Origin of the sequence: Synechococcus sp. WH 8016 (assembly GCF_000230675.1) — a bacterium.
Taxonomy (GTDB): domain Bacteria; phylum Cyanobacteriota; class Cyanobacteriia; order PCC-6307; family Cyanobiaceae; genus Synechococcus_C.
In genome coordinates, this window is the sequence record NZ_AGIK01000003.1 from 110,311 (window position 1) to 167,981 (window position 57,671).

At 51.0% G+C, this 57,671-nt stretch carries 53 protein-coding genes and 2 pseudogenes (2 of these 55 only partly in view); 26 read left to right on the forward strand and 29 right to left on the reverse strand.

The window, feature by feature from the left end; translation table 11 throughout:
• On the reverse strand, positions 1 to 773 hold the 5' portion of the coding sequence (locus SYN8016DRAFT_RS09100; RefSeq protein ID WP_006854074.1) for a histidinol-phosphate transaminase. Its footprint begins 400 nt before the window's first position; 773 of the gene's 1,173 nt are visible here — the first part of the coding sequence; the start codon lies at positions 771 to 773; its stop codon lies beyond the left edge, outside the window.
• Positions 774 to 848: 75 nt separating this feature from the next.
• Between SYN8016DRAFT_RS09100 and SYN8016DRAFT_RS09105 the strand changes: the two genes are divergently transcribed.
• On the forward strand, positions 849 to 1,625 hold the full coding sequence (locus tag SYN8016DRAFT_RS09105; protein ID WP_006854075.1) for a pentapeptide repeat-containing protein: 777 nt from the start codon (positions 849 to 851) through the stop codon (positions 1,623 to 1,625).
• Positions 1,626 to 1,818: 193 nt separating this feature from the next.
• Here the strand turns inward: SYN8016DRAFT_RS09105 and SYN8016DRAFT_RS09110 are convergent, their stop codons facing one another.
• Positions 1,819 to 3,627 (reverse strand): type II and III secretion system protein, encoded by a 1,809-nt coding sequence (locus tag SYN8016DRAFT_RS09110; protein ID WP_141561473.1) that lies wholly within the window; start codon positions 3,625 to 3,627, stop codon positions 1,819 to 1,821.
• 243 nt (positions 3,628 to 3,870) lie between these two features.
• Between SYN8016DRAFT_RS09110 and SYN8016DRAFT_RS15070 the strand changes: the two genes are divergently transcribed.
• Positions 3,871 to 4,188 (forward strand): hypothetical protein, encoded by a 318-nt coding sequence (locus SYN8016DRAFT_RS15070; protein WP_159098319.1) that lies wholly within the window; start codon positions 3,871 to 3,873, stop codon positions 4,186 to 4,188.
• Between the two features lie 75 nt (positions 4,189 to 4,263).
• Here SYN8016DRAFT_RS15070 and SYN8016DRAFT_RS09115 read toward each other — a convergent pair whose 3' ends face one another.
• From SYN8016DRAFT_RS09115 to SYN8016DRAFT_RS09135, 5 genes are read right to left on the reverse strand one after another with little or no spacing between them, the layout of a single operon-like run.
• Entirely contained in the window at positions 4,264 to 5,010 is a 747-nt protein-coding gene (locus SYN8016DRAFT_RS09115; protein ID WP_006854077.1) for a hypothetical protein, read from the reverse strand.
• Positions 5,007 to 5,699 (reverse strand): PilN domain-containing protein, encoded by a 693-nt coding sequence (locus SYN8016DRAFT_RS09120; RefSeq protein WP_006854078.1) that lies wholly within the window; start codon positions 5,697 to 5,699, stop codon positions 5,007 to 5,009. Before SYN8016DRAFT_RS09120 ends, SYN8016DRAFT_RS09115 begins: the two co-directional genes overlap by 4 nt.
• Positions 5,696 to 6,595: a hypothetical protein gene (locus SYN8016DRAFT_RS09125; protein ID WP_038014233.1), complete on the reverse strand. Its 900-nt coding sequence runs from the start codon at positions 6,593 to 6,595 to the stop codon at positions 5,696 to 5,698. The genes SYN8016DRAFT_RS09120 and SYN8016DRAFT_RS09125 overlap by 4 nt, the downstream gene beginning before the upstream one ends.
• Positions 6,596 to 6,641: 46 nt before the next feature.
• Positions 6,642 to 7,820: a quinone-dependent dihydroorotate dehydrogenase gene (locus tag SYN8016DRAFT_RS09130; protein WP_006854080.1), complete on the reverse strand. Its 1,179-nt coding sequence runs from the start codon at positions 7,818 to 7,820 to the stop codon at positions 6,642 to 6,644.
• Between the two features lie 8 nt (positions 7,821 to 7,828).
• Positions 7,829 to 8,599: a ribonuclease H gene (locus tag SYN8016DRAFT_RS09135; RefSeq protein ID WP_006854081.1), complete on the reverse strand. Its 771-nt coding sequence runs from the start codon at positions 8,597 to 8,599 to the stop codon at positions 7,829 to 7,831.
• Positions 8,600 to 8,661: 62 nt separating this feature from the next.
• Between SYN8016DRAFT_RS09135 and SYN8016DRAFT_RS09140 the strand changes: the two genes are divergently transcribed.
• On the forward strand, positions 8,662 to 9,360 hold the full coding sequence (locus tag SYN8016DRAFT_RS09140) for a DUF3747 domain-containing protein (protein WP_006854082.1): 699 nt from the start codon (positions 8,662 to 8,664) through the stop codon (positions 9,358 to 9,360).
• A gap of 280 nt (positions 9,361 to 9,640) precedes the next feature.
• On the opposite strand, the gene rplL is transcribed toward SYN8016DRAFT_RS09140, so the two are convergent.
• From rplL to gloA, 8 genes are all read right to left on the reverse strand, one after another.
• Positions 9,641 to 10,027 (reverse strand): 50S ribosomal protein L7/L12, encoded by a 387-nt coding sequence (rplL, locus tag SYN8016DRAFT_RS09145; protein WP_006854083.1) that lies wholly within the window; start codon positions 10,025 to 10,027, stop codon positions 9,641 to 9,643.
• Positions 10,028 to 10,076: 49 nt separating this feature from the next.
• On the reverse strand, positions 10,077 to 10,604 hold the full coding sequence (gene rplJ / locus SYN8016DRAFT_RS09150; RefSeq protein ID WP_006854084.1) for a 50S ribosomal protein L10: 528 nt from the start codon (positions 10,602 to 10,604) through the stop codon (positions 10,077 to 10,079).
• Between the two features lie 225 nt (positions 10,605 to 10,829).
• Positions 10,830 to 11,537, reverse strand: a complete 708-nt coding sequence (gene rplA / locus SYN8016DRAFT_RS09155) for a 50S ribosomal protein L1 (protein ID WP_006854085.1) — start codon at positions 11,535 to 11,537, stop codon at positions 10,830 to 10,832.
• A gap of 76 nt (positions 11,538 to 11,613) precedes the next feature.
• Positions 11,614 to 12,039, reverse strand: coding sequence for a 50S ribosomal protein L11 (rplK, locus tag SYN8016DRAFT_RS09160; protein ID WP_006854086.1), 426 nt, complete (start codon positions 12,037 to 12,039; stop codon positions 11,614 to 11,616).
• A gap of 108 nt (positions 12,040 to 12,147) precedes the next feature.
• The gene (nusG, locus tag SYN8016DRAFT_RS09165) at positions 12,148 to 12,816 is read right to left on the reverse strand and encodes a transcription termination/antitermination protein NusG (RefSeq protein WP_006854087.1); all 669 of its coding nucleotides are present in this window, start codon (positions 12,814 to 12,816) and stop codon (positions 12,148 to 12,150) included.
• 51 nt (positions 12,817 to 12,867) lie between these two features.
• Positions 12,868 to 13,107, reverse strand: a complete 240-nt coding sequence (gene secE / locus SYN8016DRAFT_RS09170; protein WP_006854088.1) for a preprotein translocase subunit SecE — start codon at positions 13,105 to 13,107, stop codon at positions 12,868 to 12,870.
• 82 nt (positions 13,108 to 13,189) lie between these two features.
• On the reverse strand, positions 13,190 to 16,012 hold the full coding sequence (locus SYN8016DRAFT_RS09175) for an ATP-dependent Clp protease ATP-binding subunit (protein ID WP_006854089.1): 2,823 nt from the start codon (positions 16,010 to 16,012) through the stop codon (positions 13,190 to 13,192).
• Positions 16,013 to 16,027: 15 nt separating this feature from the next.
• The gene (gloA, locus tag SYN8016DRAFT_RS09180; RefSeq protein ID WP_038014322.1) at positions 16,028 to 16,429 is read right to left on the reverse strand and encodes a lactoylglutathione lyase; all 402 of its coding nucleotides are present in this window, start codon (positions 16,427 to 16,429) and stop codon (positions 16,028 to 16,030) included.
• Positions 16,430 to 16,528: 99 nt separating this feature from the next.
• Here gloA and eno point away from each other — a divergent pair, with 99 nt between their 5' ends.
• Positions 16,529 to 17,821, forward strand: coding sequence for a phosphopyruvate hydratase (gene eno / locus SYN8016DRAFT_RS09185; RefSeq protein ID WP_006854091.1), 1,293 nt, complete (start codon positions 16,529 to 16,531; stop codon positions 17,819 to 17,821).
• Between the two features lie 365 nt (positions 17,822 to 18,186).
• Here the strand turns inward: eno and SYN8016DRAFT_RS09190 are convergent, their stop codons facing one another.
• Genes SYN8016DRAFT_RS09190 through SYN8016DRAFT_RS09200 form a run of 3 tightly spaced genes read right to left on the reverse strand, consistent with a single transcriptional unit; the run spans position 18,187 to position 20,917 of the window.
• Positions 18,187 to 19,875 (reverse strand): AarF/ABC1/UbiB kinase family protein, encoded by a 1,689-nt coding sequence (locus SYN8016DRAFT_RS09190; RefSeq protein ID WP_006854092.1) that lies wholly within the window; start codon positions 19,873 to 19,875, stop codon positions 18,187 to 18,189.
• Positions 19,872 to 20,189, reverse strand: a complete 318-nt coding sequence (locus tag SYN8016DRAFT_RS09195; protein ID WP_006854093.1) for a hypothetical protein — start codon at positions 20,187 to 20,189, stop codon at positions 19,872 to 19,874. Before SYN8016DRAFT_RS09195 ends, SYN8016DRAFT_RS09190 begins: the two co-directional genes overlap by 4 nt.
• A gap of 59 nt (positions 20,190 to 20,248) precedes the next feature.
• Complete coding sequence (locus SYN8016DRAFT_RS09200; RefSeq protein WP_006854094.1) at positions 20,249 to 20,917, reverse strand: hypothetical protein; 669 nt, start codon at positions 20,915 to 20,917, stop codon at positions 20,249 to 20,251.
• 97 nt (positions 20,918 to 21,014) lie between these two features.
• On the opposite strand from SYN8016DRAFT_RS09200, the gene SYN8016DRAFT_RS09205 reads away from it, so the two are divergent.
• The 3 genes from SYN8016DRAFT_RS09205 to SYN8016DRAFT_RS15075 all read left to right on the forward strand — a co-directional run bounded on the left by SYN8016DRAFT_RS09205 (position 21,015) and on the right by SYN8016DRAFT_RS15075 (position 25,695).
• Positions 21,015 to 22,655 carry a hypothetical protein gene (locus tag SYN8016DRAFT_RS09205; RefSeq protein ID WP_006854095.1) on the forward strand — a complete coding sequence of 547 codons (1,641 nt, stop codon included), beginning with the start codon at positions 21,015 to 21,017 and terminating at the stop codon, positions 22,653 to 22,655.
• 136 nt (positions 22,656 to 22,791) lie between these two features.
• On the forward strand, positions 22,792 to 23,583 hold the full coding sequence (locus SYN8016DRAFT_RS09210) for a hypothetical protein (protein WP_006854096.1): 792 nt from the start codon (positions 22,792 to 22,794) through the stop codon (positions 23,581 to 23,583).
• A 1,224-nt stretch (positions 23,584 to 24,807) separates the two neighbouring features.
• Complete coding sequence (locus SYN8016DRAFT_RS15075) at positions 24,808 to 25,695, forward strand: hypothetical protein (protein WP_006854100.1); 888 nt, start codon at positions 24,808 to 24,810, stop codon at positions 25,693 to 25,695.
• Here the strand turns inward: SYN8016DRAFT_RS15075 and SYN8016DRAFT_RS15080 are convergent, their stop codons facing one another.
• Positions 25,696 to 26,280, reverse strand: a complete 585-nt coding sequence (locus SYN8016DRAFT_RS15080; RefSeq protein ID WP_141561459.1) for a PDZ domain-containing protein — start codon at positions 26,278 to 26,280, stop codon at positions 25,696 to 25,698.
• Positions 26,281 to 26,979: 699 nt separating this feature from the next.
• On the opposite strand from SYN8016DRAFT_RS15080, the gene SYN8016DRAFT_RS15365 reads away from it, so the two are divergent.
• Positions 26,980 to 27,531: a hypothetical protein gene (locus SYN8016DRAFT_RS15365; RefSeq protein WP_159098320.1), complete on the forward strand. Its 552-nt coding sequence runs from the start codon at positions 26,980 to 26,982 to the stop codon at positions 27,529 to 27,531.
• Between the two features lie 158 nt (positions 27,532 to 27,689).
• A complete protein-coding gene (locus tag SYN8016DRAFT_RS14550; protein WP_071778043.1) occupies positions 27,690 to 28,277 on the forward strand; it encodes a YadA-like family protein in 588 nt (195 codons plus the stop codon).
• A 548-nt stretch (positions 28,278 to 28,825) separates the two neighbouring features.
• Here the strand turns inward: SYN8016DRAFT_RS14550 and argJ are convergent.
• A complete protein-coding gene (gene argJ, locus SYN8016DRAFT_RS09235) occupies positions 28,826 to 30,061 on the reverse strand; it encodes a bifunctional glutamate N-acetyltransferase/amino-acid acetyltransferase ArgJ (RefSeq protein WP_006854105.1) in 1,236 nt (411 codons plus the stop codon).
• Between the two features lie 97 nt (positions 30,062 to 30,158).
• Between argJ and coaE the strand changes: the two genes are divergently transcribed.
• A complete protein-coding gene (coaE, locus tag SYN8016DRAFT_RS15640) occupies positions 30,159 to 30,800 on the forward strand; it encodes a dephospho-CoA kinase (protein WP_006854106.1) in 642 nt (213 codons plus the stop codon).
• A gap of 321 nt (positions 30,801 to 31,121) precedes the next feature.
• On the forward strand, positions 31,122 to 31,613 hold the full coding sequence (locus SYN8016DRAFT_RS09245; protein WP_253909848.1) for a hypothetical protein: 492 nt from the start codon (positions 31,122 to 31,124) through the stop codon (positions 31,611 to 31,613).
• Here the strand turns inward: SYN8016DRAFT_RS09245 and gatB are convergent.
• Positions 31,603 to 33,087 (reverse strand): Asp-tRNA(Asn)/Glu-tRNA(Gln) amidotransferase subunit GatB, encoded by a 1,485-nt coding sequence (gene gatB / locus SYN8016DRAFT_RS09250; RefSeq protein WP_006854108.1) that lies wholly within the window; start codon positions 33,085 to 33,087, stop codon positions 31,603 to 31,605. The genes SYN8016DRAFT_RS09245 and gatB overlap by 11 nt on opposite strands.
• Before the next feature lie 98 nt (positions 33,088 to 33,185).
• Here gatB and thiO point away from each other — a divergent pair, with 98 nt between their 5' ends.
• Positions 33,186 to 34,385 (forward strand): glycine oxidase ThiO, encoded by a 1,200-nt coding sequence (thiO, locus tag SYN8016DRAFT_RS09255; protein WP_006854109.1) that lies wholly within the window; start codon positions 33,186 to 33,188, stop codon positions 34,383 to 34,385.
• Here the strand turns inward: thiO and ndk are convergent.
• Positions 34,361 to 34,819, reverse strand: a complete 459-nt coding sequence (gene ndk, locus SYN8016DRAFT_RS09260; protein ID WP_006854110.1) for a nucleoside-diphosphate kinase — start codon at positions 34,817 to 34,819, stop codon at positions 34,361 to 34,363. The genes thiO and ndk overlap by 25 nt on opposite strands.
• A gap of 103 nt (positions 34,820 to 34,922) precedes the next feature.
• Between ndk and speA the strand changes: the two genes are divergently transcribed.
• From speA to SYN8016DRAFT_RS14280, 5 genes are all read left to right on the forward strand, one after another.
• Positions 34,923 to 36,869 carry a biosynthetic arginine decarboxylase gene (speA, locus tag SYN8016DRAFT_RS09265; RefSeq protein WP_006854111.1) on the forward strand — a complete coding sequence of 649 codons (1,947 nt, stop codon included), beginning with the start codon at positions 34,923 to 34,925 and terminating at the stop codon, positions 36,867 to 36,869.
• 331 nt (positions 36,870 to 37,200) lie between these two features.
• Positions 37,201 to 38,658: a mechanosensitive ion channel family protein gene (locus tag SYN8016DRAFT_RS09270; RefSeq protein WP_006854112.1), complete on the forward strand. Its 1,458-nt coding sequence runs from the start codon at positions 37,201 to 37,203 to the stop codon at positions 38,656 to 38,658.
• A 1,240-nt stretch (positions 38,659 to 39,898) separates the two neighbouring features.
• Entirely contained in the window at positions 39,899 to 40,312 is a 414-nt protein-coding gene (locus SYN8016DRAFT_RS14275) for a CHASE2 domain-containing protein (protein WP_141561462.1), read from the forward strand.
• Entirely contained in the window at positions 40,309 to 40,470 is a 162-nt protein-coding gene (locus SYN8016DRAFT_RS15370; RefSeq protein WP_006854114.1) for a hypothetical protein, read from the forward strand. Before SYN8016DRAFT_RS14275 ends, SYN8016DRAFT_RS15370 begins: the two co-directional genes overlap by 4 nt.
• 41 nt (positions 40,471 to 40,511) lie before the next feature.
• Positions 40,512 to 41,666 (forward strand): adenylate/guanylate cyclase domain-containing protein, encoded by a 1,155-nt coding sequence (locus SYN8016DRAFT_RS14280; RefSeq protein ID WP_006854115.1) that lies wholly within the window; start codon positions 40,512 to 40,514, stop codon positions 41,664 to 41,666.
• Between the two features lie 471 nt (positions 41,667 to 42,137).
• On the opposite strand, the gene SYN8016DRAFT_RS09280 is transcribed toward SYN8016DRAFT_RS14280, so the two are convergent.
• From SYN8016DRAFT_RS09280 to SYN8016DRAFT_RS15815, 4 genes and pseudogenes are all read right to left on the reverse strand, one after another.
• The gene (locus tag SYN8016DRAFT_RS09280) at positions 42,138 to 42,488 is read right to left on the reverse strand and encodes a DUF3307 domain-containing protein (RefSeq protein ID WP_006854116.1); all 351 of its coding nucleotides are present in this window, start codon (positions 42,486 to 42,488) and stop codon (positions 42,138 to 42,140) included.
• Between the two features lie 208 nt (positions 42,489 to 42,696).
• On the reverse strand, positions 42,697 to 43,326 hold the full coding sequence (locus tag SYN8016DRAFT_RS09285) for a hypothetical protein (protein WP_006854117.1): 630 nt from the start codon (positions 43,324 to 43,326) through the stop codon (positions 42,697 to 42,699).
• A 40-nt stretch (positions 43,327 to 43,366) separates the two neighbouring features.
• Positions 43,367 to 44,133: pseudogene (locus SYN8016DRAFT_RS15810) on the reverse strand (CHAT domain-containing protein).
• 3 nt (positions 44,134 to 44,136) lie between these two features.
• Complete coding sequence (locus SYN8016DRAFT_RS15815; RefSeq protein WP_006854120.1) at positions 44,137 to 44,565, reverse strand: hypothetical protein; 429 nt, start codon at positions 44,563 to 44,565, stop codon at positions 44,137 to 44,139.
• 227 nt (positions 44,566 to 44,792) lie between these two features.
• Here SYN8016DRAFT_RS15815 and SYN8016DRAFT_RS09305 point away from each other — a divergent pair, with 227 nt between their 5' ends.
• From SYN8016DRAFT_RS09305 to SYN8016DRAFT_RS09340, 7 genes are all read left to right on the forward strand, one after another.
• On the forward strand, positions 44,793 to 45,203 hold the full coding sequence (locus SYN8016DRAFT_RS09305) for a Coq4 family protein (RefSeq protein WP_371212444.1): 411 nt from the start codon (positions 44,793 to 44,795) through the stop codon (positions 45,201 to 45,203).
• A gap of 971 nt (positions 45,204 to 46,174) precedes the next feature.
• Complete coding sequence (locus SYN8016DRAFT_RS09315) at positions 46,175 to 48,355, forward strand: chemotaxis protein CheA (RefSeq protein WP_006854124.1); 2,181 nt, start codon at positions 46,175 to 46,177, stop codon at positions 48,353 to 48,355.
• A 285-nt stretch (positions 48,356 to 48,640) separates the two neighbouring features.
• Positions 48,641 to 49,162 (forward strand): chemotaxis protein CheW, encoded by a 522-nt coding sequence (locus SYN8016DRAFT_RS09320; RefSeq protein ID WP_006854125.1) that lies wholly within the window; start codon positions 48,641 to 48,643, stop codon positions 49,160 to 49,162.
• Positions 49,163 to 49,205: 43 nt separating this feature from the next.
• Positions 49,206 to 50,774 carry a methyl-accepting chemotaxis protein gene (locus tag SYN8016DRAFT_RS14285; RefSeq protein WP_006854126.1) on the forward strand — a complete coding sequence of 523 codons (1,569 nt, stop codon included), beginning with the start codon at positions 49,206 to 49,208 and terminating at the stop codon, positions 50,772 to 50,774.
• Between the two features lie 2 nt (positions 50,775 to 50,776).
• Entirely contained in the window at positions 50,777 to 51,655 is an 879-nt protein-coding gene (locus tag SYN8016DRAFT_RS09330; RefSeq protein ID WP_006854127.1) for a protein-glutamate O-methyltransferase CheR, read from the forward strand.
• On the forward strand, positions 51,655 to 52,719 hold the full coding sequence (locus tag SYN8016DRAFT_RS09335) for a chemotaxis response regulator protein-glutamate methylesterase (RefSeq protein WP_006854128.1): 1,065 nt from the start codon (positions 51,655 to 51,657) through the stop codon (positions 52,717 to 52,719). The genes SYN8016DRAFT_RS09330 and SYN8016DRAFT_RS09335 overlap by 1 nt, the downstream gene beginning before the upstream one ends.
• A gap of 21 nt (positions 52,720 to 52,740) precedes the next feature.
• Positions 52,741 to 53,880, forward strand: coding sequence for an adenylate/guanylate cyclase domain-containing protein (locus SYN8016DRAFT_RS09340; RefSeq protein ID WP_006854129.1), 1,140 nt, complete (start codon positions 52,741 to 52,743; stop codon positions 53,878 to 53,880).
• 432 nt (positions 53,881 to 54,312) lie between these two features.
• On the opposite strand, the pseudogene SYN8016DRAFT_RS09345 reads toward SYN8016DRAFT_RS09340, so the two are convergent.
• Together SYN8016DRAFT_RS09345 and SYN8016DRAFT_RS09350 are read right to left on the reverse strand one after the other, a co-directional pair.
• Positions 54,313 to 54,648, reverse strand: a pseudogene (locus SYN8016DRAFT_RS09345) (DHHA1 domain-containing protein); the annotation flags it as partial.
• Positions 54,649 to 54,791: 143 nt separating this feature from the next.
• Entirely contained in the window at positions 54,792 to 55,736 is a 945-nt protein-coding gene (locus SYN8016DRAFT_RS09350) for a hypothetical protein (protein ID WP_159098321.1), read from the reverse strand.
• A gap of 158 nt (positions 55,737 to 55,894) precedes the next feature.
• On the opposite strand from SYN8016DRAFT_RS09350, the gene SYN8016DRAFT_RS09355 reads away from it, so the two are divergent.
• A complete protein-coding gene (locus SYN8016DRAFT_RS09355; protein ID WP_141561464.1) occupies positions 55,895 to 56,656 on the forward strand; it encodes a sulfotransferase domain-containing protein in 762 nt (253 codons plus the stop codon).
• 432 nt (positions 56,657 to 57,088) lie between these two features.
• Complete coding sequence (locus tag SYN8016DRAFT_RS15375) at positions 57,089 to 57,244, forward strand: hypothetical protein (RefSeq protein ID WP_006854134.1); 156 nt, start codon at positions 57,089 to 57,091, stop codon at positions 57,242 to 57,244.
• Positions 57,245 to 57,396: 152 nt separating this feature from the next.
• On the opposite strand, the gene alaS is transcribed toward SYN8016DRAFT_RS15375, so the two are convergent.
• Positions 57,397 to 57,671, reverse strand: the 3' end of a protein-coding gene (gene alaS, locus SYN8016DRAFT_RS09360) for an alanine--tRNA ligase (protein WP_006854135.1). Its footprint extends 2,407 nt past the window's final position; 275 of the gene's 2,682 nt are visible here — the last part of the coding sequence; its start codon lies beyond the right edge, outside the window — the gene reads right to left on this strand; its stop codon occupies positions 57,397 to 57,399.

Here is a 57,671-nt window from a genome sequence, read left to right on the forward strand (position 1 = left end):
TGCCATCGCTGCAAACGATCGGGTGCCGCCACGGCGTAGCCAAGACGCAACCCCGCAATCGCAAACAGCTTCGTGAGACTGCGGATCACCACAAGATTGGGATGATCTGCCACCAACGGAAGTAACGACTGATCTTCCCCCCCCGGCACCAGGGGCAGGAAGGCCTCATCACAGATCACCAGCGAATAGCGAGCCAACAATGGCTCCAGCGAACAACGGCTCCAAAGCTGACCGGTGGGGTTATGGGGATTGGTGATCCAAACCACCTCACTCGTCTCCTTCACGGCGCCCAGCGGAAAGGATTGCGGCCAGCTATCCCCCCACGCCAAGGGCAAAGGCCGCGCCTCCATCGCACCACTCCAACACGCCAAAGCGCGGGAATAGTCGGCAAATCCAGGCTGTGGCAGAACACTGAGCCCAGCGGCGGTGGCATCGCGAGCCGCCCATGTGAACAACTCCGCAGCCCCATTCCCTGCCAGCACCTGATCAGGATCCAGCCCATGCCATGACGCGATCGCAGAGCGCAAATCAGCCTGAGCGCGGTCGGGATAATCACGCAGAGCCTGGCCCTGAATGGCGGCGGCAAGAGCTCGGCGCAGCGCGCGAGGCGGACGAAAGGGCACCAACGAAGCGCTGGCATCCAGCAACTGGGAGGGCTTCATCCCAAGCCGCCGGGCTTCCTGGCTGAGATTGCCTCCATGGGGAGGAAGGCCGTTGCTCACGCCGACTGGTGCTGGATGCACCCATCCTGCCCATCCAGCCTTCTGCGCCATGGTAGACGAAGCCCGAGAAGGCCGATACAACGCAGTACAACCAAGCAAGCCCCCGTGTTGAACCCGTCCCGCTGGATGCCCTTGCTGGGTTTATGGCTGATCGCCATCCCTGTGCATGCCAAGAACATGGACGATCTCATCAAAGTGCTCCAAGACGGTGAGTGCCGCAACTGCCGCCTGGCCGATGCCGACCTTGTGCATGCCGATCTACGCGATGCCGACCTAAGAGACGCGCGCTTGCAGCGAGCCAATCTCGGAGAAGCCAGGTTGGATGGGGCTGACTTACGCGGGGCCAATCTCAGCTTCACCAGCTTGCGCGGGGCTTCCCTCCGTGGCGCCAATCTCGAAGACAGCGTCTTGCATGGCACCGACTTGCGTTATGCCGATCTCAGTGGCGCTCGCTTTAGCCCAAACGCCCTCGAAGAAGCCCATTGGAGCGGCGCAACCGGACTTCCGGCAAAGGCCCAGAGCCATGCCGCGCTGCACAATGCCGGCGTCGCGGCCGCCGAAGGCGATCGCTGGAAGCAAGCAGAGGACTTGTTCGGTTTGGCAATCCGAAACCAACCAGATAGCGCAGAAAGCTGGGTGGCACGAGGGATCGCCCGCGAACAATTAGGCAAACGTCAGCTGGCGATTCAAGACTTCAGCTATGCCAGCAGTCTCTACAAAGCTGATGGCCAAACCGCCAACGCCGAACAACTCCAAGCCGCTGCTCAATCCATCCAGGACAAGGTGCACAAAAAACAAGGCGGCAACGGCATGGGATCAGCCCTGCTCGGGGGACTGCTGTCCACGTCCAAGGCACTGATGCCCCTGGCGATGAAGTTATTCGTGCCAGCTTTCGGCATGTAAAATTTAGCCCACCTCATGAACTAGTGAGCTACCTGCAAAGAGGTAGATATCTACAGTCACAAATTACTCACTCTTCATCTCCGACGAAGCAATTAGCGAAGTTTAGACTCGCATTATATTAAGTCTACCTTTACCTTGCATGCACCAAAAAACTTTTTCCACATATTAATCATACAACCATTAGGACACTAATTCAACCTTGCCCCATGAGCTCGCGGGATTCACGAGTAGAAGGGCGATATCCATAGCCATAAGCACCACCCGCCTCGTCGTCAATAATGGATGGAGTCACAAGGATAACGAGTTCTTGTTTTTCTCTTTGATTATCAGAGCTACGGAACATTTGGCCAATAAAAGGCAAATCACCAAGTATTGGCCACTTCCGGACCGTCTCACGATCGGAATCCTGGATAACACCTGTTAAAACCAAAGTCTGACGGTCACGCAACCGAACGCTACCGGAATTCAACTTACGACTGATTATGTTGAAAATAGGTACACCTTGCTGAGTACCAGCAGGTTGAGGAACAGACACCGATGGAACTAAATTCAGTGTCACAAAACCGTTGTCATCAATTTTCGATACAACCACATCAAGAGTTAACCCAGCATTCTCACGCGTATTTTGGAATTGGGTTGAACCATTTGCAGTTTCGGTAGAATCTACCCCAGTAATAACGCTAGTTCCAGTCTCCACACTAGCACTTTCCCCTTCCTGGACCAGCAAAGTTGGGGACGCTAACGTCTTAGCACTGCTCGACTGAATCATGGCCTCTAAGTAACCATAGAAAGAGTTTTTGGGGTACGAAAAACCATTATCTTTGGGATTATCAGCAGGATTAGAAGAAGGAACATAAACGGGACGCCCTAAATTATCGTAAACCGGCACTAATTGATCCGCAGCATTTGGATTCGTATCAGGAACATATTCCCTCTGCTTATCAGAATTGATAAATGGAATTTCTCTAATACCAATGAAGTTACCATCTTTGTCAAAAGCCTCTTCAGCTCGATCAAGTTTTTGTACAAAAGGAGAGACAACCCTCTGCTGCGGAACAAAAGCATCGGAGTCATCGGCCAGAGCAGTTTCATATACCCCAGGCTCAGCAATCGCACTACCCCTACCCAAAACGCCCGTACCAGAACTATTACCGGGCCTGTAATCACCAAAGTTCATAAACGCTTTACCACTTTCACTCACCATAAATGTGTTGCCAATGCGAGCAGAAAAACTAGAGTCAACTGATCGATCATTCTTCAAATCAACATTCAAGATTTGTACCTTTACAGCCACCTGCCGCTTCCGCAGATCGAGATTTTTGAGGTATTTTTCAGCGATCGCTATCTGACGAGACTCACCCACAAGAGTCACAGTTGACAACCTCTTATCCGTGGTGCCCTCTAGGCCAAAAAGCGGCCCATCGCCAGACATAGAATTACCTTCTTTTCTCCCACCTCCATAGCAGCTTATCTCCGTTTTTTCACTGGACGTTGTTTCACTTTGCTCTGTCGTTGAAGATGCCGTTCCTTGCGTAGCACTATTTGAGCTATTAAATGTCGTTGTCGTTGGGGTACAAACACTGGCGCCAAGACTTGCCAAATATTGCGCAGCCGAATCAGCTGAAATTTGATTTAAGCGATAAACCTTGGACACTTGAGGCGAGAAACTTGCCCCCACAACCGTTTTCCCTACAAAGAGTGAGTTGCCGCTCAAACGCCCCTTCAGACCAGAAGCAAGCAGGACGGAGTTAAAGGCTCTACCAAACTCTTCATTGAGAAAGGCGAGAGAGACCAAACGTTTTGCCGTCTGTTGCTGCCCCGTAGAGACCTGCTGAGTGGCACCTCCCGACTCTCCCCCCACATAGACAAAGCCATAACCGCCCAGCCTTGCCAGCGCCATTAAGGCATCTTTTGCCGGCGCATTATTAAGCATGAGGGTGACCGGCGGCCCGCTCACATTCACATAGCTGCGGTTCTGCATCACCATCGTCCCCACCGCCATATCACCGAGGGGCGGTGCAACGGCCCGCGGACGCAAGGGAGGGGCGTACTGCGTTTGAGGGACGCGCCCTGGCGTATTCAGATTGAGGCGTCCCGTTTGCAGGGTGGGAGCAACAACCAAACCGGGAAACTTGAGAATCAGATCCCGCCCATTGGCGCTCACCACAGGATCTTGCAAGGGCTGGCCAGGACTCGGCGTTACCTTCAAGGCATAGGAGCTGCCGCTACCAACCAAGGTGGCGGATTGAATTCCAGTTGCTGGATCCGTGAGCCGCACCTGGCCATTGCGGACCCCCGGCTCACCCTGGGTCCGCAAACTCCCCTCCCAAGCTTGCCCGTTCATCCGCTGCTGAAGCTGCGGCTGCGCTCCAACTCCTTCAATCACAAGTTCCACGCCTTGACTACCACGTCGCAAGCGCAAATTCATCGAGCCCTGGCTCTGAGCTCGGATCGCCCCAGCACCTCCGAGCCCAAACACCACATCACATTCAGCGAGCGCCAAGCTGCCAATCAACGCCAATGGAATCAGCCGGGAGGCTCTCGAGGGAATGCCCACGCCTGATTCACAAACACTGTGAGCGGATGGTATCGAGCCAAACCCTTAGGAGCCAGCCCCAAAACACAGCATTGAGACGATTCAGGATGGTGCTCTGACCCTGGACTGAGACGAAGATTCAACGGGTTCCTTTTCGTCTCGATCCCCATCGTTTGTCTTGTCAAAAAAGCTCAACCTGAGCTTGAGCTCGGTCAGCGGTTGGCCTACAGGGAGTCCCTCAGGATTGGCCTCTGGCGGTAGGGCCTTAAGCCCAAGATCACTGGGCTGAACCAGAAGTTCCAGTTCCTCCATGGCACGCAAAAACTGCAGCACCCCTGTGTAAGGCCCACGTACCTGCAGCAAAACCGCCGTTTTCTCATACCCCTTGATCTCTGGAGGCGCTACGCCCTTGCCTTCAGCTCCTTCGTTCTGATTCCTGGTTGCTTGCTTAGGAGGGTCCGTCACACCAGGAGCCGCGGTGGCGGGTTCATACCGTGCAATCACCACACCCGTCTCCGTCGCCGTACGACTCAACTGGGCGAGAAAGGTCTCGATCTGGCCACGGCCCGCCACCAAATCCACCACCAGATCTTGCTGTTGTTGGGCCGCCGCAAGCTTTTGTTGCTCTTGCTTCACCCGAGCCGCGATCAACGGAAGGGACTGCTGCTGCACTTTGAGCTCAGCGATCCGACGGGTCCGCTCCCCTGATTCAAGCCAATAGGGAAGTCCAGCTATCGCAAACAAACCAGCACCGATGAGCGCAGCAACGAGGAGTGGGATACCTACCAACACCCGCTGACGCGTCAGATAGTTCTGCCAAGGACTGCCCGTGCCATTCAGATTCGTCACAACGGCACCCCACGCTGCTCGATCAGCCGGTAGCGCTCTGCCAAACCGGTCGCTCCCAGCTCCTGAAGTTGGAGCAGGGACAGGCGAGCCTTGGGATTCAGCGCCCACTCCACGCTGAAGGTCACAGCCGGATCATCCCCGTCCTCCCGCGTGATCTTCATCACCTTGACGCCCTGTTCCAGGGTGATGGGCAGTTGAGCCAAGGAGAGCACAAGGGCATTGATGCGTTCAAGAGGCCCTGGGGACGCTCCAATCTGCGCCTTGCCAGACAGTTGGATCTGCGCCTGACCAACCGACAACTCCTGCAACTGAACCCCAACAGGAGTAACCCGTCGGAGCTGCTCCAACAAGGGAGATCCGACGGGGAACGCCACCAGCTGTTGCGCAATCCTGGTGGTGTCCTTGTTCACCGCGGCGGTCTTGGTGCTCAGCCGCCGCAGCTGCGCTTCTGCCGAGGCGAGGCGTTGTGCCGTCGGCGCCAGCGCCTGCAGCTGCTGCTGTTGCTGCTGTCCCCGCCAGTTCACAGCTGCGGTGATTGCTCCACTCACTAACAACACAGCCCCGCCCAGCAACGCACCTCGACGCAACAAAAGCCGGGTGGGAACAAAAGGGGCGGGCTGAGCAGGCAAACCCAACTCGATGCGCCGCTCCCGCAGCAAATCAACGGGAACTCCTGCCTGTCCCCTCACGCTGCGATCTCCGCGGAAGGAGCCTTCAAGGCCAACTGAAGCAGTGACATCTCACCATCTGAAACAAGCGGGCCATGGAGACCAGCACCATGACCTTCCGCCCAACGTCCCTTCCATCTTGGCCCCGCCGTAATCCACCAGCTACGCCTTGCACCAGCCTGCCGTTGTCTCTGATCCCATGCCTCGAGCAGGAACAGCACCTCCTCTCTGATGGACGGAAGCTGCGTGGCTTGTACGCCAACATCCAACTCCGGGAGGCCATCACGCAGCAATACAAAACGCCAAACCCCTTCGGACTCAATCAGCCAAGACCACTCTCCTTTGAATGGTGCATTGAGAGCCTGCAGTGCTCGCCATGCAGCAACCAACAGCCACTCCGCTTGGCAGAGATTGAGATCTGCTAAAGCCACCGTGTCGATCCAGGCCTGCAAGATCAGGCGATCAGCGCCTACCACCATCGCCATATCGCTATCTTTCCACGAGGACAAGGCGACATAGGACTCCTGCCATTGCAGTGGCCAGGTCATCTCCGGTGCCAGCACACGTAAGGAGCTGGCATCCACCAGACCAGAGGCACCATCCAGCAGCCGCCAATCGCAACTCGGCAGAGGCAGCAACAATTCCAACTCCACAGACCCGGAGGCAAGGCCCTGGTCGATCAGCAGATCCGCAACCATCTCAGCAAGCACCTCCCGTTGAAGCGGAACCCCTTCCTGACAAAGGCCCAGAGGAAGGTTGGTATCGATGCTGTGCTGCTCACCCTGATCCCACCACACCAAACTGAGAACACGGTCAGAAGCAGCAAGAACCACACGCCGTCGCGCGAGGAAGCCGGTGATCTGAACCAACAGGCCGTCCAGGGCAGGGAAGCGATCGCGCAGATCAGCCAGCTCCAAGTTCTGCTCCTCGATGCGTCTGAAGGATGTGCAGGAAGCGTATCGACTACTTCCAGGGCGCGCCGCTTCCGATCGCCTCACTCAGATGGCGAAAGCCATGGAGATCGAGTTGGCTGATCAGACCTTCCAGGATGCGTGGAACCAAATCGGGACCTTCAAAAATCCAACCGGTATAAACCTGCACGAGGGACGCGCCAGCCGCAATCCGTTCCCAGGCCGCCTCAGCGGATGAGATTCCCCCCACGCCAATCAACGGCAACGCCGGACCAGCGCTGGCACGCAGTCGTCGAATCACCTCCACAGCGCGGTAGCGCAAAGGATCACCACTCAACCCACCAGCCTCTTCCGCAAGGGTGCGGCCGGTCTGCGCAATCAGCCGCTGCCCTAAGCCAAGGCGATCCAGACTGGTGTTCACAGCAATGACACCGGCCAAACCCTCCTCGTAGGCCAATCGAGCAATGCCATCAATGGCATCGTCCTCAAGATCGGGCGCGATCTTTACCAGAAGTGGAGGACAAGCGGGCAGACGGCGTAGCCGCTCAACCAACCGCCGCAATTGGGTTGAATCCTGCAGATCTCGCAAGCCAGGAGTATTGGGAGAGCTCACATTGATTACGGCGTAATCGGCCATCGGCGCAAGACATTCCAAGGAGGCGGCGTAATCATCAGGGGCCTGATCCAGAGGAGTGAGTTTCGACTTCCCGAAATTGATCCCGAGCACGGCCGGACGATGGCCTGGTGCCGGCAACGCCTGGCGCTCAAGGGTGCGTTGCATCGCCTCCGCACCCTTGTTGTTGAAGCCCATCCGGTTGAGAGCAGCCCGTTCAGCAGCAAGCCGAAACAGGCGGGGCTTGGGGTTTCCTGGTTGACCATGCCAAGTGACGGTGCCCACTTCAGCAAATCCGAACCCAAAGCAATCCCACACCCCTGCGGCAACACCGTTTTTGTCGAACCCTGCCGCCAACCCCACAGGATTGCTGAAGCGACAACCAAACAGCACTTGCTCCAAGCGCAGATCCCGACGCTGAAGCTCCGTGGCAACGCCCTCCAACACGGATGAGATCCCAGGCCAACGGCGGCGCAAGCTGACCTGAGCAAGGGCTTGCAACGCTGTCTGGCTGAGCTGTTCTGCATCCACCCCCTCATCACGAGCCAATTGGGGGCCCAACCATCGCCGATAAAAGCCGGCGGTGGATAGCACCCTGGGGGATGACGCATCAGCCATCTGGGCTCCTAGGTCTGTTTCAATCCTGCCGGGTCGCGTCGCAACCGCCAGCGATCATTCTCCACAGGCTCCACCATCCAGTCACGCCAACGCCAAGAACCTTGACGTTCTGACAAACGATTGAGGGGCTGTTCCACCAACTGAGCCAACTCCACAGCCGTTAAGGCATAGCCTCCGGATGCCAGGCGATCAGCCAATTCCATTCGCGTGAGGAGCTTCTGCAGAGACGCAGGCGCCGGATCCGCCAAGGGCTGAGTCGGGGCAGCGGATGGTGGGGCAACTGAAGGCGGGGCAACGGAAGGTGGAGGCGTTTGCGCCCGGCCTTTGGAATACGCCACCGCAATTTGATCCACCCTGTCGTTGTCAGGATCTCCGCTGTGACCTTTCACATAGCTGAGCGGCACCTCTGCAAGCCGAGCCTGATCCAGCGCCTGCCAGAGATCCTGGTTGAGCACTGGCTTACCAGCCGCAGTGCGCCAGCCCTTGCGCTTCCAACCGGCCATCCAACTGCTCAGGCCATCGATCAGGTATTTGCTGTCGGTGCGCAGCGTGAGATCGGGATGCAGCGGTAATTCAGCCAGGCGTTGCAACGTGGCAAGCGCAGCTTGTAACTCCATCCGGTTGTTGGTCGTGGCCGGATCCGCACCGCCAAATTCCTCCACACTCCCGTCTTCGAAACGAATCAGCGCACCCCAGCCACCAGGCCCTGGGTTGCCGCTGCAAGCACCATCCGTCGCTGCTGCAACGACGCGACCACGTCCATCAGGTCCATCAGCCATTGATTCCACCACCGGATGTTCGGTACAACAGGTCGTTGTTCTCCACTTTGGAGCCCCCGTTTATGCGGCGAACCTACCTCCGGCGGCTCCTTTTGACTGGAACAGCCCTGGTCTTGGGGGCCAGCTCCGCTGCGTTGCCAGGGTGGACCCGATCGCTATTTGACAGCAAGCCCCTCAACCAAGAGCAGTTTGCGATCCTGGCCCGCGCCGTTGGCCGTGACAGCTGGAAACTGTTGGTGCTTGAGCAGATCAAAGCCCGTCCTCTTTGTTGGAAAGATCAAGCCGATGGATTGGTTGAACCATCGTTGAACAGCTTTGATTTCACGGGTATTTGCAGCCGCTATCTCGATAGCAATGGGTATTCACTGCGCACGGCTGGAGAAGACACACAAAAGTCCGTTCGCTTACGCCTTCGGCAAGGACAACGGGGGCTGGAGCTTCACGCCCTGGACCCCAACCGCAGCACAGCAGTCGTTGTGGCCAGGGCCCGACAAGCCAGACGCAACAAAGATGCTTTCGTCAAACTCAAACTGGAACCGGGTTGGCAACTGGAGCGTCGGGCCTATCAGGGGCGAACCCTGAGCCACGTGTATTTCGCCAACAGGGAATCGCTCAATCAATTGCGAGCAAAGGCCTCAAATCGTCCAAGCCGTTCGGTTCGGATGGCGACAGTGGCCCAAGCGCCAAGGGCACCACGATCCCCATCCAGCTACGCCGGGAAGGGGCCCATCCCCCTTGAAGTGATTCCATTCCGCCCTTAAACAAAGCATCAGGGACAGTTGGATGAGCGACAACCTGCCATCACCCCAACCAAGCAAATCTTCTTAGGTTCTACCTGTGAGGAGTGCTGTTCGCCTCTTCAGGGTCGAAACAAGGAAAGACTCCTGAATGCGTTGTTCTTTAAAAACTCTGCCTTTGGCAGGGTTTTTTTATGGGCCAAAGCCGCAGGCTGGAGGCCATCAAAAAAGCCGGTTCAGAGAACCGGCTAGGGATGATTGGAGGGATAGAGCCCTGTTGCTTAGAAGCAAGGACTCCAACAGATCACTTGATGGTGACCTTGCCACCCACCTCTTCGATGGCCTTTTTCAAGGCTTCAGCGTCATCCTTGGAGACACCTTCCTTGATGGCCTTTGGAGCAGCTTCGACCATGGCCTTGGCATCGCCCAGGCCGAGACCTGTGGCTTCGCGAACAGCCTTGAGCACTTTGATCTTGGCAGCAGCATCGAAGCTTTCCAGCACAACATCAAATTCGGTCTTCTCTTCAGCCGCTTCACCACCACCGGCAGCGCCAGGGGCAGCCATCACTACACCAGCAGATGCAGCAGCAGACACACCAAAAGCATCCTCGATTTGCTTGACAAGCTCGGAAGCTTCAAGCAATGAGAGTGATTTCAGTGATTCAAGAATTTCGTCGGTTTTTGCAGACATGATTGGGAATCAGCAACAGATCAGGGAAAAAAAGTGAGGTCGAAAACGTTCAGCTCTCGCCGCTATCGGCGTGCTGCTTGAGCGCTCTTGCAAGACCGGAGGGAACCTCGTTGACACCCACAGCAACCTTGGTAGTCACTGCATTGATGGCGCCTGCGATCTGGGCCATGAGCACTTCCCTGGAAGGAAGATCCCCAATAGCTTTGATCTCGTCCTGAGACAGGAGCTTGCCTTCGAAAAGGCCGCCCTTGGTCTCGGATTTTTTCGTCTCTTTCTGAAAAGCTTGAACAGCTTTAACAGCACCACCAACATCACCCTTAATCAGGACGAAGGCGTTAGTACCACTCAGCAGAGAGTCGAGGCTTGACCAGACACTGTCACCATCAATGGCACGACGCATCAAGGTGTTTTTAGTCACCTTGCAAACGCCGTTGCTGGCTTGCAGACGAGTCCGCAAGTCAGACATTTCTTTGATGGAGAGGCCCTGATAGTCCAGGACCAGTGCCATTTCGGCCTCGCCAAGAAGCTTTTTAAGCTCCTCGACGATCTGTTGCTTGCTCTCCAGAGTGCGGCCCATAGGGATTAAATCGGAGGAACAAGCTGGACACGCGGGCGTTTCAGGGCTCCCGAAGGAGACGAGGCCGCGTGTCGATCCAATCCAATGGGAAAAAATCGTCGCATTTACCTCGGCAGGACTTATGAAACAGGCTCAACAAAGCTGAGCTGAAATCACCTGCTGTCTTAGGCCGGGCGCGTGCCCGTGGACTGGCATCAGCCAGTCCACAAATTTACATCACTAAGTTCAACCTTCCTGCTCGATGTCCTGAAGCAAGGCGATATCGACTTCGACAGACGGTCCCATCGTGGAGGTGACGTACAGGCTTTTCCAGTAACGCCCTTTCGCGCCACTGGGCTTGTTGCGATCGATGGTTTCCTGCAAGGTCTTGAGGTTCTCCAGCAAGGCCTCAGCCTTAAAGCTCGCTTTGCCAAAGCGAACATGCACAATTCCGGTGCGGTCAGCACGAAATTCAAGCTTGCCTGCCTTGAATTCCTGAATTGCCGCTGCCAAATCGGTGGTAACCGTTCCGGCTTTGGGGTTGGGCATCAAGCCACGTGGACCAAGAACACGGCCCAACTTGGCCACCTTCGGCATCATGTCCGGGGTAGCAATCAGAAGGTCGAAATTCATCTCGCCCTTGGAGATGGCCTCCACAAGGTCCTCATCACCGGAGAGTTCAGCGCCGGCGGCCTTGGCCTCAGCCACTTTTTCACCCCGGGTAATCACCGCGATGCGGACGGTTTGACCCGTTCCTTGTGGAAGAGCGACTGTCGTACGCAGCTGCTGGTCGGTGTATTTGGGATCGATACCAAGGCGCACATGCGCCTCCATGGTTTCGTCGAATTTGGCTGTGGCGTTCTCCTTGACCAATTGAATGGCTTCAAGAGGTGAATAGGCACGGTCCTCGATTTTTGTAACGAGGCTGGCCAGGCGTTTGGAAAGTTTTGGCATGACAGGTGTGGGGTTCGAACGGCACTGAGGCCTCCCCCGAAATCAGTGAACGGAACAAACAACGAACGCAGAGCATTCAGTCGCTAACGGCAACACCCATGTTGCGGGCGGTGCCTTCAATGATGCGCATCGCCGACTCAACACTGGTGCAGTTGAGGTCGGGGAGTTTGGTCTTGGCGATCTCCTCAAGCTGGGAGCGATTGATGGAGCCAACACTGCCCTTAGCGGACTCACCGGAACCCTTTGGAATTCCAGCGGCCTTGGTAATCAGAACCGAGGCAGGAGGGGTTTTCGTGATGAAGGTGAAACTGCGGTCTTCGAAAACCGAAATTTCAACCGGAATCACGTATCCGGCCTTGTCCTGGGTGCGAGCGTTGTACTCCTTGCAGAACGCCATGATGTTGACCCCGTGCTGACCGAGGGCAGGACCCACCGGTGGTGCGGGGTTGGCTTTGCCGGCCTGAAGGGCCAGCTTGATCACAGCTACGACTTTCTTGGCCATCGGCAAGCGGAGTTAAACATCTGCGGATCACCGACCTCGGGGGGCGGTGCGGCGAAATGGCGAACCATTTCTAAGGCCGTCCTCCGCAGGAGACGGCCGCCGAATCAATCAGTTTTGTTTGCTGATTTGAGAGAACTCAAGCTCAACTGGGGTTTCCCGACCAAAGATCGACAACAGAGCTTTGAGCTTGCTGCGTTCCCCAGACACTTCGATGACCTCGCCTTGGAGGTCTTTGAAAGGGCCCGCGGTCACAAGGATTTGATCGCCCTCTGCGAGATCGACTTTGACAACGGTCTTCTTCTCGGCCGCGCGCTTGAAAATGCGGTCCACCTCCTGACGACTCAGGGGACGAGGCTTGATATGACCACGGGCTTTACCCGTGGCACGACGATCTTCAGCACCCACAAAGTTGATGACATTTGGCGTGCTTCTCACCGCCATCATCGTGTCTTCATCCAGAACCATCCGGACGAGCACATAACCGGGGAACACCTTCTCCTCGGTGGATTGACGACTGCCGTCCTTTTTGACTTTCACCGCCGGTGTCTCGGGAATTTCGATCTCAAGGATGCGATTGCTCACCCCAAGCGTGACGGCACGCTGCTCGAGGGTGGCCTTGACCTTTTTCTCACAGCTGGAAGCCACCTGAACCGCATACCAACGGGCGACGGATGTGCGTGCAGGCATCGACTCAAGCGTGCCTTCCTCTCCCTCATTGGGTGCTGGCAGATCAAGCACCTCGGTGCTCTCCTGCTGGGTGGTATCGAGGTCAGACACGGATGCGGACAAAAAGTTGGGACAAAGGCGATCTGCTGTGAAAGCAACAGATCAAAGGAACACCTGAGAGGCAGCCCAAGCGTAGAAACGGCTGAGGGCTGAAATGGCCGCGGCCGAAAGGCTCACCATCAAGATCACAGCCACTGATTCACTGAACAGCTGCTGTCGGCTGGGCCAAACCACCAGCTTGAGCTCTTCGAAGGTTGCAGCTAAAAAACCACCCCTTCGGCCTGTTTCAGCCGATGTTTGCGGGGAGGCTGTTTCGGTGTCCTCGGAGGTAGGGCTGGTCACGAATCTTGCGATGCCGGAACTGACGCCGGTGCCTTGGGCACGTGACGGCAAACAAGCATCCTACTGGACGCTTATCAACAGGTCATTCCGCTTCGAATCGAAACGACTCTGTTGAGGTATCACTGGAGTACACCCGAACCGCCTGAGCCCCGTTAAACCGCTCTTCCAGCAATTCGGTCGCCAGCGGATTTTCGATGCGACGACGCAAGACCCGACGCAACGGTCTCGCGCCATATTCCGGCTCATACCCCAGGGTCGCCAATTCATGCGCCACCGCATCATCCACGCGCAGTTCAAGCCCTTGTTCCGAGAGCAAGTGGGCTAGATCGGCAAGCTGCAAGCGCACAATCCGTTCCAGATCTTCCACCCCAAGCGGACGGAAGCGAATGACCTCATCGATCCGATTCAAAAACTCTGGTCTGAAATGGTGGGCCAAGGCATCGTCCACGGCGGTCTGGAGCGCCTGAGCAGCTCCGGCCTCATCCCCCGATTGGGCTTGTCGGGCCGAATCGAGAATCGCCCGACTGGCCAGATTGCTGGTCATCACCACCACGGTGTGGCGAAAGTCAACGGTCCGGCCCTGTGAGTCGGTGAGCCGACCATCGTCGAGCACTTGGAGCAGCACATTGAACACATCCGGATGGGCTTTCTCCACTTCATCCAGCAGCAACAGCGCATAGGGGCGACGCCGAACAGCCTCGGTGAGTTGGCCACCCTCCTCGTAGCCCACATACCCCGGAGGAGCCCCAAGCAAGCGCGCTACAGCGTTGCGCTCCATGAACTCACTCATGTCGAGACGAACAAGCGCCTCCTCCTCGTCGAACAACAGCGCGCCAAGCGCTTTCGCAAGCTCCGTCTTGCCCACGCCTGTCGGTCCTAGAAACAAGAATGAACCCACCGGACGGCGTGGGTCTTTCATGCCAGCACGGGCACGACGAATCGCCGCCGCTACGGCCTGCACCGCCTCCGGCTGGCCAATCACCCGCTCGGCAAGACGCTGTTCCAGTTCCAACAACTTTTGACGCTCACCAGCGAGAAGGCGCTGGATCGGAATCCCCGTCCAACGCGCCACCACATCAGCGATATCAGCCGCTTCCACCTGTTCTCGCAACAGCGCAGACCCCTCCTCCTGGGCCTGACTCAGCAACTGTTCAAGATCGGCGCGGCGTTGCTGGACGCGATGCAATTGGTCGTACTGAAGCCGGGCCGCTTCCTCCAAATTCCCGTCCCGTTCTGCTTCGGCAATGGCATGGCGAAGGTCTTCATCTTCCTGAAGCAACTGACGCAACTCCTCGAGCTGCTCGCGTTCGGCCTGCCAACGCTCCCGGAGCTGACCCAGTCGGTCAGACGCCTCAAGACGATTGCGCTGGAGCTGAACCCGTTCCCCTTCCGGCGCGTGCTCCGCAGCGAGAACTGCCAACTCCACTCGACGGAGATCAGCCTCGGCATCCTCCACTACCTGGGGTTTGGAGGTCACATCCATCTTCAGCTGAGCAGCGGCTTCATCGATCAAATCGATCGCCTTGTCCGGTAAACAGCGGTCACTGATGTAGCGATCCGCCAACTGTGCAGCCGCCATCACCGCCTCATCGGTGATGGTCACCCCGTGATGCAGCTCATAGCGCTCCTTCAATCCACGGAGGATCTCCACACTGAGTTCGATCGATGGTTCCTGAATCGGCACCTTCTGAAAGCGCCTGTTCAAAGCCGGATCCTTCTCCACCGTGCGGCGATAGTCCTCTGGAGTGGTGGCGGCAATACAGCGCAACTCCCCGCGTGCGAGGGCCGGTTTCAACAAACTGGCCGCATCCGCACTGGATCGGTCACTGTTCACCACCGTGTGGAGCTCATCAATGAACAACACAACGGCCGCTTCCGGATCGCTCACCTCATCGAGAACGGCCCGAAGACGTTCCTCGAACTGACCGCGGAATTTGGCTCCAGCGATGAGGGCACCGCCATCAAGGGCAACAAGGCGCAAGCCCTGCAGGGATTCCGGCACCTCACCAGCAACGATCCGTTGGGCCAGGAGCTCTGCCACAGCGGTCTTGCCCACTCCAGGCGCACCAATTAAGACCGGGTTGTTTTTGCCGCGTCGCGACAGCACCTTGATCAAGCTGCGAATCTCGCCGTCCCTACCGATCACTGGATCGAGCAGTCCAGCGGCCGCAGCAGCGGTGAGATCGCGGCCGTAGCTCTCCAGCGCTGTCGGTTCGCTGACCAACTCATCAGAGCGATCCATCCCATCGCCCTGGGGCGGAGGCGATGCAGCCCTTTGCCCTTGTTGTGGCTGAGCTGAAGCAGGCTGCACGGGAGGCATCTGCGCTGGCGGCATCTGCACAGGAGGCATCTGCGCTGGAGTCATGGGTGCAGGAGAGGCTGCGGGGAGGCGCGACCTCGGGGGAGGAGGCGCAATAACGCTTGAAGCCGACCGATCGGGCGCTCGTGTCAGCTCTGCTTCAAGCCGATCGGCGGGCAGACCAAATTGAGCAAACAACTCCGCACCCACACGAGGGTCGCGCCCCATCGCAATCAAGAGGTGGGAGACATCGATTAACCGGGAGCCCCAAAGCGAGCGCACCCGATCCGCCTCCTCCAGCAAGGATTCGAGATCCTCTCCAACGAACAGATCCTCGCCCCGCGCCATCGGCTGCTCAGCCAAAAAGCCCTCGAGTCGATCGAGCAGGCGATCCATCGGCAGAGGTAAAGCCCCAGCGACACGTCGATAACGCTCATCGCTGAAGAGCACTTGCAGAAGATGCTCAACATCGAGGTCCTCATGACGCCAACGACGGGCCACATCCTGCCCAGACAGCAACAGTTCCCATGCGTCATCACTGAAGCGATCAGGCTCTGACGTCAGGCTGATCGGAGGCTCAAGGCTGGTGCGGGAGGTGGATGTCATTGGGTGGGGGCGTGATTAGGCCGCGTCTGCTCGGGAGGACAGCTGAATGAGCTCCACCTTGTAACCATCTGGATCCTCCACGAACGCAATCACAGTGTTGCCATGTTTCATCGGACCTGGCTCACGGACAATCCGCCCACCTTTTTCTGCAATCGCCGTGCAAGCGGCGTGTATGTCATCGAGACCAAGGGCGATGTGGCCATAGCCATCCCCAAGGGCGTATTCCTGCGTATCCCAGTTATGGGTGAGCTCAAGAACGGTGTTGTCACGCTCATCCCCATATCCCACAAACGCAAGCGTGAAACGACCGGAGGGATAGTCCTTCCGACGCAGAAGTTGCATCCCCAACACCTCGGTGTAGAAACGGATTGATTTCTCCAAATCGCCCACCCTGAGCATGGTGTGAAGCATGCGCATGCTGCTGAGTCCGCCTGTTATGCCTCCATGCTGCCAAAGCACAAAGAGACGCGGCAGGGGGCGTTCCATAGGATCTGTTCAGTCTTATCACCACCGCCCGTGCTCGATTCTCTCGATCTCGTCATCGACACCATCGTGGCCAGGGAGGTCTTGGATTCCCGTGGGAACCCCACGGTGGAAGCAGAGGTCTTGCTGGAAGGCGGTGCCAGTGGCCGCGCCATTGTCCCCAGCGGAGCCAGCACCGGCGCCCATGAAGCCCATGAGCTCAGGGACGGAGGCGACCGGTACATGGGGAAGGGCGTCACCAAGGCCGTCGATCACATCGAAGATCGGATTGCTCCAGCGCTCTGTGGCCTGTCGGCTCTGGATCAGGCCAGCGTGGACGCAGCCATGATTGAACTCGACGGCAGCGACAACAAATCGGGCCTGGGTGCCAATGCGATCCTCGCGGTGAGCATGGCCACAGCACGCGCCGCCGCCAACGGTCTCGGCCTGCCTCTGTATCGCTATCTGGGAGGCCCCATGGCAACGCTGCTGCCGGTGCCTTTGATGAATGTGATCAATGGAGGCGCCCACGCCGCCAACAACTTGGATTTTCAAGAGTTCATGCTCGTTCCGCACGGTGCTCCCAACTTCAGGGAGGCGCTGCGGATGGGTACGGAGGTGTTCCACACCCTGAAGAATCTGCTCAGCGAACGAGGCATGAGCACCTCGGTGGGAGATGAGGGCGGCTTCGCTCCGGATCTGGGCAATGAGGAAGCCGGAGAAGTGCTGGTACAGGCCATCGAAAAAGCTGGATACAAGCCAGGCGAGCAAATTTCGCTGGCTTTGGATGTAGCGAGCACTGAGTTCTACAGCGACGGACGCTATGCCTTTAGCGGCGGCAGTTATTCCAGCGCCGAGATGGTGGACCAGCTGGAGCAACTCGTGAATCGTTTCCCGATCATTTCGATCGAGGACGGCTTAGCAGAAGACGACTGGGACGGCTGGGCCCTGCTCACCGAACGCCTCGGCAAACGCGTTCAACTCGTTGGAGATGACCTGTTTGTCACCAACACCAAACGTCTGCAGCAAGGAATCGATGCCAACACCGCCAATTCAATCCTGATCAAAGTGAATCAAATTGGCTCACTCACCGAAACGCTTCAAGCCATCGACCTGGCCGGTCGGTCTGGTTACACCAGCGTGATCAGCCACCGCAGCGGTGAAACAGAAGACACCACCATTGCTGATTTAGCCGTCGCCACGCGCGCCGGGCAGATCAAAACTGGCTCGCTAAGCCGCAGCGAACGGGTCGCTAAATACAACCAACTGCTGCGGATTGAGGACGAGCTGGGCAATCAAGCGGTGTATGCCGGAGCAACAGGCCAAGGGCCACGGGGTCGCGAGTAAGGCTCCAGATCCCTCGTCCCCACTCTGGGGTCACCAGCAAAGGAGCAAAGGGTCACTGCTCATGCAGCTGACCCTATGAATTCCGCAGACCTCAACGGAGGACCTGTCGCTAGATCAGGGATACGTGATGCAAGGAGCAGGAGCTACAACTCCAATTACCACCGCCAACAACGCATAGCGGCTTCAATTCCCCAAAGATCGAGAATCTTTTCACGCCAGGAACATTGAAACAATCCGCCAGTTTTCCAGCAATGAATTAACAGCTCTTCAAGAACGTCACTGAATTTTCGATCCGCTCGAACAGTGAGCAATTGGTTCAATTAGCTCAACTCAACGCATTTACTCTTAAAAGGAAAGAGTGCCCATCAGGACGAACGTTCCGTTCCTGACAAATTCTCAATCCGTCCATCCCGGCGCAGTTTCATTTGCAGCTTTAACCAACCCATCCCAACCGGAAGGGCCGCGCCTAAAGGGAGCAATGCCCAAAGGGGCCGAGAGCTGGCACCCATCAAAGCGGCTGCAACAGCAAGGCCACCAAGCAAGACCGATTGTCCAATCGAATGCTGAGCCGCCACCATTCGTCGGAACTGACGGTCTGACTCACCCATGCGGATCTGGAGTTGCAGATCCCCTTGTTCCAGGCGCTCCAGGCTTTCATCCAACCGACGGGGAAGACCCACCGCTCTTGAACTCAGAGCGCCGACCTGACGGCCAAATTCATTCAAAAGATCGTTGGAGCCAGATCCACTGGAAGTCATGAGCGGCAGCAGATAGGGCTTGGCAATCGCTACAAGGCTAAAGCCGGGATCAAGACTTTTGCCGACCCCTTCAAAGGTGGAGAGGGCACGCATCACAAAAATCAGCTCCACTGGCAAGCGAAACGGCTGCCCGTACACCAGTTCGTAAAGGTCGCCCGATAGTTTTTCAATCACGGAGCTACTGAATGGCGGCGTGAGCGCCTCCTTCAGCATCAAACGCACCAAACGCCGAACAGGACCCACATCAACACCCGTGGCGATGACACCAGCCGCTTGCATCTCATCCACAAGGGACGCCGCATCCCTTGCCGCAGCAGCTCTCACCATCCCCCCCAACCGCCTGCGTAGGCGTTCGGAAAGTTGCCCCATCATCCCGAAGTCGTAGTAGATCAGCGCTCCATCGGCCGCCACCGCCAAATTCCCGGGATGGGGATCGGCATGGAAGAACCCGTAGCGCACCAGCTGCTGCAGGTAGCTCGCTGAGCCGATTTCCGCCACCTTTGAGGGATCAATGCCAGCTTCTAAAAGGGCCGCACGATCGTTGATTTTGATCCCTGGTAAGTAGTCGAGACACAGCACGCGCCTGGTGCTGAGCTCCCAAACCACCCCAGGCACTCGGATGTTCGGATCATCGAGAAACTGCTGACGAAACCGTGCGGCATGCTGAGCTTCAAGACGGAAATCAAGCTCTCGGAGCAACACACGCCGACATTCCTGCGCCATCGCCACCCAGTCGCGCCCTCGTCCCCATTGGGGATGACGCTGAAGCACAGCAGCCACCTGCTGCATCACCTCGAGATCCAGGCGAAAAAGCCGTTCCAATCCGGGGCGCTGAATCTTCAGCACCACCTGGCGACCACTGCGAAGACTCGCCCGATGCACCTGGGCTAAGGAAGCCGCCGCGATCGGCTGCTCATCTAAATCAATGATTTCTGCGCAACGGGCACCAAGCTCTTCCTCAAGAACGGTCTGGGCACGGTCAAAGGAAAAGGAGGGAACACGGTCCTGCAGTGCCGCTAATTCAGAGACCCAGCCGGCTGGCAACACATCCGGCCGAGCTGACAACAACTGACCGAGCTTGATAAACGCCGATCCAAGGTGAAGAAGCTCCTGCGTCAGCCACCTTGCACGCAATTGCTGGCGAGCTGCGCGACGCTCCGGAGTGGGACCACCCGGGTAGCTAAAAGCCCTGGCATCCCACCAGAGGAACAACAGGAGAGTGAGAACAGCTCGCCAAATACGCAGTCCGCGGAACGCTCTACGCAGCAGGGCCTTCAAGCGACTGATCAGGATCACGACCGCTCCTCCATGCGAATCCCCAGTTCAGCGACCCGAGCTCGCAGCTGATCAATCTTGGTCTGCAAGCTCTCCTCTTCCGCGGATGCAGCCGGCGAGGACTCCGCCTCGACGCCCCGTCCATCTCCTTCTCGCTCAAGCCTCTCGGCTTCCGCCTTCACTTCCTCCTGAAACAAGTCCCATTCCTGGCGAACGCGATCGGGTGCGTCTTGCACCAAAACCGCGAATCCAGCCGCGGCATCGGCCACGCCGTGACCCATCCGAGCGAGCACACGATGCATCGCCGCTCTGAGCAGAGCATCTCGGGAGGTCATGGCCTTTCGTCTCAACCTTGGAACTGTGGCAGATTCAGGCCTCGATCAGCGATGTTCGCTCAAGGAGCGGGAGGCGCCTCCACTGGCGTCACGAAAAACTCAGGCTCAGCTGGTTCGGGTTCGACAACGACCGACTCAACCACCACTGGGGGTTCCAGCTCTGCGGCGGGAGCCGGTTCGGCCAACGCGGGGAGCTCGGTCGGAAACGCGTTGGGCGCATCCAAAGGCAGCTCTGGGTCCAGCAACTCGGTGGAAGCTTCGATCTCAAAGGGAGTCGTTTCGTTCAGGGTTGGGATGTCATCAACGGGACGGGGCGTGTTCACCACAGCTTGCTGACTGCGCTCACGCTCAATCGCTGCCGCAGCGATGCGCTCAGCCTCCTCTTTGGCTTTGCGCTGCTCCAATTCCTTAGCGAGCTTGACCTTTTTCAGCTCATCGGCCTTTTTGGAGGCTTTCGCATCGATCTTGTCTTTGGCTGCAACATCAGCCTGAAGAGTGCCGGACTCTCCATGGCGCAGCCGAAGCACCTCCAGGCTTTCCCCTGGAAATGCCCGTGCTTTAAAAGACTGCGGTTCCGATGCCTGCAATCCAGATCGGATCAAGACAAAGCGCTGGGTGATGCCGTAACCAAGCGCGAAGCACGCCCCTGCAACCAGAGGGCCGACCCAGAAGCGCGGGCGGGCCTGACGCTTGGACTTCGCCGTGGGAACTTTGGTCTCAGCGGGCATCTGTAGGTCCTCCTCAGCTCCACCATCCTCGCAGCGATGTCCAGACCTCAGGTGGTGTAGTCGGCATTAATGCGAACGTAACCTCTTGATTTCAGTCATGCCAACGCTTCTGGGTGAATTGCAGAGCTGTTACCCAGGTGTTACCCTTGACTTACATCGAGCAAATCCCAGTCGTGACGACGTTGGTGTTACCCATCCGTTACCCAATTCGGCATTTTTAGAGATGCCTGACGGGAACATCCTCGACAAGAGAGGCATACCAACAGACAAAAATGCTTATGTATATCGCCGAGCGGACAAAGGCGGACGTTGGTATCTCTATTTCTACGATAAAGAGTCAGGAAAGAGACATCGTTTTGCCTTAAAAACTCAAAGCGATGACATTCCCGAGCCAACTCCAGCAGGATCAGAGAAGGCATGGATGCTAGGCGTCGAGAAGTTTATTGAATTAAAAGGAAAATCCGAAAGAGGAGAATCAGTTAGAGGACTAAAATTTGGCGATATGGTTGACAAGTTCTTAGCAAAAGAGCACAAGAAAATAAGTAGAACACCACATACAGGAATATCAGAAGCACGATTCCGGCTACTTAAAACTCAATTACGATGGATGAGCGAATTTGTTGGAGATACTCGAAAAGAGATACACAAGATAAGGCGGAACACGTTTCTCAACTATGAGGTATGGAGAAAAGAACGTGCCATTCAATATGGTAAAGATACTCCACAAAACACAACCATCAACCAAGAAATATCAACACTGCGACGAGCATTCAACGAAGTTGCAGTGGCAGAAGGATTTATCAAAAGAGATTCAATCCCAGAACTGCCAAGTATCAAACTTCCAAAAGACAAGAAGCACAGAAGAGATGATTTAACCGAGAACGAATGGTTAGAACTAGAAAGATGCTGTCGTCTCTATTGGATTAAGGGAAAGACAAGAATCCTGAATGACGACTATGAGATGGAGAAAAACTCTCAAGGCAAATGGAAGACAGAGACAAACATACAAATAGGTAGCGAAAGAGGAAGGACTCAACTCATACACCGCGAAATGCTTTATCTTGCGATGAGAATATCAATGGATAGCGGGATTCGTCCAGGTTCACTAAGGAAAATGCAGTGGCGGCACATATCAGAGAACACGACAATTCCAGTTGCTGAACGTAAGACTTGGGTGCTCATTGACGTTCCCGCAGAAAACACAAAAACTGGAAGAAGTTATCGTTGCAACGCACCAATAGCAAAGCACTTGGAAAGACTGAGAAAGATAAGCACATACACCAAACCAAACGACTTCATCTTCCTCAATCAATCAAGAGGAATACAGATGAGCGAGCGTTTGTGGAAAGATTCCATCTCAGAGGCTTTAGTAGAAGCACGTCTTGCAGACTGGAGTAAGGATGACAGCAACAACTGTCGGAAAATCGATGTACATAGTGGCAAGAACATAACTTGGTATAGTTTCCGCCACACACATATCACTTTACGACTGAATGCGGGAACACCAGTTCCTGTGATTGCTGCCAACTGCGATACAAGTATGAAATACATCGAAGAGCATTACTTCCATTACCGCGCTGCAGAGCAAACTGAGATACTTGGAAAAGGAAGAAAATCACTAGGCAAAGCGGAAGAACATCTGGATTGGATTGAAGAACTTCCAAATACCCACAAAGGAAAAGTAACAACTATCGCAACTAACCGTCGCCGCTCTTCTGCAAAGCAGGTAAACAAATAACCACAACCTCTCTATGCACTCTGTATGCCTCTCAGGCAGCGATTAGACGCTTGTTAGAGAAATACACCTACAACGCCTTCAACGCGCACTGTAGGCGCTTACAGGCGTCAGCTATTCACATTCACTACCCATATCTATGCCAAGAAAACTAACCAAAGACCAAAGGTACAACCGAAAACGTAGAAAAGACGGTAATAAAGACTTCCGACGTGTACCCAAAGAAGGAAATTTTGATGGAGTAAGAGTTACGAGGAAGCAAATCACTTTCTATATCTCTAATGAAGCGTCAGAGCGTTTGCAACAGATGGCAGACAATATAGGAGTATTTAAATGGGAAATGGCAAGTCGGATGATTCTCAAAGGTTTACCTGGTATTCAATCCTCTGGTTATGCATCTCTTCGAAATCCAGAGGCAATTAATCGATATGAGTGGAACGTTCTATACCTTGAACCTGTCATCAAAAGGATTCACTATCGCAGTAGCAAAGCAGACAAGCGAGTGACTATTGATGTCACAAGCACAGCCTGGAACAAGATTCATTGCCACAGCACAGCGACAGAACGCTCAATGAGTCAGATATTCCATTCATTGTGTCTTAACTACAAACCGCTTACTAAGGAGCAAAGAGAGACAAGCAAACTTGCTAGAGAAGAGTATCTGAGAAATCAGGAAGTTCCTAAAGAAGAAAAGACAACGGGCTACTACAAACCATATGAACAACCATCCAAATTCATGGATGTGGGTTGGGATTTAATCCATGTTAAAGGTATTCCAGTTGAACATTGGGATGGAGCAGAATTTGACGAGTATTGTGAGTTGATGGATAAGAAGTTTGCCAAACTCAAACGGGATATGGATGAACGCATAAAACTGAATGATGAACTATTCGGAAAACTCCAGTCATCTGCTGACGAATTAGAGGAATAAAGTCGCCTGACACAATCGACACCAAACCACAGGTTAAACCTAGTGGTAGTCGAGTATTTGATTCGCATGTACGCTCGATGTCCATTAATTAGGGGAGAAAAACTCCTAAAAGACAAACAGTCTTTGTCTTCGAGCGTAGCGAGAAGTTAATGACACACCAAGAGCGTAGCGATTGGAATGTGGAATTAATCTACTAACTACTAACAAGAGGATTCAACCGAGACTGAATACTGATGAATTAGATGTCAATAGACATACGATTCATCCTGATTCAACTGTCTATGAATCCTTATAACCAATTATTCAATCTAAGTATTTATCTATGGCAACAACAAAGGGTTTAACTCTGAAAGACTACAACTGGATTAATAGCAAGTGTCGTGCCATCGCCAAGATGGAGCATCATGGTGTGAAGGAACGTTTTCTAAGGAATGAACTCTATGTTCTTGGCGTTTTTGCCTTTAGGAATTTTCATGGTGCTGATATGCCAGAAGATATGCTTCATCCATCCTTGAATTACAAATTGCTTAGTCACGAGAGGCAAGCGGTTTAAACAAATACCTACCACCTCAATATGAATACCTTAGTTCGTACTCAAGGATATGTGACTGACGCTCATGTTCTTGAGCCATACGCTAAACATTCCTACGAAATCAAGCGATATGAATTATATTTATGTCCTTCTGATTGCACTCACTTCTACGACTTAGAATATCGCATAGAGGAGTTAAAGCGAGAGTATGAGAAGCAACAACCTTTCCATTCCTCACGCGACTCAAATCACGATACCCATCCTGCTCTTAAAGATAGAGCATTCGATGGTGATTGTCTCAAATTCGAGTCACTACACAGTCCAAGATTGGAAGGCGAGTTCTCATTGCTCGCCTATGATGATCAGTTGATTGGCAAGTTTGTCCAGGTTGTTGGACATATACAGATACAAGAGCTAGGTAATTGTTTCTTGTCTTTCCATATCCTTGAACCAGCAGTTCATCCCGCTCATGGATGGGATGACTGACTTTATCGCTGGCATTTCACCAGCACTCGACTGAGGTGATACAGACGACAAGTTTAGGTGGTGTTTGTTCGTCTCGATGGTTTGATTCCATCTTCAGTCATTGCCATCAGAACAGCGCATTCTGAATGGTGTTGAACATAAGAGCGCGTTTCTAGAAATAACCACTTAACCAAATGCATAAAAATAAATACCAAAGGCGCAGAGGAATGCGTCCTTCAACTTCTGCTGCTTCAGCGACACAACAAGAACTAATCCAAGGACCAATCCAACAACCTTCTGGCTCTCAACTATCTACTGACTTTGGTAGAGAGACAGCAAGACAACTAAGGGAGAATGCAAACCCCAATACAAGGTTCATTGATAAACCAACACCTAGTACAGATAAGAACCTGCTGCGTCAAGCTGCTGGACGTCAGCAATCAATGGTTAGAGATGCTCAACAGCAAGCGTTTGGCAATCGTACTGTGCCTCAGGTAAAACTAGAAGGAAGGTATGCTGCTCCTTCTGTACCAACATCAAATCTTGTCTTTAAAGGTGGAGGAGTTCGTTTTCAACCAGCAATGCGAGGAAACTTGCTAACAGCAGTTGCTGGTGTCGCTGCTGAACTGCTTGTTGAACCAGCTGCAGATGCAATCAGCGACTATGTAATACATCCAATGATTGGTGCTGTCTTAGGCAAAGACATCCCATCTGCTGAAGAGCTACGTCGTATCCAAACGATGAAGAAAGAGATTGAATTAAGAGATGCATTGAATGAGCGTCTTTATCAACAGAAATTAAATGAAGCTCAATTGCCAATTATTGAAGGTGAAGCACCGCTAGCTCCTGTGCTCCCTGAGCGTGCTTTGTATGCCTCTACAGCAGCTCCAAGCCCATATCCGCATAGAAGCAGTAAAGTCAATTTAGGCTCGTCACAGAGCCATCTCAGCGGAGCATCTAAAACACATTCACGATCAGAGGTTGATCCCAATCGTGAATACAAGATTCGACGAGCTGCGCTGGGAGACAATCCAACTAAAGAAGAAGTAGATGCTGTTGTTGCTTATGGGTTAGCTCAGCATAGGAAGAACTTTCCGAATCTATATTCTGAATAATCAGAGATTCTTGGCTTTCGGTAATTCTACACGCTGAAGTTTTGTTGTCCATGTGAATTCAAGCTGTTCACCTTGGCGCTCAATTAGTATTTGAATACTGGTTGGGTTTTGCGCGTCGTTAACGTATTCTTTATTTTTTACGCCATTTATAGTTATAACTTTGTCTCCCGCTTGAAGTTTTCCTTTTGCAGGATCTCCAAATACTTTGTTTACTATATTATTTTGATCGCTTCTATACCCTGAACTATAGAAAGTCGCATAACCTCTTGCCATGCCTTGAGCGCAAGTGTTCTGAAAACCAATTGCAAGATCTCCAGGTGGACATGTTTTGTCGAACGAAGCCCTTACTGGTTGAGAATTTTTATCCCAATGAATCTCAGCTCCACCTCTACATTTAATTCCTTTGCCCGCCAGCTGTGGATCATTCCCATAACCAAATAATCCAGACTTTATGCAAATTACTCTTTGGCAGTAACCACCTCCTGAATACCAAAGCCCAGCTGGACAGCTATTACCTTCAGTAAGGTTTGCGCCTTGTCTTTGTATTTGATTAACGGTTGTCTCTGTTGATGTCTCACCTTTCATGGATCTAACACATCCCGAGTAATCCTTTGCCTCAATGCAAAGCTTATGAATCTTGGGATCAACCTCAGCAAAGGCTGGCAATGGAACCGCAAGGAGAAACGGAATTATCAAATTTCTCATCTCTAGGATCTTTTTTAAGATGTTGATGATCTTATAATGATGCAGATGATATGTCTAGGAAATTCAAAAAAATAATTTATATTTCTGAAGACGCATACTTATACATGCTGGCTTGAGTAACCCCCGCTAGGTATCGTCTTGGCGGCTTTTGTCGATATTTTTTGTATTGACAGGTTGCTGTCTTGTATTTATCGACTATTTGCATTGACTTATCTTAAAACGCATTAACTATAGGATTGTCAGGCTATTAGTTTGCCTTGTAGATTCCGTTATTATGAAGGCGAGATGTCTGCACCTTCAATCAAGCGACATACGTACACATTCATTGGGACAAAACGAGTCGATCATGAATACCTGATTCTTCATGCTGCGCTTGGAGATAATCCAACCAAAGAGGAAGTAGATACTGTTGCTACTTATGGGTTCCAACGGCATAGGATATATTTAGCCAGTTTACATCAAATGCATATATGCAGCAATACATAAGGCACTTCAATGCATGAAATGCATAAAGCTCTTGAATACCATTTCACTGCTAAGATTAGAGGCCTAACAGAACATTAAGCAAAAATGCTTAGGGTGATTGCTCGTCTTACTAGTTTGTCAATTGCTTTTTCAAGCCTAAGCACTATCGCGAAGGCAGACGTCCAGTATATATTTGCAGGAACAGGGACTCAAGCTAAGCTATACAGCGTCGACTTTTCAAGTGGATCTAATGTTTGGACGGAACTTTCTCCTCCATCTTCTGCTGGAATTGAAATAAGAGAACAAGTCTCCACATTCTTTGACCCAACTTCAAACACAGTAAATAACTATGACTATTTTACTGATAGCTGGCATGTTTACGATGTTGAACTAGATTCATGGTCTAGTCAAGCTACAGAAGTAGATCCTGTTAGGACAAGTTTTGTCAAAACAATAAGTCAAAGTATGCTGATATCTCAACCAACACTGCTGATATCTCAACCAACACTGCTGATATCTCAACCAACACTGCTGATATCTCAACCAACACTGCTGATATCTCAACCAACACTGCTGATATCTCAACCAACACTGCTGATATCTCAACCAACACTGCTGATATCTCAACTAACAAGACTGATATCTCAACTAATCGGCAAGCAGTAGTTGCCTTAAATGGACTTGTTAATAATCCCGATGCGGCTCAGATTAAAGCCGACGGCATATCAGTTAGAGGGAAAAACCTAATAAGTCGTGATGAGAATGGAGTTGTTTCTATTGGTGAAAACTCTTTAAAAACTGTTGAAGTCAACGGCAAGCAGAGCTTGTGGGCAACTGATTCAACCGGTGCAAGCATCCCTATAAACTTTACCAATGGTTCAGATCTTCAGATCAATGGATTAAGCGTCCAAGGACAAATAAATGATAATCGATCTGCCATTAGCTCCAATACTTCTGCGATTAACCAGAACAGACGCAATATTAATGATCTGGGTTTTGGTGTCGCCGGAGCTACCGCACTTTCTACTGCGATGACTGCCTTACCAACTATCGCCAATAATTCTCCAATTTCTTGTGGGGTAGGAAGTGGTGGTTATAGCAATCGTTATGCAATGAGTCTTGGTTGTGCTATCAAAACATCTGAACGCGTTTCTTTCAACGTTGGAGGCTCATATGTATTCGGCGGTTCTTCAGATTATGGAAATAGTGAACTCTCAAATTATGCTGGCAGAGCAGGTTTTGTTATTAGTTTTGGAAACATCCAATCTTCTTCAGATAGCAACCTTAAATCGCGAGTTAAGGCACTTGAGAAGGAGAAAAAATCATTGATTTTACGCCTTGAACGCCTTGAGGCGCTTGCCTCAGGCATACAATCAAATCATTTAGCTTCAATGAATCAAGTTTTAGAATGACAGTCTTATATTTATCAATAAATTAAAGCTGCGACTTACGAACTAGAAACGCAAGCGACTAGCACCTCTGCAGCACCCCCAGATGCTTCTCAGAGCCGCTTAAGGCGTTTCAACAGGTGTTCCTCTCAATAAAGGTTTAAACGCTTCTCAGGAGCACTCAGGGCGCAATGACGAGCACCCAAAAAGTGACAGAAATTTCTGAGGCGGCTTACATATATCTTTCTGCATACAATATCCCCCATACGAGTAGCTGTAGAAGCTCAAATAGACAGAGTGGCCTTAATTAAGGCGACATTATGTCCGCCAAGCATTGCTTTGCTGGACTTCTTCACAGTAGAGATGCACTTTCTTGACAGCATTTGTATCACAGTGAACACTCTTAGTGAATTATTGGCTCTTTATCTGTAGAGGTAGAGCCAATATCACTGCACCTTGTATTGCTTTCGATAGACTGAAATAGACAACAGTTACGTTGTTGAAGGGTGTTACCGAGGTGTTACCCCTGAAAACAGAACCTCAACCAAGGCCGCGGCCACTAGGCTCTTAGCTTACGTAGTATAATCGGCATTAATGCGAACGTACTGATCGGAAAGGTCGCATCCCCAAGCGATTCCCTGACCAGTGCCATCACCAAGAGACAGGCGAATCTGCACCGTGTCATCGACGAGATAACGGCCACAAGCGCGTTCACTGAGATAGGCAGACGCTGCTGCCCGGTCGAATGGCAAAGGTTGTCCCTCTGACATCAATTGATGCGGTCCTATCCAAAGGGCCACGGCATCGGCTGAAAACGCCACACCCGCACGACCCGCTGCCGCCACGATCCGTCCCCAGTTGGGATCCCTTCCGTGAACCGCCGTTTTGACCAACGACGAGCCACAAATGGTGCGCGCGATCTGTCGCGCCTCCGTCTCTAAATCGGTGCCCTCCACCTGCACTTCCGTCAAGCAGGTGGCGCCCTCACCATCCCGAGCAATCGAGCGAGCCAGATGCTGGGCTACCAAGGTCAGCCCCTCCTCCAATGCCTCGAGTTGATCCTCTGGCAGTGGCTCTCCTGCCGCGAAGGCCAAGAAGGTGTCATTGGTGCTGGTGTCACCATCCACGGTGATGGAGTTAAACGAACGATTCACCGCCCGGCGCACCATGTCCTGCCACAGGTCACAGGGCACAGCGACATCACAGCTGAGATATCCGAGCATCGTGGCCATGTTGGGGTGAATCATCCCGGACCCTTTCGCCATCCCGCCAATCCGCACCCGGCGCCCGCCCAATAGAGCCTCCAAGGCGATCTCCTTCTCCACCAGATCCGTCGTGAGGATCGCCTGAGCCGCTGCAGCGCCACCATCCGGAGCTAAGGCGTCCACCAAAGGATCCACAGCGGCAAGAAGGGGCTCCATCGCGATCGGCACACCGATGACACCGGTGGAGCAAATCAAGACCTGGTCATGGGAGAAGCCCAAACGATCGGCCACTGCTTGCGTGATACGAAGGCTGTCGGCCAGACCCCGGTCACCAGTACAGGCATTGGCCTGTCCGGAATTGGTCACCACGGCACGCACGCGGCCAGACGTCACCTGCAGACGATCAGCACAAAGATCCACGCAAGCGGCGCGGACGACGGATGTAGTGAAGGTGCCAGCACAGACCGCAGCCTCTGGTGCCAGCAAAAGGGAGAGGTCAGGTTTCCTGGATGGCTTGAGACCCGCGATTAAGCCCGCTGCCTTGAAGCCAGTGGGCGCAGTGATTCCTCCAGAAACTGGAGCCCAGGTCACAGATGGCGTCATTGATAAGGGTGCAAAGCCAACCGATGCGCTCTTTCTACGCTTTTTAAGCAGGCATGGCTCAGCTCTGAAAAAGACTGCAAGGTCATACTTTCAAGGGATGAAGCCCTTTCCCTTGAGTGAAAGACAACGCTGGAAAGGACGGCAACGGCGCATCGGCCTCACCGGTGGCATTGCCAGTGGCAAAAGCAGCGTGGGGCATTTTCTAGAACAACAGGGCATTGCCGTTCTGGATGCAGATCTCTATGCCCATGAAGCGTTGGCTCCGGGCACTACGGCGACTCGTGCGGTGCTGGAGCGCTATGGCGCCAAAGTAGAGAGCGAGTTCCATGAAGGCCTCGACCGTGCGGCACTCGGCGCAATTGTGTTCAGTGATCCACAAGAGCGAACTTGGCTGGAAGCTCAACTACATCCGTTGGTACGACAACGTTTCGACCAGGAGCTGGAGACGCATGTCGGCGAGAGTGTCGTGGCATTGATGATCCCTCTGCTATTTGAAACTGGGTTGGAGAGTCTTTGTTCTGAAGTCTGGGTGGTGTACTGCTCGCCAACCCAGCAAAGACAACGACTAATAACCCGTAATCAGCTCTCTCTTGAGGAGGCCGAGCAACGGATCAGAGCCCAATGGCCGATAGATCGCAAGATTGAACTTGCTGACTCTGTCATTAAAAATGGGGGATTTCCGCAGAGCTGGACGTCACAGGTCCGTGAGCTGCTTTATGAAACGCCACCACTTGAATGATCCGATTCTTTCAACGGAAAGCAAACTCCACGCATTGACCGAAGCAGCGGCAAACCCCAGGCAACAGGAGGTGCAGAGATAAAGCCGACCGATCGGCTGAGCATGAGCATCACCCGTGACGCCTCAGTCGGACCCTGTCACAACAGACGCCTTGACCAGTCGACAAATAGCTCACTACGGTCCAAGGATTTAATGCACCAGGTGGCCATGAAACGGTTGGCTAGCTCACTGGGATGGACAACGCTGCTATTGCTCACTGCGCAATCTGCACAGAGCGACCCAGTCGAATATCAATGTTTTGAGAGGAGCACGCGACGTCCGGTGGCGGCAAGCCTGGTCGACCTCAGCACGCCTGAGGTGACCTGCGAGCCCACCACACTGAAAACCCCAAGCGTCGTTGCAACCCCCGAGCAAGAGAGCAGCGCCAAACTTGACCCGCCTCCTGCAGATCCAGAGGTCAGCACCGGCCCCAGCCCTTACGCCGACATCACACCCGACCCAGAGTCCGTGAATCTGTTTGTCCGCGACAATCCTCTTTCGGCAAGACGTGCCCTGAATCTGGCCCGCGGTGCTGCAACTCGACGTAACGGGGGCCTTCGGGTCTATCGCCCGGGAACCTGCATGTATGGGAGTGCGACTAACAATCCTTGCCTCCTCCATGCAGGTCCAGAAGGCTTTGAATTCAAGATTCCTGGCGGTACACCCGGCTGGGAACAGGCCGGAGATCCTCCAGCCCTGACAACGCGGATTCTGATCGCAGCCGATGGCCGCTCATTAATGCAGAGCGACCAATCAGAAGCCGCTATCCCTTGAGTTTCATGCTGAGGATCTGATTGGCCAATTTGGGATCAGCTTTACCGCCAGTTTTCTTCATCAGCTGCCCCACAAAGAAGCCCTGTAGTTTATTTTTTCCACCACGGAATGCCTCCACCTCATCAGGATGAGCAGCAAGAAGCTCTTCCACGATCGCAGTGATGGCCGCAGGATCGCTGATCATCCCCAGTCCACGTTCATCCACAATCGCTTTAGGAGAACCACCCTTCTCAAGAAGCTCGGGGAGAATCTCCTTGGCGATCTTGCCGCTGATCTTGCCGCTATCAATCAGCTTGACCATCTCGGCGAGCTGTTCAGGGCGAAAGGCCAAGGCATCGAAGTTCAGGCGATTGCTGTTGACGTAAGCGGCAATATCACCCGTAATCCAATTCGCTGACAACTTGGCGTCTGCGCCGGCGGCTACAACGGTTTCGAAATACTGCGCCATCGAACGTTCGTCGGTCAGCACGCGCGCGTCGTACTGAGACAGCCCAAGGGCATTGGCGTAACGATGGCGCTTAGCCGATGGCAGCTCAGGCAGTTCACTCCTCCAGGCTTCGCGCTGATCAATGCTCACCTCAATCGGACCAAGATCCGGATCGGGGAAATAGCGGTAATCGCTTGCTCCCTCCTTGCTTCGCATGCTCTTGGTGAGCTGTTTGCTCTCATCCCAAAGACGCGTTTCCTGAACGATCGGCTCGCCAGTCTCATAGGCCTTGATCTGCCGCTGAATCTCGTATTCGCAAGCCTTCTGAATGGCAGAAAACGAGTTCATGTTCTTGATCTCCACCTTCGTGCCAAAGGGAGCATCGGGACCCCGACGCACGGAGATATTGACGTCACAGCGCAGGGAGCCCTCCTGCATGTTTCCATCGCTCACACCCAAATAGCGCATGATCCGGCGGATCTCAGAGGCGTATTCCGCCGCTTCCCGACCGTTGCGCAAATCGGGCTTGCTCACAATCTCCGCGAGGGCTACACCCGCTCGGTTGTAGTCCACAAGCGAATGGGTCGAGCCCGCCAGGCGATCGCTTCCTGCATGCACCAACTTGCCAGCATCCTCCTCCATATGCAGGCGCTCGATCCCGATCTTTTTCAGGTAGGTGTCTTTGCCTTTCTCAGCAACTTCCACCTCGATCCAACCCTCTTCTGCAATCGGCTCATCGAATTGGGAGATCTGGTAGTTCTTCGGCAGATCTGGATAAAAATATTGCTTGCGATCGAATTTGCTGTGTTCGGCAATGTTGAGATTCAGCGCCATCGCCGCCTTAACGGCGTACTCGAGCACCTTTTGATTCAAAACCGGAAGCGTGCCTGGCAAGCCACATACCACGGGATCGATATGGGTGTTGGGGTCATCCCCATAAGCCGTGGAAGCAGACGTGAAAATCTTGCTGTTGGTGCCCAGCTGCACGTGGGTCTCAAGACCGATCACGGCCTCCCAAGCCAGTTCCGTTGCTGCAGGTGCCGCCATCAGCTTTGAGCATCATCAAACCACCCCAATCCTATGGAAGAGGAGGAGACGCCATCCTGTTGAAAGAACTTCAGCGTGGTGAAGCTGCCGAATCAACCATGAGCAATGAGCAAGTGCTGATCCTCGGCGGCGGACTGATGGGCCTCGCCATCGCCCATCAGCTGGCCCGGCGCGGCCGTTGCGTCACCGTGCTGAGCCGACGGCGGAACGAAGCCGCCGGTTTTGTCGCCGCTGGGATGCTGGCCCCCCATGCCGAAGGATTGCGTGGCGAACTGTTGCAACTTGGCCAGCTGAGCCTGGAGCGCATTCCCCGCTGGGTGGCGCAGATTGAAGCCGATAGTGGACTTCCCTGCGGGCTGCGCGCCACGGGGATTGTGGTGCCCTTTCTTGATGCAAAAGAACGAGATTGTTATCCGACGGCCGCCTTTGGCGAAGCCCTGAATCGAGAACGGCTTGAACAACTGCTACCAGGGATCGCACCGGCCTGGCAGGCCGGCCTGCTCTTTGACCAAGACGGGCAAATTGACAATCGCCGTCAACTCATGCGCTCCTTAGAGAGTGCCTGCGTTGACAGGGGCGTGAATTTTCAGGAAGGAGTGGAGGTTCTCGACGTCCTGCAACGAGATGGTCGCCTCCATGGTGTGCAAACCCGTGATTCCGAAGGTCAGCTGGCAACTCTGGAATGCACGACAGCCGTTCTGTGCAGCGGGGCATGGAGTGCTCAACTTCTTCCTGAATTGCCGGTCTTTCCAGTGAAGGGGCAGATGGTGTCACTCCAAACCCCTCGCGGCGCCCTTAAACACGTCATTTTCGGGCCGGGCACCTATCTCGTCCCACGCGAGGATGGTCTGGTGGTTGTAGGAGCCACCTCAGAGCCCGAAGCCGGCTTCAAGGAAGGGTTAACGCCTCAAGGGCAGCAACATCTCAACCAGGGGATCGCCGCGCTGCTTCCAGAAGCGGTGAACTGGCCACCGATGGAGCGTTGGTGGGGCTTTCGTCCCTGCACACCAGACGAAGGGCCTCTACTGGGAGAAGGGCCCATCAAGGGGCTATGGCTGGCCTGCGGCCATCACCGCAATGGCGTATTGCTCGCAGCAATCACGACAGAGTTGTTGGCTGACGCCATCACTGGTCATGCCACAACTTGTGAAGCCAAGGAGCTGCTCAACGCATTCCGTTGGGACCGGTTCAGGGACGACATGATCCAAAACAAAGCCCCCGAGAAGTCATCCCGAGGGCAAGCAGGGTTGCAACCTATAAAAAGAAAAAGCGATCAGCCTTCGACGCGCCAGCCTTGATCGGACGGAGTCCAATCGCTCAATTCGGAGGGCTGGAACCAAAGCCCAATCTCAAACTGAGCTGTTTCTGCTGCATCGGAGCCGTGAATCACATTGCGGCCGATATTGACGGCCAAATCTCCACGAATGGTGCCGGGCTCAGCCTCCAAAGGCTTCGTGGCACCGATCATTTTGCGCGCGCTGGTGATCACACCATCGCCCTCCCACACCATGGCCACCACAGGGCCTGAAGTGATGAAGTCCACCAAACCAGCAAAGAAGGGGCGCTCTTTGTGCACGCCGTAGTGCTGTTCAGCCAGCTCACGGCTTGGGGTGAGCTGTTTTAGGCCCACCAACTTGAAGCCCTTGCGCTCAAAGCGACCCAGGATCTCGCCCACAAGACCGCGTTGAACGCCGTCGGGCTTGATGGCAATAAAAGAGCGTTCGGCAGCCATAAAATTGAAAAAACCGTCGTCATCGTCAACGCCAGATGCCCTAATTGGCAAGCACAAAACTGGCAATGGGGTTGAAGCTCCTTAGATTCCCCCCATCTGATCAATGTCCGTTCCCATGGTGCTCGCCGACTCCATCACCTGGACGGGGAGCGATAGCGCCCAGCTTTATGGGCTGGAACGCTGGGGTGATCCTTACTTCTCGATCAACCCACGCGGGCATGTGAGCGTGCAACCACGGGGAGCCCGGGGCGGAAGTTTGGATCTGATGGAACTGGTGGCTGGTCTGCAGGACCGCAGCCTGGGCCTGCCCCTCCTGATTCGCTTCGACGACATCCTGGAAGACAGGCTGGAACGCCTGCACGCTGCATTTGAACGAGCGATTACCCGCTACGACTACGAGGGCCGCTACCAAGGCGTCTTCCCGGTGAAGTGCAACCAACAGCGTCACGTGGTGGAAGAGCTGGTGACCTGCGGGAGGCGTTGGCATTTTGGCCTAGAGGCAGGCAGCAAAGCCGAACTCCTGATCGCCCTCTCTTTGATGGATGATCCTGAGGCCCTTCTGATCTGCAACGGCTACAAAGATCAGCGCTACATCGAGACCGCAATCTTGGCCAGACGGCTTGGCCGAAGGCCCGTTGTGGTGATCGAACAACCGGACGAAGTGCAGCGCATCATCGATGCCAGCCAGGAGCTTGGGGCCGCACCACTCATTGGCATTCGTGCGCGTCTCTCCAGCCGAAGCACAGGGCGTTGGGGTAGCTCCGTGGGGGACAAGGCGAAATTTGGGCTACCCGCTCCCGAAATCATCGGCGCCGTTGAGGCCCTGCGAGACGCCAACCTGCTCAGCGAGCTGCGCCTTCTGCATTTCCATGTCGGCAGCCAAATCAACGACATCGCCGTCGTGAAAGATGCCTTGCAGGAGGCCTCTCGTCTGTACGTGGAGCTTCATGCCCTTGGGGCCCCGATGGGCTACCTGGATGTCGGCGGTGGTCTTGGGATCGACTACGACGGCAGTCGCACCGCCACGGCAGCCTCAACCAACTATTCCCTGCAGAACTACGCCAACGACGTTGTCGCAACGGTGAAAGAGGGGTGCGAACCCAACAATGTTCCGGTACCAACGCTCGTTAGCGAAAGCGGTCGAGCGATTGCGAGCCATTTCTCAGTGCTGGTGTTCAACGTTCTCGGTAGCGGTGGCCTGCAACAACCGGTACCGCCGGTTGAACAGGATGAACCGCTGATCGTTCGCAACCTGCGCGAAACCTTTCAAGGCATCGAAGCCTTGCCGATCGACACCGCTGCAGACCCATCTCGCCTGCAGGAAGCCTGGAACGATGCGCTCAAATTCAAAGAGGATGCCTTGGCCGCCTTTCGACTCGGCTACTTGAGTTTGAAAGAGCGCAGCATGGCGGAACAACTCACCTGGGCATGCGCCAGGGCCTTGCTCGACCGCCTGTCCGATCAAGCAAAACTGCCCGACGACCTCAAAACCCTTCCAGCGGTCTTAGCGGAAACCTATTACGCCAATCTTTCGATCTTCCGCTCCGCACCAGACACCTGGGCCATCCAGCAACTTTTCCCACTGATGCCGCTGCATCGTCTCAACGAACAACCCACACGGCTCGGGCATTTCGCCGATTTAACCTGCGATTCCGATGGCAAGCTGAACCGATTCATCAACGACGGCCAGAACAAGCCCCTGCTCGAGCTTCATCCCCTCAAGCCAAGTGAGCCCTATCTGATCGGGATGTTTCTCGGTGGCGCCTATCAAGAGGTGATGGGCAATCTGCACAACTTGTTCGGAAGCACCGATTCCGCTCATATCCGCCTAGCCCCTGGCGGCGACTACCAAGTGGACCATGTCGTTCGTGGCGACACGAACGCCGACGTGCTGGCGATGATGGAACATGACCCAAATCAGCTCCTGGAACGGTTGCGCATGGCCAGCGAAAAAGCCATCAGCAGCGGACAGCTACGCATCAGCGAAGCAAGGCGCTTGATGGATCACCTGGAAATCAGTTTGCGCCAAAGCACCTATCTACAAGGCTGAATGCATCCACCAGAGAGGCCTTTGATCTGCACGTCAGCCCTGCCCTTCACTCCGACCAGGATTCCTGAATCAAGCAAATGGTGTCGCTAGACATAGCCTGCGACAGAGAACATGGGAGCAGACGGGTTTTTGCTATAGCAAAAGCTGAGCGAAGAGATCTCTTAAGAGAACAAGCTCTTGCCAGCTTCTCTCCAACAGGCAGCCCAAAGCTCATGAGTGGTGGTGGATAGAGGCAATGGAGAATTGACCAGGCGGATCAACAAACAAACGTTGATTGAGGGGACAGAGGTTTGATCAACATCACAATGAACACACCCCATCGAGGCACACCATGGAACCATTGACAAGAGTCGTCGCTCTAGGAGCCATCCTTGTTACAGCAAAATATTTTCAGAAGAAATTCAAGCTACCGCCTGTCCCAATACGACTACCAACGATTGCATTATTAGCCACATTAATCAATGCCTATCTACCTAATGCTATAGAAGCAAGTGTAAACTCAAACTGGAAGAATGCAGGCATAGAGCTCACGCAAAGCTATGCTTATTTGCAAATCACTGTATGGATAGGCCTAGACCTTCCAAGCAAAATAAGATGGTGGCCAAAGCCAGCAAAAATACTAACAGACCTCTTTAAATTAACAGCTGGAGCTGTTATCACACTCATCATCTTAGACAGGGCCGCGAATATCAATGTCGTGGGATTAGTCACCACATCGGCTGTTCTAACCGCCGTCATCGGCTTAGCCGCCCAGGAGGCATTGAAAGATTTATTCGCGGGAATCATGCTGCGTATTGAGTGCCCCTTTTCAGAGGGGGACTATCTAGAGGCCAGCGACACATGCAATGGCTGGGTCGAAGCATTAACACTACTAAGCACACACATGCGAGACGAATATGGCGGACTAATCACACTACCCAACAATTTAGTTTGGCAGCATAAAATGCGAAAACTTCCACCCGCTGGACCGGCATGCAGGGAAATTTATATTGACCTTGACCGAGAATTTCCGCCCAATGAAGCCACAGAACTTCTCACAAAAATTGCGATTAATTGCAATCTAGTCCTCGACAATCCTCCCCCCCAAGCCATCGTTTATTCCTACAACAATCACGCTGTTACCTACGAGCTAGAGGTTTGGCAAAAAGATCCATCAGATGTTGGCTATGACGAAGTCAGAGGAGAATTACTTGGGCAACTATGGTATGCCCTTGAACGCATTGGGCAGCGGATTCCCTACAGCGTGCAGGAATTCAAAAAACGGCATGGCCCGTCAGAACCTGAGGTCATCCTTGAACAAAGCCTCGAAACCAAAATTAAGGTCATATCGCTGAATCCATTATTTCAAGAGCTGGACGACAATGAAATCAGCAGCATTGCCGAGCTTTCAAGATTAATACGATTCAGCAAAAACGAACACATTGTCTCGGAGGACGAGACTGGGCATACTCTTTACCAAATTGTTCGAGGAACGGTTGCCATCCTAAAAAAAGGGAAAGATGGAGAGCAACAAGAAATCACACAATTAAGTGAGCCAGCATTCTTTGGCGAAATGAGCGTCTTCAATGAAGAGCCAAGAAGCGCAACCGTCAAAGCCCTATGCGAATGTATTTTATTAGAAATTGAACAAGATGACTTAAGGCCAACATTAGAAAACAAACCAAAGACCGTAGAGAAACTCGCCACCATCATCAACGAGCGCAGATCGGCTCTTTCAAACATGAACCCAAAAACAACAACCAAAAAGATGAACGAACTTCTTAGAAAAATGCGCTCGATCTTCCTGTAAAATCTACACTTGGGGAATGATCCTTAGCGTTGAGCGATCAGAATACACAAAAAAACCAATAATATCAGGCTGTGCTAAAAATTGGCATCAATACAACACAAGAAATCAAACAATCGTCTGCTCATCATGAAACCTAGCAAACTCTTCAACAACGTCGCATATTACCCCACACATACCGCTTACTTATTATCAATATAATAGTCCTCAATACTTGAACTTCTCAAAAGACTAAGGCCTGACTAAATGACTTTGCTCTTCGATGGAGGGACACCCGTAGCGAGAAAGTCGGCACATTTATGATCCAAGAAGGAGTCATCAACGAGCACATTTGCTAGTGGTGGAAGGAGAATTGGCCTTCAGCACAACGGATCAAAAGGACGATTAATACAGCGCCTCACCGTGCTAAAGCAAAGGGTCCTAATCAAGGAGATGAGTTGGATAGAAAATGAACAGCTATGGCGATATTGGGAAACAAGCAATATTATTCACTGGAAACTTAAAATTCTTGACCTATTGACGCAATGTGATCCACATTTTCTTATTGCCCTTCGATTGGACTGTTTGTGACAACTTCAGAGATTAATGCAGCCGTTGTGAAAGCGAATTCGAGAATCCAATTGGCGCCACGATTGCAGCGATCAGCAATATCAAAATAATTAAAGCAGAAGAATCAGAGCAAACCTTCTAAGCATTATTCAGGATATCAAAGCCTATCGATCATCATCTTTCAAAGGCCAAATTTTTACAACGTCCAAACTCGGCTTATCCTTAACACTCTAATGGCTGCAAATGAAATTGGGATCTTCGCGCTTAGCCTCTTTCTGATTATTCAAGGTAAACTCACACTCGAAATGCTGCTAACTTTAAAACCATCACCCTCTCAGTCAAAACAGAAATCAATAGCGTCACTAACTTCATCCAACCTCTCCCCACATTTGAGGCCGTCCTGATTATGGATCTCAATCGAGGGAAAGTCATGCAACAAGAATGATTCAAGAAAACGACAGATCAAAAACACTTGGCTTCAGGGAAGTTCTTAAAAATTGGTCAGACATGTATCAAAGTCTGTCGGCTCGTCTACACAAGCCAGGAAATTGCATGCACCACCAATCACCGTTAGAACAACAAACTTGCTGCATCGCTATACCCTGCATATCAGGCCAATTGGCTCCTATCAAACCGTTCAAAGCCACTCTGGGTCCCACAGGCGCATCAGACGTTGAAGCACAAACGTAATCTGGTGAAAACTACAGGGCCCTACCTGGCCGCCATGGGAGTCTTGGTGCTGCTTAGACGCACAGGCCTGGCCCAAACCCTTGATCAGGTGATCTACGAACTGATCACCAGTCAGAGATCGGAAGGATCAGGTCAAGACCAACCGATCACCATTATCGGGATTAGAGAAAGCGACATTCAACGCTTTGGCTGGCCTATTGATGACGGCTTATTTTGTGCCGCCTTTGATGATCTGAACGCCGGTGGCGCCACAGCCATCGGCTTTGACATCTACCGGGATAAGGGCGTTGGCCCCAACCAACAATGCCTGCATGATCGTTTCCGCGACGAACCCACCCTGGTCTCGATCTTCAACGTGGCAACAAACTTTGTTGCCGTTCCCGGAACACCCCCGAACGCCATTCTTACAACGACATGAGCCTGGACGGTGATCGCGTGGTGCGCCGCGACCTCGTGCATATCATGGACCAGGACGAAGCCACGGTTGCTTTCCCCTTACGCGTGCTGGAAGTGGCCACCGGTGATCGTTCCCTGAGGAAGGAATGTATTCAGGCACCCACCAAGGCGCGTGATTAACAGCCAACGGAGGTGGCTATCACAACGAAATCGATGGCTCCTTGGGAGTACAGCGCTTACTGCGTTTTCGCGAGCCTGGCAGTTATGCGAGCTACTCCCTCGCCGAACTGCTGGATGGCAAGGTGCCAGAGGAGAAGATCCGTGGACAGATCGTGCTGATTGGCAGCACCGCACCATCCTTCCGCGATCTCTTTGAAGTCCCGTACACACGGTTCCATCGCGGCGAGAGCCTCTTCGAGGTTTCAGGTGTTGAAATCCATGCAAACCGCCTTGCCACCTTGATGGATGAGCGCAACGGAAACCTTGTCCAGGGTTGGATCATGCCAGGGTGGGGCAACCTCTTGCTGGTGGTTGGGTTCGCGGCCAGTGGACTGTTGCTCGGGGAGCGGATCGGGAAACAACGGCTCAGAATTCTCGCCGTTGTGCTCTTGACGTCTGGAGCAGCAGGAGGGCTTGGCATGCTGCTCTGGCATCACATTTGGATCGGCATGACCATGCAGCTCATGGTTCTACTGAGTTTCAGTGGTGCAGCGTGGTTGCGCCGTGGTGTGGAAAGCCAGCACCATTCCGAACAAGTGCAACGGCTACTCGGACAAACCACCTCGCCGGCTGTGGCCCAGCAACTCTGGGAGCAGCGCGATGAACTGCTCAACGACGGGCGCTTCAAGGGCCAACAACTGCCGATCACCACGCTGTTCACAGACAAGGCATCATTCCCCAGCGTGTCCGAAGGAATGAGCCCGCGGGAATTGATGGACTGGCTCAACCGCGGCATGGAAATCTATGTACCAGCTGTCACCCAACGCGACGGCATGGTGAACAAGTTCACCGGTGACGGAATGCTGGCCGTGTTCGGCGTTCCCCTACCAGGGGACCCATCTGCGGAAGCGCAGGCGGCGCTCGAAGCAGCCTGCGAGATCAAATCAGGATTAGAACGATTGAATGCGGAGTTGAAAAGCGAAGGCGCACCGACGATGCGCATACGCATGGGCATTCATTCTGGGGAAGCGCTGGTGGGATCGATAGGCGGCGCCGAACGACTTGAATACGCCGTGATTGGCGATGCCGTGAATTGCGCGTCACGCCTTGAAAGTCATGACAAAAACCGCCATGAAGGCGAACTCAGAGTGCTGTTATCCAGCACCACATTGGAACTCCTACCAACAGAATTCCGAAGATCATTGGGCTTGGAATAATGGGGTCATATTCAAGTAAAAGACCGTTATGAACCGTTGGATGTGAGTGAGTTGAAGCTTAATTAGAGCAAGCTTATAGTGGTTTAAAACACTATTCCAGATTTTTCTATACGAAGACACAACTTCCAACGCAATTCGATCATCACGGCCCTCCACCGAATGCAATAAACAAGGGAATAGTCTATTGGACTTTACAAATCGATGCCAAGCAATTCACGAGCTTTAAAATCAACCTTACCAAAGCATCTTCGCTCCACCTGCTCAATACATTCCACGCATTTCACCTTCAGAGTATCTTTACGATATTCTCATTAACTCCCTACACGAAGAGTTTCTAAGCAGCAAAATCGCAGCACTCTTGTTAGCACCAATTCAGGCTTGCAATCTCATTCCATATTTGCCTCAAGCTATGTGCCGAGTCGATCTACTTGAAGGGCGTCTTTCTGATGCTCAGGTGAATAACAACGTCTCTTACCGGATGGCTACCACGCAGGCCACCCAGATCAACTTGCAGACCCAATGCATCGCTTGATCCACGATCAGCTTGTAACCGAAGCGACACTTCCCGTAATCAATCAGACCATGGGCAATCATCTCCGCAACACCAAGCAGAGGGATCCCCGTCAACAAACTCACCACAAGTCCGTGGGTCCCCGCATGGGCGGACAGCCACCATTTCCAGTTGAGCGTGACGTCCTTGCCAGGACATTTCTCAACCGCCATCTTGTCTCCCTGCAAGGGGAAGTCAGCCAGAAAGTGACCCAAGATCAGGAGGATCAAAAGATCGAGAGGCTGCTCCACTGGAATCAAAGCCGGCTGCATGCAGCGAGAACACGTTGAATCTCCATCTTGACTTTCCCGGCTCCAAATTCAACCCAGCCCTCAGCTTTAAAGCAGAACCGCCCGCCGAACGTTGCAGTAACTACTGCACCCACTCATCAGCCCGATACGAATGCGGTCGTATCGATTGATCTACAGACACACCACCGGCACCACCTCTGGCCAACGCGAGCTGACGACGTGATCCCGGTCAAACAAGCTGGAAACCGACGCCACAGGGTGTCGTTGAATCACAACTCGACAGCAGCGCATTGAGATGCGTCTGAACAGCGGCATCAGCGGGTACCGAATCCACAACCAGCAAACTCTTGGCCGGCGGCCCCTCGGCGCCAATAAACCCGAACTCATAGCCAGCGGGGGCTTCGGCACACTGATATTCGGATTCCCAGACCAGTGGAAGCGTGAGCATCTGGGGTAACCGTAAGAGCACAAGCCTTGGTCCCGATGCTGCGACAGAGCGGCTCAACACCGAAATGGAAGCGTTTTGCTCACGAAGCACAACCTCGAGTGGCTTGGCATCAGGGGAAGGGCCCTCAAGCCAACCAATGAGCCCCTCTGCCCCTGCAGCAAAGACACTCTTCTCTGGGACGAGATGAATGATCTCTCGCGCAGCGCACTCACCGCTCGTGCTGCCACCAACCCTCCTCCCTGGGAACGTGCTCCTCGACTGGGAGAGAATCGGCTTAGGGACAAAGCCTGTGCCGAAAAGAAGTACGGCCGCAACCATCAAGCTTGTGCGACGGACGTGTTCACGGCTGGATTTCGGTTCTCTATAAGCAGAATGCCCCAACCTGACGGAAAGGGTGTTGCGATCGGTCATGCACCGGAGTGAGTCACCTCACAGATCGATGAAGAAAACTTCACCAAGGAGATCCAATCAATTCAAGACCAGCCCAGGAGAAGGGATTCTCCACACCAGCTGCAATACGGCGGCGCTGGGACGGATCAAGGTCTTGAAGCAAGGGCTGTCCGCCCGCTCCAATCTGATGACCTTGAAGGGACACCGATCCCAGAGCAAAGACCTGTCGCGTGCGTTGCAAAGCCTCCGCCTTGGGAAGGCCCTCAGCAAGGAATCGATAAAACTGCACAAAAAACGCGGACGTCACCACATCATCGACGTACCAAAGGGTGCAATAGCACTGCGGGCTCCTGCCTGTAAGGCCAAGCCAGCAAAACCCAATTCGCTGTCCTTGTCTCCCAACATGGTGCGACAGGCACTCAGCACCATGAGATCAAGAGCAGCCACTCGTCGCTGACGGCGTAGTTGGACAAAGTCAGCCATCGACATCGGTCCTTCGCCTGCATACAGGACCGATGTCGATGGTCCTCCAGGTCGAAAGTCGGCATGGGAGGCCACATGAACGCGGGAATAGCGAGGAGCTCCAGCACGGTCGAGAAAAGAGCGAGGCGTAAAGCCATCGTTGAGATAGCGATCGGTGCTGCCAGAGTCACGAATCTTGTTGAGCTCCTGAGGCACAAGCGGAAGGGGTGCCAACGTCTCAGATGAAGAAGCGCCCATGGCGAGGAGTCCAAGAGAGCGACGCGACGCACTCAAATCCGTGAGAGCCAAATAAGGCGAAAAGGCAAAGCCGAAGCGATCTCCGAAATAGGTCTCGCCATCACTCAACGCTCAGAAGGGAGCAGCTTGGAGTCCCTGATCAGCCGCAATCAACAATGTAGTGATACCAGCCTCATCCAAACGCGCTTGCATCGACGCAATCAGCAGCTGATGCAATTGCCGGGAAGCCGACTGAGGGTTCTCCACATTCAACGACTCTTGTCGGGACAGCTGGCGATAGAGATCTTTCAGCAGTGCAGTGAAACGCTCCCGTGACACCTCGATTCGCTGCGCCTTAGCGGCACCTTCAGCCGTCACCAAGGTGAGGTCGAGAAACCCGGTTTGAGCTTCGGTGAAATTCACGCGGAACACCTCCGGGACAACGGCCTCCCCTATCTGGGTTTGCTGTTGAACCTCCAATAACGACTGCTGGATCTGCGAAACAGATGGAGAAGCCAGAACAGAACCATCAAGGGTTTCATACAATCCCAAGGCTTCCACGGCTCGAAGCGTGGCCTGAACGTCGGATCATTAAAATTTCAGACTGGCCTCATCTGCAGACAACACCATCTGAGCGGGCCCGGTTGACAGCATTGGGGCTGAGCATCTGAGGATGCAAACAACTCAACACGGATTGAATCAAAAGCAACGGATACGGGAAGAACGGCGTTCGTGGGTGCAACAGCTACAACCTGAGCATTGAAGGCGGGAGAGCCGATCACATTGACCTGCAACAACTGCAAACGCTGCCGGAAGGCAGCCTTGGATACTGCTATGCCAATCAGTTGATCCGCTTGGGCATCACGCCCTACTCCCTAATCGACCCCTCTCCGGTTAACCATGCAAACGAGTTCGTAATTCACCGACTCAAGGAGACCCACGACATTGTTCATGTACTCACAGGGTTTGGCATTGATGGCATCAGCAAAATCGGCCTGCAAGGCTTCAACCTGGCTCAAAACCGGTCGCCGCTAGCGGTAATGCTGATTTTTGGCTCCATGCTCAGCAGTCTGAAAAACGACGAGCCCCTTGAACCGCTGCTGCGCGCGCTGGCCCATGGCTATCAAATGGGACTGGACGCAGAACTCGTTGTCAGCAGAAAACTCGAAGAAGACTGGGATCGACCACTCAAAGATTAACGCAAAGAATTAAAGCTTCCAACGGAAACTGAAGATTAAAGTCAATCAAAATGCAAAGCCAATAAGCATTCTGACACTTTAACGATCCAAAAAAGGAAAAAGGCGCAATCCATGGATCTACAAAAGAGCATACGAGTGAGAATCACAGTTCTATACAAGATTCAACCTTAGCATTCGCGTTCCTATCGCACAACATTCTGCAAAAGATCAATAAAATAGTAATCCAGCAGTATTCCAACTTAGGCAGACTTGTAGGCCTTTAACGCCATTGGATAACCGACTATTTCTCAATTCATATTATTATAACAAGCCTAGTTACAAGCAGGCGCAAGCAAGAAGCGTAGGGTTGCTTACACATTGCGCCATTGATCAACTGAAGAAAAAGAACATAGTAAAGTTCGTCTACAATCAAATCCTCCCTAAAGACACAAGGATGATATGGAGCATTTTAATGCGATCCTCCTTGATACAAAAAGCTTCCCAAAATAAAATTAAAAACCAACCTCTATCAAAATCATAGACACGCTAATAATCCACTCACTCCATGGAGCCCTGCTGATTACTGAAGCACTTACCACTAAAAGTACAAATAATCATACAACCATCGCAAACACTATTCACAGTTTTAGACCAGGCTGGAAAATCAAAATGATGGCATTGGCAACCACATCGAAGATTCAGACCAATAAAAACGGACTAGATCGAGCAACTCAAGAGATTCTAAAAAAACAAATTTGCAGGAATCGCATGGCTTCTTGCATATCGTTTCAAAAAGGTGCTGACTGGATTCTCACTACACTTGCAATGGGTGCCTGTGATTTGATTATGTTGAACACGAACAAACAAGCTACCCATAAAGATGAATAGCTTGACAGGCCCTAGAAATAATAATGCGGGTCATGGCAAACTCAAAAAATTTGTATTATATTTAGGAAACTCAAAACACACAGCCAATTGGCAAGGTCGAAACAATGCACATGATAAGTGAAGCAATACAGAATTCGCTTCAAGAGATATCCCTTGAGATCGCATTTATAGAAAATGGTAGTGAAGAGACTAGCTTAACCCTCAACAATGGACTAGAGCAACTAATCAAATCGCTAGATGAGGCAAAGGCAAGCAAGAGCATAAAAGTAGCCCGTGATATGCAGAATGAGGTCCAACATACAAACCAAAAGAATAAACCCGTGAACTCGGATATGTTGTCAAATTTCTACCTACAACTAGAGAAGAAGATTTATGAAGAGCTGAATACTGAGCAATCGTCGAAAACATCAATCAAACCAGTACACGAAGAGATTGAGAGCATAGAGAAAGATGAGGAAGATGAAATATTTGTGCTCAAGATCGAAGATAGCGACGACATTGACTTATTAACAGAATTCTGCACTGAGGGACGAGATTTGCTTGCAGAAATCGAGCAAGGGATTCTCGTACTCGAAGAAAATCCAAATCACAAAGAAACCCTCAATGTAATCTTCAGAGCCTTCCACACGTTCAAAGGTGGGGCAGGCTTTCTAGGATTGGGCAACATCAAAGACTTGGCTCATATCATGGAATCCCTCTTAGACAAATGCAGGCAAGGTGAACTAACGATTAACCATGCATTGATCAACTCAATTTTATCCGGAAGCGACAAACTGCAACAGTTGATTGCCAATATTGAATCCAGCCTAAAAAGAAAAGATAATTCAATAACATTTAAAACCAAAACAATTCAGCTCATTGAAAAGGTTAGCAATCTATTGGAGGGAATAGATGTTGATGATCCAGAAAGGCATCCAGAACCAGCTCAAATCGAAGAGGAAGGTCCATTAAAAGAAGAGGAAACATCCGTTACAAAAATCCCAGATCTAGACGTAATAACAGTTACCACAGAGCAAGATCAAGAACCATTAGTAGCACCAAAACACCAGGAGAAGCAACAATTAGAAGAGCCAAAAGCAAGAGAGCTAAAAAGCTTTGTAAAAATCAAAACAGAAAAATTAGATGAATTGATTGACCTTGTAGGGGAATTAGTGATTGCAAAGTCAATGGTAGAAGAACACCCCTCAGTGGCAAATATGAACAGCGGTGACTTTAGCCTTCAATTACGTCAGCTCTCAAGAATCTCTACTGAGCTACAAAGAACAGCGATGTCCCTGAGGATGGTACCAATACGCAATACATTCCGCAAAATGAATAGGCTTGTCCGAGATTTATCATCAACTCAGAACAAACAAGTGCAATTAGTGCTTAAAGGCGAGGAAACAGAATTAGATCGAAATATTGTAGAGGCTTTAGTAGATCCCCTTATTCATATGCTTCGTAACTCCATTGATCACGGATTGGAATTAGCGGAAGAAAGAGAATCTGCAGGAAAGGAAAGTTGTGGAACCATTACACTTGAGGCATGTCATCAAGGTGGAGGAATACTGATTAAAGTTGAAGACGATGGACGCGGAATTGATTCGGAAAAAGTATTAAGCAAAGCAAGAGAAAATGGGATCGTTACAGATGATTTTAATGGGGGGCAGACAGATGCCCTCGAGCTCATTTTTGTACCAGGTTTTTCAACAGCTCAATCCGTTACAGATATCTCAGGTCGAGGTGTTGGGATGGACGTCGTACGGGAAAATATCGCAAAACTTCGCGGAAGGCTGAGTATTAAATCCACAGTGGGCAAAGGAACAACATTTTGTATCTATTTACCACTCACCCTAGCAATCATTGATGGGCTACTAATAGGCGTTGGGAAACAAAGATTTATCATGCCAACACTTAGCATCAAAGAATCCTTCAAGCCAATACCTGGAATACTCACTACAGTTAAAGGTAAAAAGCTGCTCGCAAACCTGAGAGGAAAACTTATTCCTATCATCAAACTCAGCGAAAAACTAGGAATCCAAGGAGGCATTGAAAAAACCGAGGACGGAATCGTTCTAATTATTAACTCTAGCGGTCAGGAAAAAGGCTTGCTTGTCGATAGATTGATTAATAAGCAAGAAGTCGTTATTAAAGCTGTTGGTGACACATTAAAGCAACAGCCTCTATATTCTGGTGCAGCAATTTTAGGTGATGGCAGAGCAGCCTTAATTCTGGATCCAGATCAATTGGGAAAACCGGAATTAAAGCTCAAAAGTGATCCATACCAAGCAAAGCCGTTCAATTAATTGATAAAAAAGAACACGCAACGAAGGCCTCGTGTAGCAAGCAAAAAAGATGCATTCGATACAATAATACTCAAGAAAATATGATAAGGAGCTTATGTTTAAATAATGCAAAAAATTAGTTAACACACCTTCCGAAGTTTATAGAATTGATATAAGCTTGTAAAGAGTACCTCATGTCAGCACCTGTCCCAAGCATCAACAAAGAAGCAGACTGTTTATATCTTGCGCAGCAAGATTAAATTTAACTTCTTTCAGAAACTAAGCACCCATCTCAATGAGCAACTGATGAGCAACAAGAGAAAAACAGAACGACGAGCAAGGGCAGGAAAATATCTCAACTTTCATCTCGGAAGTGAGTGTTATGGTATCTCAGTGACTGATATCAGTGAAATAATCAGACTCTGCCCAATCACTGAAATGCCCAAAATGCCCCAATATTTTCTGGGTGTTATCAATCTCCGCGGTAAAATCATTCCAGTGATCGACCTTGCTAAAAGATTAGACCTATCCAAAGAGGAAGATCTAGAACGAGCTTGCATCATTGTTGTGAATGCTCAAAATAATGAGCAAGAGAACCAACTGGTTGGATTACAAGTTGATAAGGTCGACGAGGTAGTAGCCATTAATGAAGATTCAATGGAAGCTCCTCCTGATTTCTATGACAGCATTAGTGGGCACTTTATTCAAGCAATGGCGAAGGTGAAAGATGCTGTAGTGACCATTTTAGATATTGAAGACATTTTATCTAACACAAAAGATCTAGAACATAAAGAGGAGGAACCTCATCAAGAAACTTATGCTATTTAATTGCTTTCCATTGTCAAACGATTCCATTTTCTAAGACTCTTTCATGAAACTTACTGTCAAATTGCTAATCCGCGCCACTGCAGCATTAGTAAGTATTGCACTTATTGGAGCGCTAACAGCGAGTACTTTATTAGGCAGAGCAACAGCCATTAATGGGCCATCCTATGAAAAGATCATTGCCAGTAAAGATCTCATAGCAGATATTCTTCCACCCCCAAACTATATTATTGAACTGCATTTCTACGTTACTCGCGCAATGCTTGATGTTGAGCAAAGCGGGAAGCGAAACAAGAATGCTACGAAATCTGAAAACGTGGACAAGCTTATTAGTATTTTTCCTATGTTGAAACAAAATTACGAGCAAAAGATTGACTATTGGGAAACAGATTCAAGCATTACTGAAAACGAGCGGGAGTTGTTAACAGAAGGTTCAAACGAGTATGCAAGCAAATATATTAAAATCGTTGAAACTGAACTACTTCCTGCTTTGAGTGAAAACAAAGCCTCTAAAGCCCTTTCTGTTTATAATGAACTAGATCAAAATTACTACACTCACAGAAGCAAAGTTGACCAGCTCGTCGAAATAGCTAAAGAAGAAATCATTAATAACGAGAACGATGCCAATATAACAGCTGAGCACCAGAGAAATATTTTGATCGTCATTACAGCTGCCTTACTAGGAACTGCCTATATTCTTTTATATATGATGCAAAGAGACTTCGCAAAGCCCCTCGAACAGATTGCCAATAATTTAGGAAACAGATCTAATAATGTTTTTCAATTTTCAAATCAAGTTGCAGATTCTAGCAATCAACTAGCAGAAGGAGCTAGTGAGCAAGCGGCTGCTATCGAAGAAACAAGTGCATCGCTTGAACAGATGTCTAGCATGATTCATACTACGGCCAACAACGCTGACCATGCAAAGACACTGGCAAGCGACTCTCAAGGATGTGCAAATGAAGGAATCCTAAGCATGGAGAAAATGACAAAAGCAATGGAAGAAATTGAACACTCAAGCAACGAAGTGGTTAAGATAGTAAAAAACATCGACGAAATTGCATTTCAAACAAATATTTTGGCTCTCAATGCTGCTGTTGAAGCTGCAAGAGCAGGTGAATCCGGAGCAGGATTTGCAGTTGTCGCAGAAGAAGTTCGATCCCTAGCTCAGCGCAGTGCTGCAGCTGCAAACGAATCAGCTAGTAAAATCGAAGCTTCCATATTGAGCAGTCGACAAGGGACAGAGTGTCTGCATACTGTTGAAAGCTCATTTACAAGTATTAGTCAAAAGGTACAGGAAACAAAAAAACTAATATCGGAAATCGCTCTGGCGTCACAAGAGCAAGCTCAGGGAATTGAACATGTCACTATCGCCATTCATGAGATGAGCAAAGTAGCTCAAACAAGTGCAATGAGTTCAGAAAAAATTGCTAGTGCTGCATCAGAATTAAGAAAGCAATCCTCCCGGCAACTGGGTATCACATCGGATCTTAGAAATATCATTGATGGATCTGAAATCGCCGACAAAAACTATAAAACTAAAAGGTTAAATCCTTCCAGTCAAGTGATATCCAAAGAAGCCGAAAATCTTGACGATCAGTTTGGAGATTATTGAAAATGACAAGCACATTTCAAGATAAAGTTTTACAAGAAGATGCTCTTTCCACTGAAGACTACCAATTCCTTTGTTCAATTGTCTACAAACAAAGTCGGATTAATCTTGGAGACAAAAAGAAATCATTTCTTTCCAGCAGGTTACTAGGAAGAAGAAATAGTCTTCATATAGATTCCTGGAAAAGTTATTGCCAATTTCTCAAGTCGACAGCAGTAGAAACTGAAATCGATATTCTTATTGATCTCATCGCGACGAATCACACAAGTTTTTTTCGAGAAAACCAGCAACTCAAACGGGTCGAAGAGGAAATCATTCCGACTTTAGTTGACATCGATAGAAACCGACTAAAAGAATTAAAACTATGGTCAGCAGCATGTTCCTCTGGTGAGGAGCCCTATTCATTAGCAATTACGGTCAGTGAATTTTTCAGGAAGAACCAGAATTTAAAAACCAATTGGTCCGTCTATGCGAGTGATATTTCGCAAAAAGCATTGAAAATAGCTGAGAAGGCAATTTACAACGAAACCAAATTAAACCTACCTGATCCGGAATTGCTGGAGCGTTACTTTAGTCGAGGACTGAAATCATATACTGGAAAGTGTCGAATCAAAAAAAGCATCAAAGATAAGGTTCGCCTCAAACGCATCAATCTGTTTCAACCCATTTACCCACTTCCACACAAATATCATATTATTCTATGCAGGAATACACTTATATACTTTGATCGAAAATCGCAAGAATTGCTTGTTTCTAAGCTATACAATCAACTTGATCCAGGAGGGTATTTAGTTGTAGGCTATTCTGACAGCCTTGCATTGATAAAGCATCAATTTAAATCAATTGGGGGTGGATTTTTCCAAAAAGCTGAGGCGGAAAGCTAATGCTAAATTACACACAAAGAAAAATCAAAGTTCTTGTAATTGATGATTCAGCCATCGTACGCAAAGTCATCAGCGAAACTCTCGACATGGATCCTGAAATCGAAGTTGTTGGTGTAGCGAATGATCCCCTTATTGCGATCACTAAGATACCAAAATTAAATCCAGATGTTTTGACATTAGATATGGAGATGCCCCGCATGGACGGGTTGACATACCTAAAAAAACTCAAAGCAGAAGGATCAACGATTCCAGTAGTCGTCATCAGTTCCCTCACTCAACAAGGATCAAAGATTGCCTTAGAAGCGATGGAAGCTGGTGCTTGTGACGTCCTAGCAAAGCCAGACGGCATGAGCTCGATCGGAGCACTCGCCGGAAAATTGGCTTATCACATTAAAGCTGCTGCAAAGGCGAAAAGGAATCTAAAGCCTATTACTCATCAAAAAGCCACCCTGCATTCTTACCAATCCATTCATTCCTCCAAAATAGACCACAGAATCATCGTGATCGGTGCTTCAACAGGAGGAGTTGAGGCCCTTCGCTATATCTTACCTTCTTTACCTGCAAATCTTCCTCCAATTGCAGTTGTTCAACACATTCCCCAATACTTCTCAAAAGCTGTTGCATCAAGAATCAATGATATAAGTGAAATCAACGTGCGAGAAGCCCAGGATAACGAAGTGTTGTCTTCTGGGAACTGTCTTATTGCCCCAGGTGATAGCCACATGATGCTGATTAGAAAGGGAGACATCTATCAAGTTCGGCTATTAAAAACCCCACCTGTCCACCATTGCAGACCAGCTGTTGATATTTTATTTCGCTCTGCATCGACTGCAGCAGGCGCTCATACACTTGGAGTGCTGCTCACCGGAATGGGTAGTGACGGGGCGAGAGGATTACAAGCTATTAAACAAGCAGGAGGTTATTCACTAGCCCAGAACGAAGCAAGCTGTATCGTGTACGGTATGCCACGGGTTGCTACAGAGCTGGGTGTTGTTGACCAAAGTATTGATCTACAGGCCATCCCGAAGGCAATTATTAATACATTACAAAGGATTCCATCTTAAATACTAACTCACTAAGCACGCATGATTGATCAAAACAAGCCTTCATTAATGCCCAGCGAAGCTGGATACAACCTACTAATGAATGCGCATATATTAGTTGTTGACGACAGCAAAATGCTTAGAATGGGTATAACCAGAGCACTCCGAAAGCTAGGCATTAAGAATATTCAAGAAGCCGTCGATGGAGTTGATGCCCTTGAGCGACTCAATACGGAAACATTCGACCTCATGTTGCTTGACATGGAGATGCCAAAACTTAATGGACTAGCAGTTCTCTCGGAAATGCAAAATAATACAGAGCTTAAATCCTTACCCGTCATTGTTATTTCGGGCGGGGAGTCAATGGATGAAATTGTTGCCTGTATCGAAATGGGTGCAGAAGATTATCTCCCAAAACCATTTAGCAACGTTCTATTAAGGGCAAGACTTGCTTCATCCTTAGAAAAAAAACGTTTGCGGGACATCGAGATAAGTCAGCGCAAGCAACTCGAATCACAACACATAAAGCTAATTCAAGAGCAAGAAAAGGCCGAGTTATTACTTCTCAATATCCTCCCTGCTCAAATCTCAGATCGCTTAAAGAGCGGAGAGGATCGATGTGCAGATCGGCATGCAAGCGTAAGTATTTTATTCGCGGATCTTGTTGGATTCACCAAGCTTTCACAAGGCATGACAGCAAGTCAGCTGGTTGATATGCTGCATGGTCTCTTTTCTGATTTCGACGAAAAAGTAAATCAGCTTGGGCTTGAAAAGATTAAAACAATTGGCGATTGTTACATGCTTGTTGGAGGTCTTCCCAATCCTCGGGAAGACCATGCAACTGCAGTCGTCACAATGGGGCTTCACATGTTGGACGTCATGCAAAAATTCAACGCATTAAACAATACAGATCTTTCAATGCGCATAGGAGTTCATAGTGGACCTGTTGTTGCCGGAGTCATCGGCAAACATAAATTCACTTATGATCTTTGGGGCAATAGCGTCAACATTGCAAGCCGAATGGAATCAAGCGGCAGCCCTGGAAGAGTCCATATCTCAAGTCAAACATCTGAACTTCTCGATGATAATTTCACTTTAGAATCAAGGGGTATTATCCCAATCAAAAGCCTTGGAGATGTTGCAACCTTCTTCGCAACCTACAATGACAAACCTAGCATCTAAACCGATTTATTATTTTTTATCTAGTGCCTATTGATTAGTGCATGAAGGGAACACTAGTGCATATAATCAAAAATAGTTCTCGGCAACAAGCCAAGCCTCTCTTCCAGCACTAATCCATGAACTATGACGGGATACACAAGCGCTCGTCAACAAAAATGATCCTAAACCTCACTTCAAATCTCCATAGACAGACGATACATCCACAGAGCTTTTGACTAAAAACCAGAAACGTATCAAGAACTCACGCCTCTTTCCAGAAAATCATACAGAAGAAGATTGGGCTTGATTTAGCAAAACAAAGCTTGCTTACTAGAGCAATTTAAACTTACATTTTCAATGACTAAAAATATTATGCGCACAATTTAAATTTAAAGAATTGGACGCCCATGCTTTCCCCTCAAATTGTAATCCTGACTCTAGGCACTTAATCGATCAAGACTCTTCAGCTAACGCCAAAGAAAGCTGCTCCCGAGCTACCTCCAACGCTGTTTGAAGCGCTGAGCCATCGCGTCCACCCGCCTGTGCCAAGTTCGGACGACCTCCACCACCGCCACCGCAGAGCTTGGCGATCCCACCGATAAACTTGCCAGCCTGGAGCTTGGCCGCAATCACCTGCTTGCCGAAAGCCGCCACCAGAATCACCTTGCCCTGATCGGCTGGATCCGGCAGTCCACCGATCACCACCGCAGCGCCATCCCCCAACTGATCAGCCAGGCTCTGCGCCGCCCCCTGCAGGCCTGCGCCGTCCACGCCATCGAGACGCTCCAGTTGATAGGACATTAGTAAAGGGTCTCTACCAAGCGAATGGTTACGACAAAGACTAAAAACAATGCCACCACGAGCCACAGCAAGATTATGAGCAATTCGCTCAACTCCACCATGGCCAGGCGGATACTCGCGCAGAAGCTGAATCATCGCAAGAACCTAAAACGATCCATCAAGGAGCGAACAGGAGCCATCATCCTCCAGCTTGTTGAAGCTTGAATATCAAGATACTTATGGTTAAGCAGGGAGTAATCCTCTTGCAAAGCCAGCAAATCAATCTCTAGCTGATCGCACACAGACTTAAATTCAACTGACTTTGCTTCCAAAACAATCTGTTCGTAAACAACCTCATCCAACACAGGACGAGGGAGATTAGAGAATTGATTGACAAATTCGTTCAACCAATCAGTTGCTGCCAAGGTGCGGTCATAGCGCTGCTGGCAGCAATTAAGCAATGATGTATTTACGCGAAGCCGAGACTCAGACATCAAGACAGCGTTCGATCGATTCAACTCAGACTTTATAGAAGAATCAATCAGCCGTTGCCAGTCTTGATCAGCAGGCCTTGGATGATAGCAACGCTCAAGAAATTGATAGACATTCTTTTGAATTAAGCTGCCGGAACAAACTTCAGGAGCTTGCAGCAAAATATCATAAGGCAGAAAAAGATCGTCGCTAGAAAGTTCAGCTGCCAAATGAAAATTATAAATTATCCAAAGAACCAAACCATGATTAATACTTAATCCATCGCGAGTGTACAAAGACATCGCAACCTGCAGTGGCTGCCTGAAAGCAGCCACAAGGGGGATTCTCTTGAGAAGAATATGAAGATAGGCGGGATAGGTCAAACACAAACGCGGATCCTTATCGACCCAAGCAGTGGAGAGGGCATAAGAAGAAAATCGGCTTCTAAATTGATGCAGCCAATGAAGCAACGGTTTTTGCTCCCATCGCGTAGGGAGTAAGGGAGGCAACTCCCAACTACCACCAAGCCGCTCAAAAATTTCTTTGTTCGTGTCTACAAGCCTCTTAGTCTCAAAAAAACCCATAGGGTTATCAAGTTGTATGTCAATATCACCGGAACGTGCCATGGATGACTCGTCCACGACAAGATCATGCATCAGCGAAGCCACTAAGGAAGTTCCTGAGCGGTGGCAACCAGTGACAAACACCAAACAAACAGCCAAGACATAAGGAGCATAAATCAACTAGAGCTATATACCGGAAAAGCAGTTAAGATAGTTCGGATTTGAATCACGTCGTGGAAAAAAAGCTAGCTTTTCTGGTGTGCGGTGCTCAAAAAAGTGGCACTACGGCACTAGCAGCCTATCTGCGCCAACACCCAGAAATATTCCTGCCGGAAGAAAAAGAGCTTCATTTCTTTGATGATGAGACGCAATCGTGGCCAAACGCTAATTGGGATGAGCTTCACTCACAGTTCGCGAATGCGCTACCAAACCAACAATGGGGTGAGGCAACACCAATCAGCATGTATTGGGACGCTGCACCAGAACGTATTTGGTCGTACAACCCAAAAATACGACTGATTGTTGTATTACGGAATCCAATAGAACGCGCATATTCACACTGGACAATGGAGAAAAACCGAAATGCTGAACCATTGAGCTTTGAAGAAGCGCTACAACGCGAAGAGGAACGCAGCCGTGAAGGGCTTCCAACACAACACCGTGTGTTCTCATACACAGACCGAGGCTTTTACAGCTCACAAATAAAGCGCTTATGGCGCTTTTTTGGCAAAGATCAAGTTCTTGTGTTGAGGCATGAAGTTCTAAGATTAACGCCAGACATATGCCTAAAGAGAATATGGGATCATCTTGGATTGAATCATGCGCAAAATATCAAGCCTCTGGAGATACACACAGGCAATTACGAGGAACCGATGAGCACAAAAGCGCACCAAAGGCTGCGCAAAACCTATTTGCATGAAATCAGCCAATTAGAAGCTTTACTAAATTGGGACTGCAGCAACTGGCTGAAAAAGAATCACTGAAAATATTAATCTACATCCAGTACGCATTTGCCCCAAAGCAAGGATCTCCGTATTCATCAGAGAATGAAGGGAAGCGCTCATTAAAACTTCTCGCACTGAAAGAAGCAACCATAGAAAATCCAGAAAGATACAACAGCACGCAATAGATGGATATATGCATCACTAGTGAAGGCAAAACCTGTTGCGAAACGAGAAATAACGACAGAGAACCAGACAGTTTCAACTATAAAGCCTAAACTCATCCAGAATTGAATTAGGTGAAAATACTGGCAATCCGCAAGAAGTCAGGATCACAATACAGAAAAACTAATTCATATTCTAAATCATGGAAGCAAGAGATCATTGCAGCAGGTAGATGATTGCGATATGGCTGATTAAACGGAAGACAGCATTGGGATATTAGAGCAATACTTCTCATAACAGATAGAATAGATGATGAGACTAAGCGATGAGTATTACGCTTTCATCCCCCATCACCGCGAAACAATCCCCGAGGAGGGGGATGTGATTTTGTCTGGAGATCCAGATGGCGGACGACCACTTAGAGATTGGCGCGTCGAGTTGAAGCTGTCCTTAGGGAGTCAATGATTGAACGCCACAAATAAGCCCAACTGATAGATCCTCTTCGACTTGCTCAATTGATTCCGAGACAAGTCACCTCTCACCATCCTGCAAAGCAATGAGATCCCGCTGACGACAAACAGCACCTTGAACGATTCTCAAGAGAAAGCCTCAGAAAATCATCCCAAATATTGTTTTAAGTCCGCACTAGCCGCCTCTAAGGCTCCATCGAGGGCACCACCATTACGGCCACCCGCCTGAGCCAGATTCGGGCGGCCACCTCCGCCACCACCGCAAAGCTTGGCAATCGAGCCAATGAACTTGCCCGCCTGCTGACCACTAGCGATGACGGCTTTGCCAAAAGCTGCCACCAAAATCACTTTGCCTTGGTCACTCGGGTCAGGCAAACCTCCCAGCACAACAGCCGAGGCATCGCCCAACTGGTCGAGCAATC

Coding starts and splice junctions, on each gene's coding strand:
- SYN8016DRAFT_RS09200 (WP_006854094.1), bottom strand. CDS start 20,917: ATGCCCGCTGAGACCAAAGTTCCCACGGCGAAGTCCAAGCGTCAGGCC.
- SYN8016DRAFT_RS15080 (WP_141561459.1), bottom strand. CDS start 26,280: ATGAAAGGTGAGACATCAACAGAGACAACCGTTAATCAAATACAAAGA.
- SYN8016DRAFT_RS09130 (WP_006854080.1), bottom strand. CDS start 7,820: ATGGCTGATGCGTCATCCCCCAGGGTGCTATCCACCGCCGGCTTTTAT.
- gloA (WP_038014322.1), bottom strand. CDS start 16,429: ATGCGCATGCTTCACACCATGCTCAGGGTGGGCGATTTGGAGAAATCA.
- rplJ (WP_006854084.1), bottom strand. CDS start 10,604: ATGGGCCGCACTCTGGAGAGCAAGCAACAGATCGTCGAGGAGCTTAAA.
- SYN8016DRAFT_RS09140 (WP_006854082.1), top strand. CDS start 8,662: ATGCGGCGAACCTACCTCCGGCGGCTCCTTTTGACTGGAACAGCCCTG.
- speA (WP_006854111.1), top strand. CDS start 34,923: ATGTCCGTTCCCATGGTGCTCGCCGACTCCATCACCTGGACGGGGAGC.
- thiO (WP_006854109.1), top strand. CDS start 33,186: ATGAGCAATGAGCAAGTGCTGATCCTCGGCGGCGGACTGATGGGCCTC.
- SYN8016DRAFT_RS15075 (WP_006854100.1), top strand. CDS start 24,808: ATGCGTCCTTCAACTTCTGCTGCTTCAGCGACACAACAAGAACTAATC.
- SYN8016DRAFT_RS09335 (WP_006854128.1), top strand. CDS start 51,655: ATGCTAAATTACACACAAAGAAAAATCAAAGTTCTTGTAATTGATGAT.
- SYN8016DRAFT_RS09105 (WP_006854075.1), top strand. CDS start 849: ATGCCCTTGCTGGGTTTATGGCTGATCGCCATCCCTGTGCATGCCAAG.
- SYN8016DRAFT_RS09315 (WP_006854124.1), top strand. CDS start 46,175: ATGCACATGATAAGTGAAGCAATACAGAATTCGCTTCAAGAGATATCC.
- SYN8016DRAFT_RS09135 (WP_006854081.1), bottom strand. CDS start 8,599: ATGGCTGATGGACCTGATGGACGTGGTCGCGTCGTTGCAGCAGCGACG.
- SYN8016DRAFT_RS09110 (WP_141561473.1), bottom strand. CDS start 3,627: ATGGCGGTGGGGACGATGGTGATGCAGAACCGCAGCTATGTGAATGTG.
- gatB (WP_006854108.1), bottom strand. CDS start 33,087: ATGGCGGCACCTGCAGCAACGGAACTGGCTTGGGAGGCCGTGATCGGT.
- SYN8016DRAFT_RS09195 (WP_006854093.1), bottom strand. CDS start 20,189: ATGACCTCCCGAGATGCTCTGCTCAGAGCGGCGATGCATCGTGTGCTC.
- coaE (WP_006854106.1), top strand. CDS start 30,159: ATGAAGCCCTTTCCCTTGAGTGAAAGACAACGCTGGAAAGGACGGCAA.
- SYN8016DRAFT_RS09330 (WP_006854127.1), top strand. CDS start 50,777: ATGACAAGCACATTTCAAGATAAAGTTTTACAAGAAGATGCTCTTTCC.
- SYN8016DRAFT_RS09350 (WP_159098321.1), bottom strand. CDS start 55,736: ATGGCACGTTCCGGTGATATTGACATACAACTTGATAACCCTATGGGT.
- argJ (WP_006854105.1), bottom strand. CDS start 30,061: ATGACGCCATCTGTGACCTGGGCTCCAGTTTCTGGAGGAATCACTGCG.
- SYN8016DRAFT_RS09270 (WP_006854112.1), top strand. CDS start 37,201: ATGGAACCATTGACAAGAGTCGTCGCTCTAGGAGCCATCCTTGTTACA.
- SYN8016DRAFT_RS09205 (WP_006854095.1), top strand. CDS start 21,015: ATGCCAACGCTTCTGGGTGAATTGCAGAGCTGTTACCCAGGTGTTACC.
- SYN8016DRAFT_RS09285 (WP_006854117.1), bottom strand. CDS start 43,326: ATGACCGATCGCAACACCCTTTCCGTCAGGTTGGGGCATTCTGCTTAT.
- SYN8016DRAFT_RS14285 (WP_006854126.1), top strand. CDS start 49,206: ATGAAACTTACTGTCAAATTGCTAATCCGCGCCACTGCAGCATTAGTA.
- rplK (WP_006854086.1), bottom strand. CDS start 12,039: ATGGCCAAGAAAGTCGTAGCTGTGATCAAGCTGGCCCTTCAGGCCGGC.
- rplL (WP_006854083.1), bottom strand. CDS start 10,027: ATGTCTGCAAAAACCGACGAAATTCTTGAATCACTGAAATCACTCTCA.
- SYN8016DRAFT_RS09280 (WP_006854116.1), bottom strand. CDS start 42,488: ATGCAGCCGGCTTTGATTCCAGTGGAGCAGCCTCTCGATCTTTTGATC.
- SYN8016DRAFT_RS09175 (WP_006854089.1), bottom strand. CDS start 16,012: ATGACATCCACCTCCCGCACCAGCCTTGAGCCTCCGATCAGCCTGACG.
- SYN8016DRAFT_RS15370 (WP_006854114.1), top strand. CDS start 40,309: ATGAGCCTGGACGGTGATCGCGTGGTGCGCCGCGACCTCGTGCATATC.
- SYN8016DRAFT_RS15375 (WP_006854134.1), top strand. CDS start 57,089: ATGATGAGACTAAGCGATGAGTATTACGCTTTCATCCCCCATCACCGC.
- SYN8016DRAFT_RS09210 (WP_006854096.1), top strand. CDS start 22,792: ATGCCAAGAAAACTAACCAAAGACCAAAGGTACAACCGAAAACGTAGA.
- SYN8016DRAFT_RS09320 (WP_006854125.1), top strand. CDS start 48,641: ATGAGCAACAAGAGAAAAACAGAACGACGAGCAAGGGCAGGAAAATAT.
- SYN8016DRAFT_RS09340 (WP_006854129.1), top strand. CDS start 52,741: ATGATTGATCAAAACAAGCCTTCATTAATGCCCAGCGAAGCTGGATAC.
- ndk (WP_006854110.1), bottom strand. CDS start 34,819: ATGGCTGCCGAACGCTCTTTTATTGCCATCAAGCCCGACGGCGTTCAA.
- rplA (WP_006854085.1), bottom strand. CDS start 11,537: ATGCCAAAACTTTCCAAACGCCTGGCCAGCCTCGTTACAAAAATCGAG.